Annotated in this window: 57 protein-coding genes and 7 pseudogenes (2 of these 64 only partly in view); 36 read left to right on the top strand and 28 right to left on the bottom strand. The window is 50.4% G+C overall.

The genetic code is table 11. The features are described 5' to 3' along the window. The 3 genes in view from JVX88_RS33030 to JVX88_RS33040 are tightly spaced (at most 2 nt apart) and all read left to right on the top strand, a layout consistent with a single transcriptional unit that may run on beyond the window. Nucleotides 1-589: the 3' portion of a hypothetical protein gene (locus JVX88_RS33030; RefSeq protein ID WP_211622795.1), read on the top strand. Its footprint begins 314 nt before the window's first position; only the last 589 of its 903 coding nucleotides appear in the window; its start codon lies off the left edge, out of view; it ends in the stop codon at nucleotides 587-589. A gap of 2 nt (nucleotides 590-591) precedes the next feature. Then, nucleotides 592-1161 (top strand): hypothetical protein, encoded by a 570-nt coding sequence (locus tag JVX88_RS43525; protein ID WP_211622797.1) that lies wholly within the window; start codon nucleotides 592-594, stop codon nucleotides 1159-1161. Further along, nucleotides 1059-2150, top strand: a complete 1092-nt coding sequence (locus JVX88_RS33040) for a type IV pilus twitching motility protein PilT (RefSeq protein ID WP_211622799.1) — start codon at nucleotides 1059-1061, stop codon at nucleotides 2148-2150. The genes JVX88_RS43525 and JVX88_RS33040 overlap by 103 nt, the downstream gene beginning before the upstream one ends. Before the next feature lie 157 nt (nucleotides 2151-2307). On the opposite strand, the pseudogene JVX88_RS33045 reads toward JVX88_RS33040, so the two are convergent. After that, nucleotides 2308-3555: pseudogene (locus JVX88_RS33045) on the bottom strand (NAD(P)H-quinone oxidoreductase subunit 4); the annotation flags it as partial. A 55-nt stretch (nucleotides 3556-3610) separates the two neighbouring features. Between JVX88_RS33045 and JVX88_RS33050 the strand changes: the two are divergent. Both JVX88_RS33050 and JVX88_RS33055 read left to right on the top strand, forming a co-directional pair. Beyond that, nucleotides 3611-3952 carry a hypothetical protein gene (locus tag JVX88_RS33050; RefSeq protein WP_211622801.1) on the top strand — a complete coding sequence of 114 codons (342 nt, stop codon included), beginning with the start codon at nucleotides 3611-3613 and terminating at the stop codon, nucleotides 3950-3952. After that, nucleotides 3937-4164: a hypothetical protein gene (locus JVX88_RS33055; RefSeq protein ID WP_211622804.1), complete on the top strand. Its 228-nt coding sequence runs from the start codon at nucleotides 3937-3939 to the stop codon at nucleotides 4162-4164. The genes JVX88_RS33050 and JVX88_RS33055 overlap by 16 nt, the downstream gene beginning before the upstream one ends. Nucleotides 4165-4272: 108 nt before the next feature. Here the strand turns inward: JVX88_RS33055 and JVX88_RS33060 are convergent, their stop codons facing one another. After that, nucleotides 4273-4833: an SIS domain-containing protein gene (locus JVX88_RS33060; RefSeq protein ID WP_317134527.1), complete on the bottom strand. Its 561-nt coding sequence runs from the start codon at nucleotides 4831-4833 to the stop codon at nucleotides 4273-4275. Between JVX88_RS33060 and JVX88_RS33065 the strand changes: the two genes are divergently transcribed. Both JVX88_RS33065 and JVX88_RS33070 read left to right on the top strand, forming a co-directional pair. Beyond that, entirely contained in the window at nucleotides 4827-6113 is a 1287-nt protein-coding gene (locus tag JVX88_RS33065) for a tetratricopeptide repeat protein (protein WP_211622806.1), read from the top strand. The genes JVX88_RS33060 and JVX88_RS33065 overlap by 7 nt on opposite strands. Nucleotides 6114-6775: 662 nt before the next feature. Next, a complete protein-coding gene (locus tag JVX88_RS33070; protein ID WP_211622808.1) occupies nucleotides 6776-7411 on the top strand; it encodes a penicillin-insensitive murein endopeptidase in 636 nt (211 codons plus the stop codon). Between the two features lie 182 nt (nucleotides 7412-7593). Here JVX88_RS33070 and JVX88_RS33075 read toward each other — a convergent pair whose 3' ends face one another. Further along, on the bottom strand, nucleotides 7594-8616 hold the full coding sequence (locus tag JVX88_RS33075) for a WD40 repeat domain-containing protein (protein ID WP_211622811.1): 1023 nt from the start codon (nucleotides 8614-8616) through the stop codon (nucleotides 7594-7596). 3 nt (nucleotides 8617-8619) lie between these two features. Here JVX88_RS33075 and JVX88_RS33080 point away from each other — a divergent pair, with 3 nt between their 5' ends. Together JVX88_RS33080 and JVX88_RS33085 are read left to right on the top strand one after the other, a co-directional pair. Then, nucleotides 8620-9066 carry a hypothetical protein gene (locus JVX88_RS33080; RefSeq protein WP_211622813.1) on the top strand — a complete coding sequence of 149 codons (447 nt, stop codon included), beginning with the start codon at nucleotides 8620-8622 and terminating at the stop codon, nucleotides 9064-9066. Between the two features lie 138 nt (nucleotides 9067-9204). Next, complete coding sequence (locus JVX88_RS33085; RefSeq protein ID WP_211622816.1) at nucleotides 9205-11157, top strand: CHASE domain-containing protein; 1953 nt, start codon at nucleotides 9205-9207, stop codon at nucleotides 11155-11157. Here the strand turns inward: JVX88_RS33085 and JVX88_RS33090 are convergent. Both JVX88_RS33090 and JVX88_RS33095 read right to left on the bottom strand, forming a co-directional pair. Further along, complete coding sequence (locus JVX88_RS33090; protein WP_211622818.1) at nucleotides 11150-11701, bottom strand: Rpn family recombination-promoting nuclease/putative transposase; 552 nt, start codon at nucleotides 11699-11701, stop codon at nucleotides 11150-11152. The two genes, JVX88_RS33085 and JVX88_RS33090, sit on opposite strands and share 8 nt — an antisense overlap. Nucleotides 11702-11759: 58 nt before the next feature. Next, the gene (locus JVX88_RS33095; protein WP_211622820.1) at nucleotides 11760-12740 is read right to left on the bottom strand and encodes a DUF4351 domain-containing protein; all 981 of its coding nucleotides are present in this window, start codon (nucleotides 12738-12740) and stop codon (nucleotides 11760-11762) included. 758 nt (nucleotides 12741-13498) lie between these two features. Here JVX88_RS33095 and JVX88_RS33100 point away from each other — a divergent pair. From JVX88_RS33100 to JVX88_RS33120, 5 genes are all read left to right on the top strand, one after another. Further along, nucleotides 13499-13681: a hypothetical protein gene (locus JVX88_RS33100; RefSeq protein WP_211622822.1), complete on the top strand. Its 183-nt coding sequence runs from the start codon at nucleotides 13499-13501 to the stop codon at nucleotides 13679-13681. A 594-nt stretch (nucleotides 13682-14275) separates the two neighbouring features. After that, nucleotides 14276-15055 carry a GH3 auxin-responsive promoter family protein gene (locus JVX88_RS33105; protein WP_211622824.1) on the top strand — a complete coding sequence of 260 codons (780 nt, stop codon included), beginning with the start codon at nucleotides 14276-14278 and terminating at the stop codon, nucleotides 15053-15055. Nucleotides 15056-15162: 107 nt separating this feature from the next. Next, entirely contained in the window at nucleotides 15163-15372 is a 210-nt protein-coding gene (locus JVX88_RS41430; protein WP_211622826.1) for a hypothetical protein, read from the top strand. Between the two features lie 55 nt (nucleotides 15373-15427). Continuing rightward, the gene (locus JVX88_RS33115; RefSeq protein WP_211622828.1) at nucleotides 15428-16216 is read left to right on the top strand and encodes a DUF4347 domain-containing protein; all 789 of its coding nucleotides are present in this window, start codon (nucleotides 15428-15430) and stop codon (nucleotides 16214-16216) included. A 2-nt stretch (nucleotides 16217-16218) separates the two neighbouring features. Beyond that, complete coding sequence (locus tag JVX88_RS33120; protein ID WP_211622831.1) at nucleotides 16219-16863, top strand: patatin-like phospholipase family protein; 645 nt, start codon at nucleotides 16219-16221, stop codon at nucleotides 16861-16863. A 215-nt stretch (nucleotides 16864-17078) separates the two neighbouring features. Here the strand turns inward: JVX88_RS33120 and JVX88_RS33125 are convergent, their stop codons facing one another. After that, on the bottom strand, nucleotides 17079-17453 hold the full coding sequence (locus JVX88_RS33125) for a hypothetical protein (RefSeq protein WP_211622833.1): 375 nt from the start codon (nucleotides 17451-17453) through the stop codon (nucleotides 17079-17081). A 24-nt stretch (nucleotides 17454-17477) separates the two neighbouring features. Between JVX88_RS33125 and JVX88_RS33130 the strand changes: the two genes are divergently transcribed. The 4 genes and pseudogenes from JVX88_RS33130 to JVX88_RS33145 form a co-directional block, all read left to right on the top strand. After that, the gene (locus JVX88_RS33130) at nucleotides 17478-17999 is read left to right on the top strand and encodes a hypothetical protein (RefSeq protein ID WP_211622835.1); all 522 of its coding nucleotides are present in this window, start codon (nucleotides 17478-17480) and stop codon (nucleotides 17997-17999) included. A gap of 3 nt (nucleotides 18000-18002) precedes the next feature. Beyond that, the gene (locus JVX88_RS33135) at nucleotides 18003-18662 is read left to right on the top strand and encodes an ASCH domain-containing protein (protein ID WP_211622837.1); all 660 of its coding nucleotides are present in this window, start codon (nucleotides 18003-18005) and stop codon (nucleotides 18660-18662) included. Nucleotides 18663-18684: 22 nt separating this feature from the next. Further along, nucleotides 18685-19578, top strand: a pseudogene (locus JVX88_RS33140) (chlorophyll a/b binding light-harvesting protein); the annotation flags it as partial. 147 nt (nucleotides 19579-19725) lie between these two features. Then, nucleotides 19726-19989, top strand: a pseudogene (locus JVX88_RS33145) (chlorophyll a/b binding light-harvesting protein); the annotation flags it as partial. On the opposite strand, the gene JVX88_RS33150 reads toward JVX88_RS33145, so the two are convergent. Together JVX88_RS33150 and JVX88_RS39810 are read right to left on the bottom strand one after the other, a co-directional pair. Further along, nucleotides 19973-20338, bottom strand: coding sequence for a DUF4347 domain-containing protein (locus JVX88_RS33150; RefSeq protein WP_211622839.1), 366 nt, complete (start codon nucleotides 20336-20338; stop codon nucleotides 19973-19975). The pseudogene JVX88_RS33145 and the gene JVX88_RS33150 sit on opposite strands and share 17 nt — an antisense overlap. Nucleotides 20339-21046: 708 nt before the next feature. Continuing rightward, nucleotides 21047-21244, bottom strand: a pseudogene (locus tag JVX88_RS39810) (IS701 family transposase); the annotation flags it as partial. A 45-nt stretch (nucleotides 21245-21289) separates the two neighbouring features. On the opposite strand from JVX88_RS39810, the pseudogene JVX88_RS41435 reads away from it, so the two are divergent. Continuing rightward, nucleotides 21290-21883, top strand: a pseudogene (locus tag JVX88_RS41435) (histidine kinase dimerization/phospho-acceptor domain-containing protein); the annotation flags it as partial. Beyond that, nucleotides 21875-22780 (top strand): sensor histidine kinase, encoded by a 906-nt coding sequence (locus JVX88_RS41440; RefSeq protein ID WP_263975668.1) that lies wholly within the window; start codon nucleotides 21875-21877, stop codon nucleotides 22778-22780. The pseudogene JVX88_RS41435 and the gene JVX88_RS41440, both read left to right, overlap by 9 nt. Before the next feature lie 90 nt (nucleotides 22781-22870). Here the strand turns inward: JVX88_RS41440 and JVX88_RS43530 are convergent, their stop codons facing one another. After that, on the bottom strand, nucleotides 22871-24379 hold the full coding sequence (locus JVX88_RS43530) for a cation-transporting P-type ATPase (protein WP_211622850.1): 1509 nt from the start codon (nucleotides 24377-24379) through the stop codon (nucleotides 22871-22873). A gap of 623 nt (nucleotides 24380-25002) precedes the next feature. On the opposite strand from JVX88_RS43530, the pseudogene JVX88_RS44685 reads away from it, so the two are divergent. Next, a pseudogene (locus JVX88_RS44685) lies at nucleotides 25003-26043 on the top strand (glycoside hydrolase family 38 C-terminal domain-containing protein); the annotation flags it as partial. Nucleotides 26044-26257: 214 nt separating this feature from the next. Here JVX88_RS44685 and JVX88_RS39825 read toward each other — a convergent pair. From JVX88_RS39825 to JVX88_RS33175, 4 genes are all read right to left on the bottom strand, one after another. Continuing rightward, on the bottom strand, nucleotides 26258-26536 hold the full coding sequence (locus tag JVX88_RS39825; RefSeq protein ID WP_225931869.1) for a hypothetical protein: 279 nt from the start codon (nucleotides 26534-26536) through the stop codon (nucleotides 26258-26260). 4 nt (nucleotides 26537-26540) lie between these two features. Further along, nucleotides 26541-27533 (bottom strand): lysine--tRNA ligase, encoded by a 993-nt coding sequence (gene lysS / locus JVX88_RS39830; RefSeq protein ID WP_317134528.1) that lies wholly within the window; start codon nucleotides 27531-27533, stop codon nucleotides 26541-26543. A gap of 799 nt (nucleotides 27534-28332) precedes the next feature. After that, nucleotides 28333-28809 carry a hypothetical protein gene (locus tag JVX88_RS33170; protein ID WP_211622859.1) on the bottom strand — a complete coding sequence of 159 codons (477 nt, stop codon included), beginning with the start codon at nucleotides 28807-28809 and terminating at the stop codon, nucleotides 28333-28335. Continuing rightward, complete coding sequence (locus tag JVX88_RS33175; protein WP_211622861.1) at nucleotides 28787-29077, bottom strand: GNAT family N-acetyltransferase; 291 nt, start codon at nucleotides 29075-29077, stop codon at nucleotides 28787-28789. The genes JVX88_RS33170 and JVX88_RS33175 overlap by 23 nt, the downstream gene beginning before the upstream one ends. A 43-nt stretch (nucleotides 29078-29120) precedes the next feature. On the opposite strand from JVX88_RS33175, the gene JVX88_RS33180 reads away from it, so the two are divergent. Both JVX88_RS33180 and JVX88_RS33185 read left to right on the top strand, forming a co-directional pair. Continuing rightward, the gene (locus JVX88_RS33180) at nucleotides 29121-30173 is read left to right on the top strand and encodes a beta-galactosidase (RefSeq protein ID WP_211622863.1); all 1053 of its coding nucleotides are present in this window, start codon (nucleotides 29121-29123) and stop codon (nucleotides 30171-30173) included. A 50-nt stretch (nucleotides 30174-30223) separates the two neighbouring features. Further along, nucleotides 30224-31231 carry an NAD-dependent epimerase/dehydratase family protein gene (locus JVX88_RS33185; protein WP_211622865.1) on the top strand — a complete coding sequence of 336 codons (1008 nt, stop codon included), beginning with the start codon at nucleotides 30224-30226 and terminating at the stop codon, nucleotides 31229-31231. Here the strand turns inward: JVX88_RS33185 and JVX88_RS33190 are convergent. The 3 genes from JVX88_RS33190 to JVX88_RS43535 all read right to left on the bottom strand — a co-directional run bounded on the left by JVX88_RS33190 (nucleotide 31224) and on the right by JVX88_RS43535 (nucleotide 35142). After that, on the bottom strand, nucleotides 31224-31586 hold the full coding sequence (locus tag JVX88_RS33190; protein ID WP_211622867.1) for a hypothetical protein: 363 nt from the start codon (nucleotides 31584-31586) through the stop codon (nucleotides 31224-31226). The two genes, JVX88_RS33185 and JVX88_RS33190, sit on opposite strands and share 8 nt — an antisense overlap. Before the next feature lie 152 nt (nucleotides 31587-31738). After that, nucleotides 31739-32545, bottom strand: a complete 807-nt coding sequence (locus tag JVX88_RS33195; protein ID WP_211622869.1) for a M28 family metallopeptidase — start codon at nucleotides 32543-32545, stop codon at nucleotides 31739-31741. A gap of 1028 nt (nucleotides 32546-33573) precedes the next feature. Further along, on the bottom strand, nucleotides 33574-35142 hold the full coding sequence (locus JVX88_RS43535) for a hypothetical protein (RefSeq protein ID WP_211622871.1): 1569 nt from the start codon (nucleotides 35140-35142) through the stop codon (nucleotides 33574-33576). Between JVX88_RS43535 and JVX88_RS33205 the strand changes: the two genes are divergently transcribed. Next, a complete protein-coding gene (locus JVX88_RS33205; protein ID WP_315875372.1) occupies nucleotides 35131-35913 on the top strand; it encodes a Sll0314/Alr1548 family TPR repeat-containing protein in 783 nt (260 codons plus the stop codon). The two genes, JVX88_RS43535 and JVX88_RS33205, sit on opposite strands and share 12 nt — an antisense overlap. Before the next feature lie 195 nt (nucleotides 35914-36108). Here the strand turns inward: JVX88_RS33205 and JVX88_RS33210 are convergent, their stop codons facing one another. Then, nucleotides 36109-36318 carry a hypothetical protein gene (locus tag JVX88_RS33210; RefSeq protein WP_211622874.1) on the bottom strand — a complete coding sequence of 70 codons (210 nt, stop codon included), beginning with the start codon at nucleotides 36316-36318 and terminating at the stop codon, nucleotides 36109-36111. Nucleotides 36319-36686: 368 nt separating this feature from the next. Next, complete coding sequence (locus JVX88_RS33215) at nucleotides 36687-37169, bottom strand: Fur family transcriptional regulator (protein ID WP_317134529.1); 483 nt, start codon at nucleotides 37167-37169, stop codon at nucleotides 36687-36689. 422 nt (nucleotides 37170-37591) lie between these two features. Between JVX88_RS33215 and JVX88_RS33220 the strand changes: the two are divergent. Both JVX88_RS33220 and JVX88_RS44690 read left to right on the top strand, forming a co-directional pair. Continuing rightward, a pseudogene (locus tag JVX88_RS33220) lies at nucleotides 37592-37915 on the top strand (ATP-binding protein); the annotation flags it as partial. Nucleotides 37916-38616: 701 nt separating this feature from the next. Further along, a complete protein-coding gene (locus tag JVX88_RS44690; RefSeq protein WP_410503813.1) occupies nucleotides 38617-39009 on the top strand; it encodes a TylF/MycF/NovP-related O-methyltransferase in 393 nt (130 codons plus the stop codon). A 454-nt stretch (nucleotides 39010-39463) separates the two neighbouring features. On the opposite strand, the gene JVX88_RS33230 is transcribed toward JVX88_RS44690, so the two are convergent. The 4 genes from JVX88_RS33230 to sixA form a co-directional block, all read right to left on the bottom strand. Further along, the gene (locus JVX88_RS33230; RefSeq protein ID WP_211628998.1) at nucleotides 39464-40102 is read right to left on the bottom strand and encodes a SirB1 family protein; all 639 of its coding nucleotides are present in this window, start codon (nucleotides 40100-40102) and stop codon (nucleotides 39464-39466) included. Continuing rightward, complete coding sequence (locus tag JVX88_RS33235) at nucleotides 40066-40656, bottom strand: thioredoxin domain-containing protein (RefSeq protein ID WP_211622878.1); 591 nt, start codon at nucleotides 40654-40656, stop codon at nucleotides 40066-40068. The genes JVX88_RS33230 and JVX88_RS33235 overlap by 37 nt, the downstream gene beginning before the upstream one ends. 135 nt (nucleotides 40657-40791) lie before the next feature. After that, nucleotides 40792-41319 carry a heme-copper oxidase subunit III gene (locus tag JVX88_RS33240; protein ID WP_410503814.1) on the bottom strand — a complete coding sequence of 176 codons (528 nt, stop codon included), beginning with the start codon at nucleotides 41317-41319 and terminating at the stop codon, nucleotides 40792-40794. Next, complete coding sequence (gene sixA, locus JVX88_RS33245; protein WP_225931265.1) at nucleotides 41307-41786, bottom strand: phosphohistidine phosphatase SixA; 480 nt, start codon at nucleotides 41784-41786, stop codon at nucleotides 41307-41309. The genes JVX88_RS33240 and sixA overlap by 13 nt, the downstream gene beginning before the upstream one ends. A gap of 389 nt (nucleotides 41787-42175) precedes the next feature. On the opposite strand from sixA, the gene JVX88_RS33250 reads away from it, so the two are divergent. Beyond that, a complete protein-coding gene (locus tag JVX88_RS33250; protein ID WP_211622882.1) occupies nucleotides 42176-42625 on the top strand; it encodes a class I SAM-dependent methyltransferase in 450 nt (149 codons plus the stop codon). On the opposite strand, the gene JVX88_RS41455 is transcribed toward JVX88_RS33250, so the two are convergent. Next, a complete protein-coding gene (locus tag JVX88_RS41455) occupies nucleotides 42573-43733 on the bottom strand; it encodes a WD40 repeat domain-containing protein (RefSeq protein ID WP_211622884.1) in 1161 nt (386 codons plus the stop codon). The genes JVX88_RS33250 and JVX88_RS41455 overlap by 53 nt on opposite strands. A 185-nt stretch (nucleotides 43734-43918) precedes the next feature. On the opposite strand from JVX88_RS41455, the gene JVX88_RS33260 reads away from it, so the two are divergent. Continuing rightward, nucleotides 43919-44998, top strand: coding sequence for a Fe(3+) ABC transporter substrate-binding protein (locus JVX88_RS33260; protein WP_211622886.1), 1080 nt, complete (start codon nucleotides 43919-43921; stop codon nucleotides 44996-44998). A gap of 68 nt (nucleotides 44999-45066) precedes the next feature. Here the strand turns inward: JVX88_RS33260 and JVX88_RS33265 are convergent, their stop codons facing one another. After that, complete coding sequence (locus tag JVX88_RS33265) at nucleotides 45067-46338, bottom strand: iron uptake porin (protein WP_211622895.1); 1272 nt, start codon at nucleotides 46336-46338, stop codon at nucleotides 45067-45069. A 26-nt stretch (nucleotides 46339-46364) separates the two neighbouring features. Here JVX88_RS33265 and JVX88_RS33270 point away from each other — a divergent pair, with 26 nt between their 5' ends. Both JVX88_RS33270 and JVX88_RS33275 read left to right on the top strand, forming a co-directional pair. After that, the gene (locus JVX88_RS33270; RefSeq protein WP_317134681.1) at nucleotides 46365-46802 is read left to right on the top strand and encodes a phosphoenolpyruvate carboxylase; all 438 of its coding nucleotides are present in this window, start codon (nucleotides 46365-46367) and stop codon (nucleotides 46800-46802) included. A 70-nt stretch (nucleotides 46803-46872) separates the two neighbouring features. Continuing rightward, nucleotides 46873-47466: a rhomboid family intramembrane serine protease gene (locus tag JVX88_RS33275; RefSeq protein ID WP_211622897.1), complete on the top strand. Its 594-nt coding sequence runs from the start codon at nucleotides 46873-46875 to the stop codon at nucleotides 47464-47466. 97 nt (nucleotides 47467-47563) lie between these two features. Here JVX88_RS33275 and JVX88_RS33280 read toward each other — a convergent pair whose 3' ends face one another. Further along, complete coding sequence (locus tag JVX88_RS33280; RefSeq protein ID WP_211622899.1) at nucleotides 47564-47908, bottom strand: cytochrome c biogenesis CcdA family protein; 345 nt, start codon at nucleotides 47906-47908, stop codon at nucleotides 47564-47566. A 115-nt stretch (nucleotides 47909-48023) separates the two neighbouring features. Here JVX88_RS33280 and JVX88_RS33285 point away from each other — a divergent pair, with 115 nt between their 5' ends. Then, a complete protein-coding gene (locus JVX88_RS33285) occupies nucleotides 48024-48650 on the top strand; it encodes a methyltransferase domain-containing protein (RefSeq protein WP_211622907.1) in 627 nt (208 codons plus the stop codon). A gap of 185 nt (nucleotides 48651-48835) precedes the next feature. On the opposite strand, the gene JVX88_RS33290 is transcribed toward JVX88_RS33285, so the two are convergent. Both JVX88_RS33290 and JVX88_RS33295 read right to left on the bottom strand, forming a co-directional pair. After that, nucleotides 48836-50065, bottom strand: coding sequence for a PAS domain-containing protein (locus JVX88_RS33290; RefSeq protein ID WP_211622909.1), 1230 nt, complete (start codon nucleotides 50063-50065; stop codon nucleotides 48836-48838). Nucleotides 50066-51321: 1256 nt separating this feature from the next. Further along, nucleotides 51322-52476: an AAA family ATPase gene (locus tag JVX88_RS33295; protein ID WP_211622912.1), complete on the bottom strand. Its 1155-nt coding sequence runs from the start codon at nucleotides 52474-52476 to the stop codon at nucleotides 51322-51324. Between the two features lie 421 nt (nucleotides 52477-52897). Here JVX88_RS33295 and JVX88_RS33300 point away from each other — a divergent pair, with 421 nt between their 5' ends. Continuing rightward, nucleotides 52898-53485, top strand: coding sequence for a DUF2617 family protein (locus JVX88_RS33300; RefSeq protein ID WP_211622914.1), 588 nt, complete (start codon nucleotides 52898-52900; stop codon nucleotides 53483-53485). A gap of 71 nt (nucleotides 53486-53556) precedes the next feature. Here the strand turns inward: JVX88_RS33300 and JVX88_RS33305 are convergent, their stop codons facing one another. After that, nucleotides 53557-53796, bottom strand: a complete 240-nt coding sequence (locus JVX88_RS33305; protein WP_211622916.1) for a hypothetical protein — start codon at nucleotides 53794-53796, stop codon at nucleotides 53557-53559. A 78-nt stretch (nucleotides 53797-53874) separates the two neighbouring features. On the opposite strand from JVX88_RS33305, the gene JVX88_RS33310 reads away from it, so the two are divergent. From JVX88_RS33310 to JVX88_RS33325, 4 genes are all read left to right on the top strand, one after another. Continuing rightward, entirely contained in the window at nucleotides 53875-54093 is a 219-nt protein-coding gene (locus JVX88_RS33310; protein WP_211622918.1) for a DUF1579 family protein, read from the top strand. 67 nt (nucleotides 54094-54160) lie between these two features. After that, nucleotides 54161-54595 (top strand): cupin domain-containing protein, encoded by a 435-nt coding sequence (locus tag JVX88_RS33315; RefSeq protein WP_211622920.1) that lies wholly within the window; start codon nucleotides 54161-54163, stop codon nucleotides 54593-54595. A gap of 197 nt (nucleotides 54596-54792) precedes the next feature. Next, a complete protein-coding gene (locus JVX88_RS33320) occupies nucleotides 54793-55122 on the top strand; it encodes a hypothetical protein (RefSeq protein ID WP_211622922.1) in 330 nt (109 codons plus the stop codon). A 290-nt stretch (nucleotides 55123-55412) separates the two neighbouring features. Then, a protein-coding gene (locus JVX88_RS33325; RefSeq protein ID WP_211622924.1) for a hypothetical protein crosses the window boundary here: on the top strand, nucleotides 55413-55786 show its 5' portion. 124 nt of this gene lie beyond the right edge of the window; only the first 374 of its 498 coding nucleotides appear in the window; its start codon is at nucleotides 55413-55415; its stop codon lies beyond the right edge, outside the window.

Below are 55786 nucleotides of genomic sequence, written 5' to 3' on the forward strand. Positions count from 1 at the left end.
GCCCAACTTGCCGCAATCGCTAATTCAATCCACGGTGGATGTGGCTGTAAATACAGCAGTGAACGTTGGCTTCTGGTTGCAAAACGAGCTAGACGACATAGCTCAACAGCTACATTGGGTGCTGCTACCGCCGTTTGCAGCCGTGCGTTCCAACGAATATGCGGCTGTTTTGTTTCCAATGGTGGATGCCTCAACCATGCAGGAAATTGATCTGATTTGCAAGCAGTTAGCCAGAGATGGCGTCAAGATTCCTGCGGGTGCGCGTTGCGCTTATAATAATTTCAATCTGGCAGAGATTCCGCTGCGGCTCTATGCGGTGACCTGGTCCGAGTCTGAGGAATGGACCTTGCTATTGATTCTCAAATTACAATCAGCCCATCAGCCCGAACGTGCGATCAAACTTTGCGTGAATGACCAAAATGAAGTATTGGTAGAGGCTACACTCGATCCCAAGTCAGGCAATAATTCACTCTATACTCGGGTAGTTGGCGAAAAAGACGAACAGTTTCAGGTGATCTTGGCTTTAGAGAATGCCATGTTGACCCTACCGCCGTTTAGGTTTCATTTAAGTGAATCCGCCGGGAAATAACCATGACACTCCGCTTAGATATCCGCCAACATCAACAGCTTTGTGTGGTATTTCACCTCTCCTGGGGAAAGGGACAGTGGTGTTCGGCAGAATTGCCCTATCCAGAGCTGCTGATGCAGCAGTACAGCACTTGGCAAACGAGCTATCTCAATTTCTATCGCCACCTTTCCATACCGCCTGCACTGCCTGTTATTAAACCAGTTGCAGAGTCAGAGCTGGAGTTACGCGGACGAGTCGATGCAATTGGCAGTTTTGCTGCGACCGAAGATTGGCGTTCTAACCTGGTGCAGGCAGAGGCGCAGCTATTAGCAGAATTTCACCGCTGGCTCAACAGCAGTCAGCTCGCCGAAATCCGCAAGCAGATCGCTCAAATTGTGCAGCAGAGGAGCGGGCAGGAATCTCGCCATGTGGATGTTTTTTTAACCTGCAACGGCCCGCCGTTCCAGGCCATCGCCCCGCTCCGCCACCTATGCGAACCGGACGCAGCAAGCCTGCCCCTGGACAGCCTACGATGGAGCAGTTGGTGCGAGAAGCGTTTGAGAAGGGATTTTCAGATGTGCATGTCGGCGTAGGTGAAGTGCCCCGATTCCGCAACCGAGGCGAGATCGAAGTCACAGACTACCCAACGACCGATCGAGAAACTTTCTTTAGCTGGTTGAAGGAAATTCTCAGCGATGAAGAGGTCAAACGCTTCCAGGACACGTTAGATTTTGACGGTGCGACTCAGTACGAGTTTGCCCGTGTCCGGATCAATATTTTTGATTCGTTGCGGGGGCCGGCGATGGTGATGCGTCTGATTCCGCTGAAAATTCTCACAATTGACCAGCTCAACCTACCGCCTGTCTTCAAAGATGTGTGTCACTACCACAAGGGGTTGATTCTGATTACCGGCCCAACTGGCTCCGGTAAATCAACCACCCTGGCGGCGATGATCGACTACATCAACAACGAAATGCCCAAGAACATTATTACAATCGAAGACCCGATCGAATTTGTGCATACCAGTAAGAAATCCTTGATCAAGCAGCGGGAAGTTGGCATCCATACTCTCAAGTTCGACAGTGCCCTGAAAGCCTCGCTGCGGGAAGACCCGGATATTATTCTGGTGGGTGAAATGCGAGACCGGGAAACGGTCAACACTGCCCTCAAAGCCGCCCAAACCGGCCACTTGGTGATGGGAACCCTGCACACCAACAGTGCCGTTAAAACCATTGAGCGGATTTTGCAGCTCTATGAACCGGATCAGCAGGCTCCGATGCGCGTCTCGATTGCCGAATCGCTGGTTGCGGTGATTGCCCAAGGACTGTGTCGGACCACCGACGGCAAGCGGGCTGCCTATCACGACATCATGATTAATACCGACGCGATTCGGGACTATATTCGGCGCGGCGAGATCGACGAGATCGAGGCGATTATTCCCCGCTGTACCTTTGACGGTATGTGTACAATGAACCAATCCCTCTACAAACTCTACGAAGCTGGCCGCATCACTGAAGAGACAGCCCTAGAGCATTCACCCAAACCCAATGAAATGGCGCAAATCTTGCGTGGGCGAGTGTAGAAGATCATCAGTCATTAGTGCATTAGTCCTACTGAATACTGTGAAGGGGAAGGCTGAGTTTTCTCACCTTCCCCTAACGGCTTTTGATTGAGCAGGACTCAGCAGAGTGAAACTGAGAACTTTAGATTAGACAATCTACTAGTTGATTAATTATTGATTAATTGAGAGCCGGTGCCTCAGTCGCTTGTAAAGCCAGCGGTTTGATGGGCTGATCGCCCAGAGACGCACGAGCCTCCTGCAGCTCGGCAGTAATAGCCAGCGTTTTCGCGTCGTAGATCTGGGTCAGCAGCTTGGGATAGAAACCAATGCCGATAATCGGGATCAGCAGACAGGCGATGATAAACACTTCTCGCGGCTCAGAATCAACTAAAACCTCATGCTCAACCAATTCCTTGTTTTCGGGGCCATAGAAGATTTCTCGCAGCATCGAGAGCAGGTAGATCGGCGTCAGAATCACGCCCACCGCGGCCAGAATGACCACAATCACCTTAAATGGCAGACTGTAGGCATCGCTGGTGGCAAAGCCGACAAACACCATCAGTTCGGCCACGAAGCCACTCATGCCTGGTAAGGCCAGAGATGCGAGTGAGCAAGCCGTGAACATGGCAAAGATCTTCGGCATCTTCTTACCGACACCACCCATCTCATCCAAAATCAGGGTATGGGTGCGGTCGTAGGTGGCTCCCACCAGGAAGAACAGGCTGGCTCCAATCAACCCATGCGACACCATTTGCAGCATCGCTCCGCTGAGGCCCAGGTCGGTAAAGGACGAGATCCCAATTAGCACAAAGCCCATGTGGGAAATCGAAGAATAGGCGATCTTACGCTTCAGGTTGCGCTGGGCAAAGGAGGTGAGGGCAGCATAGATGATATTCACCACCCCCAAAATCACCAGAATCGGCGCAAAGTAAACGTGAGCCTGGGGCAGCATTTCCACATTCATCCGGATCAGGGCATAGCCGCCCATCTTCAGCAGAATTCCCGCCAGCAGCATGTGGACCGGAGCCGTCGCCTCACCGTGGGCATCGGGCAGCCAGGTATGCAGCGGAAAAATCGGCAACTTCACGGCATAGGCAATCAGAAACCCAGCATAGACCCAAAGCTGGAAGTTGAGCGGATAGTCCTTTGCCATCAGGGCACGCATATCAAACGTGGTGGTGTCGCCATAAAAGGCCATCGCCAAGGCTGCCACCAGAATAAATAGCGAACCGCCTGCCGTATAGAGAATGAACTTGGTTGCGGCGTAGAGGCGCTTCTTGCCGCCCCAGATCGAGAGCAGCAGGTAGACCGGAATCAGCTCCAGTTCCCACATCAGGAAGAACAAAAGCATGTCCTGCACGGCAAACACACCCAACTGGCCGCCGTACATCGCCAGCATCAAAAAGTAAAACAGCTTGGGCTTTAGCGCAGGCAAACTTGCCGCTCGTTCCAGGCACCAAAAAATACAGTTTCCGCATCATATGCTCCCGCTTGAAGGCTGGACTCGCTCAAGCTTTATTTCTATATTGCTGAGCGCAATTTGGCAATATGAGGAGTTGGGAGTCAGGAGTCAGGAGTTGAGCATACTCGCAAACGACAGACTGGGCTATCTGGCGTGGCTCTTGAGCAGGGAACTGCTGAAGCTGAAGCTGGCAGTTCATCAGAACCCTTACCAACAAGGCATTTACCATGAGAAGCTGAGAATTTTAAGGAATCAAGATGACCAGGTGGTTGTCTTTACAGGTTCAGCCAATCAGAGTGCCAGTGGGCTGATCGCCAACTTCGAATGTATTGATGTGTTTCGCTCATGGCGATTGCAATAGAGCTTTACCAGAAAATTCAGCTTCAGGCGTTGCTGGTGGTGTGCCCATACCGACATCTGGTGAAGCAGTGGGCAAGGGAGTGCCAAAAGGTGAGGTTAGCGCCAGTACAGGTGCTTGAGAATGTTCGAGTCTGGCAGGGGTTGCTTTCAACCCAACTATATAATGTGCGGTCAGGTTATCAGCCCTTTCTAACATCAGGAGTTTTGGCATGACCCATGATGAGCGGGGCGAAAAAGTATTACAGGATTTAAGGGCACGAGCCAGAGATATACCTAAGCATTGTTTTCGTTGAGCAAACCATCCGAGTCCTCCTGATGCAACTACTCAACCGTTACCGACTTCGCCAGGTTGCGTGGCTGATCCACGTCTAAACCTCGGCGAGCTGCAATATGATAGGCCAAAAATTGCAGCGGAATTACGGTCAGCAATGGCGAGAGCAGCTCTTCTACTTCTGGAACCGGCAGCAGGTCGTCAAACACTTCCTGCGCTTCGTGGTCGTCCATAGGCGTCACGCCAATTAATCTAGCATCACGGGCTTTGGCCTCTTGGGCATTGGAGAGTACCTTCTCAAACACTAGGCCAGGCATGGCAATCGCCACAACTGGAACTTTGGCATCCAACAGCGCAATCGGGCCATGCTTCATTTCGCCGGCTGGGTAGCCTTCGGCGTGGATGTAGCTAATTTCTTTGAGCTTGAGTGCTCCTTCCAACGCAATTGGGAAGTTGATGCCGCGACCGATAAAGATAAAGTCTTGCGTCTCCTCAAACTCGTGGGCCAACTGCTCGACATAGCGCTCCTGCACCTCCAGAATCGACTCCACCTGGGCCGGAATCTGGCGCAGCTCCAGCACAATTTGCTCTAAGCGCTCTAAAAGTGCCAAAACCTACTCTTTCTTCAATAATAAGGGGGCGGATCGAAGATATAGCAGGACGGGCTCTATTTGCCCAAGAGCGATTTGAAGATTCGGCTGTAAGGTTCCGGCGCGCCCTAACTGTACTTCCGGCAAATAGTGTCTGGTGGCGGAATTCTATGTGGTGGCTAGGGACAGCACAAGAAGCTGCAGGAAAAGAAAAAGAAGCACTTGATTCATACGTTGCCAGCTATCGTTCCGAGCCGGGTTCCGGCTCACGGTATCTTGTGATCCGTTCGCTTTATCAAAAAGTTCACGGGAGTTTGGATGGACTCGAAAATCTAGTCGGCCCAAGTCCATTGACGATCGAGACCTCAGCAACGACCAAGATCGCTGACAAGATAGAGAGCAAACCAGATGAAGCTGGGGAGAAAGAGAATAGCGCGAATGTTAAAAGCATTGGTGGCGATGAAAATAAGCAAGGAAGTTTGTCGATCGAGGATCCAGACCCTGAAGCCATTAAACGATCTGTATCTAAGAATAGCGAAGATACTCAGGTGGAGAACGGGAAAGAAGATTTGAAGCCTTCGAGAAACGCGACTGAAGTCCCCAAGTTAAACAGAGACAGCAACAATACTTCTGAAGCGAAAGCAGAAACAACTACGACCAAAGAATCATCAAATACCGAAAGTGAGAACGATAAGCAAGCAACTGAGAATCCCGAAGATGCTAAGCCACCCGAAACGATTACACAACAGAACCCAACGACGGGGGGGAGAATAAATGAAAGCAATGCCTCCGCATCAAATACTAAGACATTATTTGATCCGGTTGTAATAACTGTCCCATCTAAAAGCGCTGCGGCCATCGGAGAAAATGGAAAAAAAACATTGGAGCCAGAACGCATTGTAAAACGAACTAACGGCGAAGTATCTTCGGATAATGAAAAGCCACCTGCATCTCAGGAAGAACCTGCGGCAGGTGCCGTCCGGAATAGATTGGTACCAGGACAGCCAGTAGAAGAAGACACGACGCTATGCTCCATCAACGTAAGCCAGAACAATGTAGTGCTTGCCGCTAACGGCGGAAGCATTCTTTTGTTGGTGGGAACTGGTGCAGAGCAGCAAGTTGCCTCGATCAAAGCAGTATCAAGCAGTCCGTTCGATCTCGAAATAAAACCAGAACCATCGATCGAAGGCGTCTCTGGCCGAGCACTCTTTTTACTGCGTTCTATCAGCTCGAAAACAGGACTTTATCAAGTAGCATTTTCACTCCCATGCGGACGTCAACTGAAGTTGCATTTTCGATAATATCAAAGCTAATAGAACCCTGAAGGAAAATGAGTTCATAAGAGATGAGGAAATTAAAGATGATACAGTAATCTGAAAATTTATATCCAGTTATCTAAATGATTATCTAGAAGAGGATAACGTATTTACTGTTTCAAACTTTTAGCAAGTGCTTCGCCCCTACTCAATTAATTTGGGCATTTATCAGGAATGGAACGACAAACAATTGATGATCGTTAAAGGTCATTTACGAAACTCGAACTTGTACTATTTTCCTTTGATAGGGCTACAGATCAGAAGATTCAACAGGCTGAATAGATCGCAAATCCTGTTGGGATCCCCCTATCTCCCTTACGAAGGCTACGGTGTCCACACAAGTCGAAGATCCCCCCTAACCCCCCTTCAATCAAGGGGGAAGAGGCGAAGCCTGTGCGCAGCACCTACCAATCAGGGATTGAAGTTCCCCCTTGATAAGGGGGATGTAGGGGGATTAACCCCAAGTCTAGTCATCAAAACGAATTCATTTTCGATCGACTGAGGCCACGTTGTACAGGTTCCGCAACTCAAAACTTAAAACTACGCGCTATGTCTAACAGCACGCGACCCGCAGAAGCAAGCTACAAAACTAAAACCTGATATTGATATTACTTGCTTCAGTTCCTTCAATTCTCTAGGAGTGAATTATGACAGCATTTCAACAAACTGGCCATTTCCAATCCCATCGCAGCCATAGCCACAAATGCTCCTGTATGGCGGATATTGGCTTTACTGCCGAGGAAATTGAACAGTTTACCTGGGGCATGCGCGGCCTATATCAGCAGCTACCTCCTGCTGGTCCAGGCTATGAGTGCTATGAGCCTGCCAAAAACTGCTACGGTCTACCAGAAGTAATTCAGGCAATCCAGTATGTTTGCACCGAATGGCACAAGCTCTACCCGAACGGACCTCGCGTTGGCATTGGTGATATCAGCTACCAAGGAGGTGGCTATATGCCGCCCCATCAGTCGCATCAGCATGGTTTGGATGTGGATGTGGCGCTAGTAGCGAGCAACCACGAAGAAATTCCCCTTACCTACTACGATGCGAAATATTCGCGTCAGCGTACTCAGCAGTTGATTGATCTATTTCAAAATAACCCGATTCTGGGCATTCGAGTTATTTTCTTTAACGATCCAGATGTGCATGGCGTGGAATATTGCGCCGGTCATGACAATCATTTTCACGTTAGTTTTCTTTCACCCGGCGTCAGTGCTGCCCCATACAGTTTTGACACTCCTGATTTAGTCTCAGTTTACAAGAAGTGTCAGATTAAGTCTTGACTATTACACTTAAGAGCAGGATTTAGGGGTACATCCCATCCAGATCTAGGTGAAGATATTGAGATCATGCGATCACCATACAGCGTCTCTCTCATACTAAAGGATCTCAGTGATCGCCCAGCACTTCAACAGTCTTTGCCACCAGACAGACTTATCCATAGCTCTTTCTCCGCAACTTAATATTAGTTCATCTCAATAGCCCCTAACACCCTTAGCGTCGCGTGCTGTGCTTCTGTTAACCCAGTTGCTCCAAAAATATTCATCCCTTCGTAAAGGCGATCGCTTTTCAAGACTCGCAGGCATTCCCCCGTTTCGACATCCCAGAGGCGAATGGTTTCATCAAAACTACCACTGGCAAGCAGCGATCGTCCGGTGGCATCCCGCCCAAACGCAACCGAAAAAATAGTGCCTGTATGACCGTGTAAGACGTTTAAGCATTGTCCAGCATCCACATCCCAGAGGCGAATCGTATGATCGGCGCTACCACTGGCAAGGATCTGCGGGCTGTTAGGTGCAGGGGGACGGAGGGTGAGCGATCGCACCAGTGCCGTATGCCCGTTCAGGCGTTGCAGACATTCACCTGTGGCAATGTCCCACTGCTTGATACTGTTGTCACTGCCAATACCGAGCAGCGTTTGTCCATCGGCAGAAAACTCGACTTCAAACCCTAATAAATCCTGCTGATCGAAAACCTGCTTACAGGTGCCTGTTTCCACCTGCCACAGTCGCACGATGCCATTCTTGGCAATACTGGCGAGCCATTGCCCGTCGGGGCTAAAGGTGACATGCCACACTGGAAAAGCGTGTCCAATCAGCGTGTGCAGATGCGTTCCGCTATGCAGATCCCAGAGTTTTACCGTAGTATCGTTACTGGCACTCGCCAGGATGCGTCCGTCTGGGCTGATTGCTGTCCCAAAGATACAGTTGGCGTGACAGGGCAGCGCATTGATACATTGTTGGGTTTGCACATCCCAGAGTTTAATCGTGCCATCGGAACTGCTGCTGACAAAGGTTCTGCCATCGCGGTTAAAGGTGACATCCCAAACCCAATGGGTATGTTCGTTAAAGGTTTTCAGACAGGTTCCATCCAAAGCGTTCCAGAGTCTGACCAGCAAATCTGTGGCGCTGCCGCTGACAATGTGCTGACCGTCGGGGCTAAAAGCCACAGACCAGACGCGATTAATATGTCCCTGCCAGGTTTTCAATGCTTGGAATCACCAATTCAAGCCACTCTCGATCATCTGGCTCCGATTCAGCTGTATGGCTATTATGGCGGCGGTTACAACCAAATCCACAATCATCGATTGCAACTGGTAACGGGACCAACGCTGGATCAGGTGATCGAACAAGTGATGCTGAAAACTGGGCTACTGCAAATTGGCTCACTGACCGCTTTGCAGCCAACCGTCCACGATTCGCCGGATCCTTGCTTTGAGCAGTTAACTCAGTTTCTCCACGCTCTATCAGAGCAGCGAGTGTATCGCTTCAGCTTCTGGAACAGCGAGCATTTTTACATGTTTGGTCAACCCACCATTGACTCATCTGGGACTGTGCCTCTGCAGCCCTCATCAGAGCATGATCCATCTAAACCCTCACCCAAAACAGCTACTTGGGCCGGAGTAGTATTGCGTAGCCGTTTCACCTACAATCCCTAGCTCAGCAGCGGCTCAGCAGAATAAATCTACTCGAAACTCTTTGCTAATTGCAGCCATAGCAGAATTAAATTGCCGTTTCCAGTCATTGCGCAACAGAGAGGGTTATTTTAGTACTGAGAGACGCAAAAGGAGACGGGTATGTCTGATTTCTCCGACCAACGGTCAGTACCGAAGCAGCGAGATGTGCAAGTTGCGGAAATTGGGACAGAGACGCTAGTGTTCCGGTCGCGGAGCTGGACGCGCCTGCGGTTTGAGCGGGAGTATGCTCGTCAGCGTGGTACTACTGCCAATTCCTATTTGATTCAGGCTACACAAACAGCGTTGATTGACCCGCCCGGTGAGTCTTTCACAGATATTTTTCTGGAAGAATTACAGCAACATCAGTATTACCAGCGGATTAACTACATCATTCTCAGTCATGTCAACCCGAATCGAATTGCCACATTGAAGCAGCTATTAATGCTGGCATCCTATGCGACGGTGATTTGCTCTAAGCCAGCTGCCAATGTGTTGCGGGCGGCGTTTGCTGATGAGCCGCTGGATAATCGGGTTGTTCAAGAAGATGGGGCTTTAGAGTTTGGCATTCAGTACGATGCTAACCGCATGTTTAATCTCCATATTGTGCGGGACGAGGAAGTGCTGAATTTAGGCAATGGGCATCAGCTTCAGTTTCGCTTTGTGCCAACACCGCGCCATCCCGACGAAATCTGCACCTATGACCCGGCCAGCGGCATTTTGTTTACTGACAAACTGTTTGGTGCCCATGTTTGCGGGGATGAGGTGTTTGATGCCCACTGGCGCACCCTCAGCGACGATCGCCGGCAGGCATTTGCCGAGTTCGTAGAGCGTCCGCTTCAGACCTATCCCGGTATTCAAGCCTTAGAGTGGGCACCGATCGTGCAACAAACCGATCGCCCTGCCTATGAAGCAGCCGTTCGAGCAGAGGGCTACCCTTCGTTTCAAATCACCGAATTGGCCAAAACGGGAAAGCTGGTCAGAGCGGGTCAACGCCCCTATTATGTGCCGGTCACCTATGTGGAACCATTGGCAGAAAATCGGTCTGCCTTTGGCTATGACCTCAATTCTGATCCAACTCGCGCTAGTGCTATTGCTCAGGCGAGAAAGACAGGTGAAATTACGGCAACCGGACGGATTCGCTTGGTGCAGGAACAGCGGGATCAGTTTGGGTTTCTGGTGTTTCTGCCACTTTACCAGAATCATCAACTTTCAGATTCACCACAGCTGCAATATCAACACGCAACGGGATTCGTGCTAGGTGTATTTCGCGTTTCGGATGTCGTTGAAGAAGCGTTAAAAAATCTGCAATATGAGATTGACTTTATAGTCTACGACCAGAGCGCCAACCCGACAGAACAATTTTTAGGACGATATGAAGCCGCTCGTAAACAGGTCACTACTCTAGAAAATTCCGAATTTGATCTAACTAGATATGCTCTCTGCGCTGTTCCAGCCGACTGTACCCAGGCTCTCACCATCGGCAACCGGCAGTGGGCAGTTGTGTTTTCACCAGCCGCTAGCTATCCCATCGAGATGCACTACGGTGCAATCGCCACTCTCTTGGGCGGCTTGTTACTCACCAGCGGCTTAGGATTATTCCTGTATCGCTTAAAGCGCGAACTAGAACAGACTCGCACCCTGAACGATTTGAAGTTTCGCTTTTTCTCGATGGCCTCCCATGAACTGCGAACGCCCCTCAGCACGATTCTGCTCTCAAGCGAATTCTTGCAGGCTAATTATGCTGCTCTGTCCGACATACAAAAACAAAGCAATATCCAGCGCATTCATGCAATTTCAAAGCAGATGAGTCAGCAAATTACAGATTTATTAATGCTGACGCGGGCCGAGGTAGGAAAGTTAGAGTTCCATCCAGAGCTATTAGATCTAGAACGATTTTGTCAACAGATTGTAGATGAGATGCAGCCCAGTTTAAATCAACCGATCCAATTTATCAGCACCGTTCAAACCACCAAAGCATTTCTAGACAAAAAACTGCTGCAATCGCTCCTGACCAATCTGCTCTCGAATGCGGCCAAATATTCACCTGCCAACACACCAATTCAATTCAAATGACCTCTATTATCGCTTGCTTCAGATCATCATTGCTCGTCTCCTGCTGAGTGCGGTTGATTAAATCACGAGCTTCTGCTGGAGCTTGCTCTGCTTCAATTGTTGTCAAAACCATCAGGGCTACCCCTACCGACAATTGCCGCATTTCGCCCAATTCATTTAGAAAGATGCGATGCACCTGTTCACTGTTCAATAGCGCTCGGTAAGGATGGCACTGGCTTTGCTCTATAGCTCGTGACGGGTAAATCACAATACTTTGCCAATCACTGTACCGTACCCGATTGCGATAGAAATATAAAAATGACTCACTAAACAATCGCTCATAAAGTTGCTCATCCTTCTGAAATTGCACCTCACAAAAATAAACAACGCCAGGAGTTCCTGTATTTGGAGGTAAAAATACACCATCAATTTCAAACTTTGGTTCTTTTACTGCAACTGAGTCAAAGCGGTAAGCTTGAGCATTGATTGGCGCGTTTGGTAGGAGTTCAAACAGTACCGAGGGAATTTGTTGAAAAATTTGGTAGAAGATAGAATCTCGACGCATCGGGGAAGCAGGTAACAGAATGCTTTAACTAACGGTGTTACTGCACAATGGTGGTGCTTTATGAATCACTTGATTCACTCAACTGATTCGCCTCCAGCCAAGCCTCTAACTCTGCTAAGGCTGAAAACTCCAACAGCGCTTCCCCCAGCGCTTCTAATTGCTCTACACTCAAGCTCAAAACTCGATTCCGCAACTCCTCTGGCACTGGCCCTACTCGTCGTGCTAACAGCCGCAGGACTAAAGCGGCCTCTCCTTCCCGCCGACCTTCTGCCCGACCTTCTGCCCGACCTTCTGCCCGACCTTCTGCTAATGCCTCTGCCCGCCATTCTTGATAAATTACCGATTCGCGCATGATTTCTCTCCGGAGTATTCGTTGAATTACGCTTTTTTCTAATACTAATCCAGCTAACACCGCTGTTGATGCGGCCACATCCCTCTGCATCTGTCGATCAGCTATCCCATCGACTGCTAGTGCCACTTGTTGCAGGGTTTCGATCCGATTTTGAGTTTGTCCAAGCACCGCAAATGGTAATAACCCTGGATACTCAAAAAACACTTGGCTCGGTTGTTCCCATAGGCGAATCACTTCATAGTGATGGCGCATTCCACCTGCTATAAATTCCTGTTGATACACTAGCTCTGAGCTGGTTTCTGCGAGATAGATTACCACCTGCCGCAGACGTTTATAGGGAAACCGTCGATAGATTCGTAAGCACGACACCACACCGCTAATCACCCGCTTTTGCTCATCCAGGTCGGCTACTGTGTCGCCTAACAAGGGCGCAAATCCGACAGTCACGGTTTCGATTGGAGCACGGCTGAGCAGGGCCACCCCGTTGTAGGATTTTTGCCCAGAGATGTACACTTGATAGCCAAGGGCTTCGATTGCCGCTGTAGGAAATTCTGCATCGGTGACTTTAGTTTCCTGCAAACACAGCACATCGACCGGATTATTTTCCAACCGATTATTTTCCAACCAACGAATCAAATGGTCTAAGCGCGTCCGAATTGAATTGACATTCCAGGTTGCAACGTTCATTTGTTTCCCTTGCCGCAAACAAATAACCCACGCGGGTACTGACACAGCCCCACTGCATCAGCCTTACTAGAGATAGTTAACCTTACCATCAAAGGGATCGGGTATGTCATCTGCTGGAAATAACAGACCAAAGAAACCCAAGCCGGGTACGGGTAGACCGCAATCTGGACCAAAGCCACCCAAGCCAAAACCGCCAGGAAGCGGTCCTGCGAATAAAGGCTAAGCAACTTTATTAATCTTGTTAAAGTTCTGCTCCTTCCGCTTGTTTCTATTGAATACTGCTCATAGGGTCAGGCGGAAGTATCGAACTAATGCCCTACACCGGGATTGACAGGACTATTTTTGGCAGCTTATGTAGACGTAAAGTGGTGTCTTGAAAAAGGAGCCAACGTCTCAATGCTGAAGAAAACTAGTTTGCGATTTAGCTCTCACTGTTCTGGAGCGGAAAGGAAACTCGTCAACGTCAAACTTCTCTTGCCTTTGGTTTGTGGAAGTGTCCTATTCAGTTCTAGCTGGATTAGTCCAACTAGCGCAGAAACAGTTCCTGATACCCTTCCGTCACCTACTGGTACTCTTTCCTCAGATGAAGAGTTCAAAGCGGTGGAAATGGTATCCGAAAAACGGCGCAGACCGAGACCACCTAGGCCCAAGCCACCGGGAGCTAGTCCTGGCAGTAAAGGCTAAGCAACTTCGCTAAGTTGTTTGGATGCGACCTTCTGATCAGAGAATTGAGCTAGATTGCTCGTTCTCGTAACGCCATGAAACAATTTTCCCTGTTGGGTGGCTTGGTCGGAAGTGTCATGATTGGGGCTGGGTGGGTGAGTCCGACGGTCGCGGAGATTGTTCCAGACTCGACCCTATCCCAGCCTTCTAGAGTCACTCGCTCTGGTAACCGCACTGTGATTACGGAAGGCACAAGGCGCGGTAGCAACCTATTTTAAGGGTGGCTTGACCCTGAATAAAGTGCATGTTCAACAGGTTAGAGAAAAGGCTAAATGTCGGAATTTTCAGCCGTAGATCCAGATGACTTGAAGTGACCTCTACAACAAAATTAGCGCTACTGAATCGGCGGCTCAATTAACGAGCATTTGTACCATTTGAAGCATTTCAGGCACTTTTGTTCCTTTTCAGTGGTCATTCCTAAACATCCTTTGCAAATTGTTGCGGGTAGTACTGAGCAAATCCAGCGTATGAATGGGTGGTACTTATGAATCGTTGCACTAAGGTGGTTGTACTGTAAATAATCTCACTGAGTAATTCTACTATCACTCCTTTGTCTACCCGCTATCGACCGATTGTATGAGCTGACTGGATCAACCAGTGTATGAGCCAGTTTGCCTCCATTGTAGGAAGTTGGCCTGCACTGAGCTGAGCCAGGATAAAGCAGGTTTAAACCGATTGGTTTAGACAATTGGACTAGGAAATTATTATCGTTTTTCTGGTCTTTAAGCAACTATTCCTACTAGAGTAAGGAGCAGTTGCGATTCGTTATCGGTCGAAATCTGTCGAAACGTTGAAAATTCTGTAGAACTTCTATGGCCAATCTTGTGCTGCCATTGGTGAAAGCGTATGCAACCTATGCCAAGGCAAACTTTGTGCGTAAAACTCGGCAACCTCTGCAAACTCAAGAGCAGTTCTTGCGGCAACTCTTGCAGGTGCAGCAGGGAACCGAACTGGGACAAGAATTTGGGTTAGGTGAGATTAAAACGATCGATCAGTTTCGTGACCGGGTGCCAATTCTGCCCTATTCCAGCTACGAGCCGTATACCGATCGCGTGGCCCGCGGCGAGCCAAACGTGCTCAACGCCGACCCGGTACTTTACATCAACCTGACCAGCGGCACCACCGGCAAGCAAAAAATGGTGCCTGTGACCCATCGCTTCGCGTCGTCGTTGGGTAAGGCCAATGCAGCAGCTCTGGGATTTTTGCTAGAAGCATTGTCTAAACACTCGGTTGGTCGGGAGCGCAAGCTGGAGTTTGGCCGCGTGGTTTCGGCCAATTCGGTACGGTTGCAGGGGCGGACCGAGGCGGGAATTGAATATGGTCCGGTGACGGCAGGCAACTTTCGGATGAATCGGGCTTTACTAGAGCAAGGGTTCGCCCAACCCTTTGCGGCAATGGAAATTTCGGAAAGCGTTAGTCGTCACTATGTCTGTCTGCTGTTTGCCCTCACCAATCCGGCGGTGCGCGGTCTCACAGCCAGGTTGATCACTCGATACTCCTGGAGAGTCCGCAAGCCCAGCACTCGCGATTCAAAGCGGTCGGCAATCATCACCGAAGCAGCAGGCGGCAGGATGTTGACCAGCACCGGGTAGACCGGCAAGTTATACCGCTCCTCGGCTAAAGCGGCATAGGCGCGCATCCGAGCAGGCAGGTTGGCCTGATAGCGCAACTGCAACTCATTCAACCCCAGGAACTCGCCATGTTCAGGACTGCTGACTTTCACCAACACATCGTTATCGCGACTGAGCCACTGGAACTCGGAGCCGAGGATCTCCTGGGCCACCACGTCGGGCTGCTCTGTCACCCACTGCACCAAGGCGGTAGGAGCGAGGCTGATCAATCGCTTGCCGCCAATATCTGCTTTTTTCGCCAAGGTGTATCTTCCTGTCCTGTTTGTCTCTCAGTATAGTCGCTGCCGAAGTGGCAATTGATTGTTGTTTTGTTGTATTTCTCTAGAGGTTACTATGTCTCATCTCCAAAGTTCTCGTTTCGTTTCGTCTGTTTCTCCTGCGACTGAGATTGCCTTCGTCGATGCGGGTGTTGCTGATTCCAATTCGCTGATTGCCCAATTTCAACCCGGCACTGAGGTACATCTGCTCGATTCGTCTCAAGATGCGATAGCACAAATCACCCAGGTGCTAGCGACTCGTTCTAACCTCAGTGCCGTTCACATCGTTTCGCATGGCAGCAGTGGCGCGTTGCAGTTGGGTGAGACAACTCTCGATGACTTGAGCACCTACGATGCTGAGCTGAAGCAGTGGGCAAACTCGTTAACAGCAGATGCTGACATTCTGCTCTATGGCTGCAACGTGGCAGCAGATACAAGCGGTAAATCATTTGTTAACAGTCTGGCTCAACTTACAGATGCAGATGTGGCGGCTTCGGATAATTTGACCGGCATGGGCGGCGATTGGGAGCTGGAATACAGCACTGGGGCAATTGAAACCACTGCGATTGCTGCCTTGGGCTACAGTTCTACGCTGGCCAACTTCACGGTCACCACGCTCAGCGATGTCATCAACCCCAACGATGGTGCGATTAGCCTCAGGGAAGCGATCAACGCCGCTAACGCGCTTGACGGTACCGACAACATCTTCTTCGGCGTCAACGGCACCATCACCCTGAGCGGTTCAGAGCTGACGATCAGCAGCAATCTCAACATCTTCGGCAATGGCGCTAGCTTCACCACAGTCAGCGGCAACAGTGCCAGTCGCGTCTTCAACGTCAATAGCGGCACTGTCAGCGCGATCTGAAAGTGGTAGCTTCGGATATCAGTCGCGGTGAAATGCTGGTATTGCCTGACGACTTGGATCGCACAGATGTAGCCGATCCCCAATACCGGGCACTCAAACAGCTGCTTGCTACTCCCTTGACCGATTGCAACCAGTTTGAAGTGGCAGAAGCAGTGCGTCTGTCGATGAGTATTCCCTTTTTCTTTGAGCCGGGCATTCTAGGAAGCCCCAAAGATCCAAACGCTCGCCGGATTGTGGACGGAGGCATTCTCAGTAACTTCCCTCTCTGGATCTACGATTTCAAACCCAGTCCAACCGAACCGACCAAACGATGCCCACGTTGGCCTACCTTTGGCTTGCGCTTGGTCGAGCAGGATAATCGCAGTGACAAACCAATCACGGGTCCGTTTGACATGCTGGGCGCGATGTTCAGAACCATGATGGTGGCGCGGGACCAGTATCACCTCAATCAAGCCAGCCGCGACCGGGTAATTGAAATTGATGTCACTGAGGCCAACGTCACGGCCACGGAATTTAACCTGACCGATGAGAAAAAGCGCATCCTCTACCGGCTGGGCTATCTACACGCCAAAAACTTCTTGCTCTATGCCTGGGACTGGGAGAAACACCTGCTGCGGCGCGGCTTTGAGCCACAGGACTGCGATTAATTTGTTGGCGTATTACTTGCGCTGGTTCATGGCCGAAACGCCGCTAAACAGCATGACTAATCCACCCAGTAAGATGGCTGCTGCTAGGCCGCCTGCCAACCAATCCATCCAAGCCGTACTTTCCATAGGCAAAACCAGAATAAAAAACCAGAAACAACAGGGAGAATGGCATCGCGATTCAGTTCGATGGCGCTTCTAAGGGCACTTCAACAGCATTACTTTTGCCCGAAGCCCTGTCCTCGTGTCCCTTTTGACCATACCACGAGTTCGCCTGCGGCACCGCCAGCCGCTAATTGGTGTCCTTTGGCATGCCAGCAGAGGCTAGAGAACCCGTTGGGTGCTCCGTCAAGCATCTGCCCCAGCCGCCGCTTTTGCCATAACACCACCCAGCCATCAGCTCCAGCCGTTGCTAAAGTCGATGTTCCTGGCTGAAATTGCATCGCCTCGATGCGGGCATCATGCTGTCCCAAGACCTGCCCTTCCCAACCCACTCGCTCATCGGGATGCTTTTCCCAAACGACGATGCTTTCAGAACTGGAGGAGGCCAGTAAGGGAGCACCCCGCTTTAAGGCGGTATCGGACCAGACCAACTGCCGAATTTTGATTCAACGGCAGTGTTTAGCCCGGAAGCCGCTTTGGCTGCGTTTCAGCGCGGAAATTCAAAGATCGAAGGGATAGTCTGCACTAAATACAGCGGTTCTATTTATAGAGCACGCGGGGCAAGGGTCAGCCTGTTTCCGGTAACGCCATATCTTAATGATTGGTACAAATTGCGTGAAAAGGAAGAGGGCAAAAACAAGGCGATCTTTATGTCGAACGAGGCCGTTAGCTACCGGATCGACGTTATAGCCAATGATGAGGGTCGATTCTATTTTCTCGATCTAAAGCCTGGGCGATATTTTATACAGGTGTTTCATAATTTTACTTCACGGCATTCTGGACGTGCAGATCGCGGCTCTTCGACCGAAATGATCAATGGAGTGCTGACCACGACGAACTATTATGAAGATTACGATTACACCGTCGGACACGCTAACCGGATCGAAAAATTCGTGGAGATCAAAGCCGACGGCGAAGAGCAAAAAGTAACCTTGATGAAGGGCGGTGGCATCTTTAAGATTGGAGGCTGCGGTTAGGCGTTGGCAGCATCGTGTTATTTTGGGTATTATTCCTGGGTCGGCGTCGCTGCCGACCTTTTTATGCTTATAAAGAACACGATCTTGGAACGCATTAAGGCCGGAGAGATATCTATACTATTTAGGCGCTGGAAAAAGTGCGGCGTAAAGGCCGGCGGTACACATATGACGCAGCTTGGCGTTTTAGGCATTGATTCAGTGACGGTTGTTTCGGAAGCAAAGATCACAGCGAAAGATGCGAAGGCCGCTGGATTTGCATCAAAACAGGGATTGCTGGATTCGATACCACCTGCTGATGACGCGACGGAGATCTATCGCATCGGCGTTCATTGGGTCGGTGAGGATCCGCGGAAAGCTCTGCGTTCTAACGATAAAATGTCCGAGGCTGAACTTGCGGAGGTCATTGAGAAGCTAAAGAAGCTTGACGGGGGTAGCAAACGCGGCCCGTGGACGCGACAGTATCTGCAGATGATCCATGATCAACCGAACACACACGCCGCGATCCTTGCAGAACAGGTCGGCCAAACTATTCCAACTTTCAAACCCTGGGTCCGTAAACTAAAAGCGCTCGGCCTGACCGAATCTTTGAGACCAGGTTATCGACTTTCACCGCGAGGCAAAAAAGTGTTAGCTGCGATCAGGCAGAAGAAGGGTCTTCAGTGAATAAGCGAACGGATCGTCCCAGTATTTTGGTCTGGTCGTGATCAAGGGGCGATCAGTTCGACGGAATCAGGGATTGATCGTTTTACCGAACCTGGCAAGGCTGGGACTGGGCGTAGGTGAGGGTGGCGCGATTGTCGATACCTATCCCTACTTCGCGGTTGGTGTGGTGCATTTGATCAGCTCAGCCGTTTTGGGCGCGGGTGGCCTGTTTCATGTATTTAAGGGACCCACCAAATTGGAAAACCAGTCCAGCTTCTTTGGCTACCGCTGGGATGATGCCGATAAAATGACGACGATTTTGGGCATTCATCTGGTGCTGTTGGGAATTGGTGGCCTGATGTTGGTGGCTAAAGCAATGGCATTTGGTGGCCTATACGACCCCACAATTCACAACGTGCGGCTGATCACGAATCCTAACCTCAATGCTGCTGCCATTTTTGGCTATTTGTTTGGTGCAGGCGGCAGGTTCTGGTTGGCTAGTGTGGATAATCTAGAAGATGTCGTGGGTGGGCATATTTATGTCGGTTTAATGTGTATTCTAGGTGGCGTTTGGCATATTCGCACTAAACCGTTCACCTGGGCTAAAAATTTATTTGTCTGGTCGGGTGAGGCTTATTTATCCTATAGCATTGGTGCAGTAAGTTTGATGGCATTTATTGCCACGTTGTTTGTTTCAGTCAATACCATTGCCTTCCCGCCCGAATTCTTTGGACCTACCTTAGCACTCAAGTTTGATCGCTTTCCGGTATTTGTTAGTCCAGATGGCGTGTTGACCTCTCGCGTCTGGCTCGCTAATGCCCACTTCTGGCTCGGCTTCTTCTTTTTGCAGGGGCATCTCTTTCACGCCCTGCGAGCCGCTGGCTATAGCTTCAGGCAGGGCAAAATGGTGGCATTTCCGCGTGGACAGGCGAGTTAGTCTCTAGTTTACGTTTCCAACCCCCTAAGCATTCAAGATTTTATTCCTATGACTGCAACTAGTGCCGAAGTCAACTCTACACCAATTGATTCTCCTGATTCATCAATCGGAGATTCGTTGATCACGACTACCTACGTTACCGATTCCATGAATCCCACGTCCTGGTGGGCTGGAAACTTACGGTTTGCTGACCTCTCTGGCAAGCTGTTAGGAGCGCATGTGGCCCATGCTGGGCTAATTGTGCTATGGGCCGGAGCCATGACATTGTTTGAACTCTCTCGTTTCAAGCCGGCCCTACCCATGTACGATCAAGGACTGATTCTGCTACCCCATTTAGCCACGTTGGGGATTGGCGTCGGTGCAGGTGGACAGGTGGTGGATACCTATCCCTACTTCATGATTGGGATGCTGCTACCACATTGCAACCGTAGAGCAGAATGTCGGCATTGGTGGTGAGTGAACTTGACCACAGTTGTAATTCAGCATCATATTCACTCAGATTAACGACCGTTTCGTTACCCAACTGCAACGCGCCATTGCTACCATGCGACACAATGTGAACGGCGCTGACGTGGGAACGACTAGACAGAATCTGGGTGATTTGCTCAATTGCGTTCTGGTCTGGACTGAGCAGATGAATTTCGGTACCGGGCTGGAACTGGGAGATCAAGAACTCTGGATTAGCCACACTGGCATCCACAAACGCCAGTGACGACGAACTCAGGCTGGATAAACTACCGGAGGTTGAAGTATGAGCCATGGGAACCTCTATAGAAACGATACAGAACACGGATGACTAGTTTGCAAAGCTGCAAAAAGCAAACGTCGGATATTGGGGTTACATATCAGGCGCAGGAACAGTCCATAGCAAAGCAGGCCGCAGCAGTGGCCGTTTAGCATCTGGACTGAATGTATGAGTTTTCTCTAAAAATGTGGCGCGAGCTGAATCTATGCAGAAGCCTGATTGCTTCAGTCACGCCTTTCTCAGCCTTAGTTTGCTTAATCTGCTTGATTTAGACAATCAAGACAAGAAAATTGTGTAATAAATTTAACAAGATCTACGGTTTTAACGATAGCATTGCCCTTACATTTCCTTTATCTCAAGCTGTATGTGTCTAAGCTGCACAAGTAGCGTTCTAAAAGCGTTTTTGAGAATCAAAAGTTATTCATAATGCAGAGGCGAAAGAGAACTAGCCCCAAAGCTCCTATCACCCTGTAAATTACCCACTAACTTATGCAACACCAGTGATGGCGTGACGTTTTTTGCAGCCTACTGCTCTGCACCCTACATGCACCCTACAGAGACCTGTTCAGACTGTGCTGCTTAACTAGCTGGCTTTCCTAGTTAGATCCTATTTAGATAGATCTAACCAAGCATACAAGGAAAATAGAGTCCCGATGGTTTGAGAAAGTATTGGCTTTTGGTCTTGCAGGTAGGGAGTTTTCTGTTTAACCCTTTTCGGTCACTCTAAGCAGATGAAAAGATGATCTGGAAGTTCAACCGATGCACTAACGGATAGATAAATTCATTCATTTTATGCATCAACTGCTGAAACCCGATTTGCAGTGAAACAATCGGAAAGACCTCTAACCAACGCTGAAGCCAGTTGAAGCAAATCAACGGTTGGATGATTAAGCGCAAATTGTTGAGTAAGTTCTTCCAACCGCTTAGCGGAAGCAGGTCGAAGCCGATCTAGAGGCCCAGCAAGCCTTTTTGCGAACCATCATTAACGCGGTAGATAGCGCAATTTTTGTCAAGGATGCAGCGGGGCGTTTCTTGACGGCAAATCAAGCAACGGCTGAGATCTACGGCGTTTCTGTAGACGAGTTGCTGGGCAAAACTGATTTGGATTTCAATCCGAATGTTGTTCAAGTGGAAGAATTTTGGGCTACGAATCGAGAGGTGATGGCAACTCAGCGAAAGCAAGTGTTTTCCAGTCAAGCTATCCGCAATGCGCTTGGTGAAAATCGCTGGTACCGCACGACCATCAGCCCGTTTGTGAATGCAGAAGGTCAGATCAAAGGCGTAATTGGTGTCTGCTCTGATATCACCGATCTCAAAAACGCAGAGGAGGCATTGCGCGAGGCTAAGGAAGCAGCAGAAGCCGCCAATTTAGCCAAAAGTCAGTTTTTAGCGAACATGAGCCACGAACTGCGTACCCCCCTTAATTCCATCCTTGGCTTTGCCCAATTGCTCAGCCACGACATCAGTTTAGTCCAAGAACAGCAGGAACAGCTGGAAATTATTCTACGTAGCGGTGAACATCTACTGGAGCTAATCAACGATGTTTTGGAGATGTCTAAAATTGATGCTGGCAGAATTACTTTTAATGTCTCTAGCTTTGACTTATATGAATTGCTCAACAACCTGCAGGAAGCGCTACAGTTAAAAGCAACTGTTAAAGGATTATCACTCGTTTTTGATTGTGCCCTAAATGTTCCTCGCTATATTCAAACTGACGAAAATAAACTGCGGCAAGTACTCTTCAACTTGCTCGGCAACGCGATTAAATTTACGCCAGCTGGCGGTGTAACGCTCCGGGTTCGCCTAGAAGCCACTCGCAGATCTTTCCCGTCCATATCGACTGGAGGAGAGGATGGCGCAGGCGGACTGCCCCATCGTCTCTCTGATCCACTTCAGTTCCTGCTGTCGGCTCCAGATGTGATGCTGCTTTACTTTGCTGTAGAGGACACCGGGCCTGGGATCGCAATTGCAGAACTGGATAGTTTATTTGATCCGTTTGTTCAGACCGAAGCAGGACGCCAATCTCAAGAAGGAACAGGATTAGGTTTGGCCATCAGTCGGCGATTTGTGGAGCTAATGGGTGGCAAAATCAACGTTAGAAGCACCCAGGGTCAGGGAGCGACCTTCGAGTTTAAGATTCCGGCTTGCCCAACCCAACCCGAAAACCTGACAATTCACAGCAAGTCTCCTGCCGAGATTGTTGCGTCTGGACAGGATGCAGCTACCGTCAATCAGGTGATCAAGCTAGTGACACGAGCCGAGTTCAAACGCAAACAGGCTCCACCCGGCCTCAAAATCACCGATCGTGCCTTTGGTACAGGGTGGCGAATGCCGATTGCTAGCCGCTGGGTACCAACTCATAAGCACCAGACAATGCCGCTGACCCAACGCACAACCCAGATCGCTGAACAAAAGCAAAACCCCGGCGTCGGAAACCGGGGAAATGAATTGGTCTGAGGATGGTGCTAGAAACCTATGAGATTTAGAATAGGGCTACCGTATGACATCCGTAGGTCGATTGTTTGTCAATCCTGTCACATTGTTTTTCTATAGATAAAGTAATTTCTTCTCAGGCAATTCTGGTACACCAGCTGCAAACCGGGCTTGCAGTGCTCGCGTGTAGGGGAGCAGCAAACTCAGCTGATCGGGCTTAACTCGCGCCTGAATCTCCTGGACTAGAAGCTGGAGTACCGATTCAACCAAGGTCCAGCTTACTCCCACCGTTGGAAACACCATTTGACAGAGCGGCAACAGCTCCTGCTCAATTGCGGTCAGGTCATTCTCTAGCACGCAGAGCCACAGGTAGGCTTGAATCATATTGAGGTCTCGAATCGTGGACGCAGCAATCTCTGGGTTGCTAAATGCCCCGCGCCGACTGCACGACTTACCGTGAAGACTACTAGCCTGCTGGTACACCTCCTCTGCAATCGTCTGGCTATTCGGTAACATCTGCTCAACCAAAACGAAAGTTGGCGAAGCTGTTGAGTAGTGTTCTGCAGCCTGACAAATCCGCTGCCAAGGAATACAGACCTGCTCTTCTACAAACTTGAGATAGGGTGAAAGCAACACCTGTTCGTAAGGAGATAGGTGCTTCAGCAGTTCTCGCGTACTGAAGTGAAACTGTGTCGTCATAAATCCAATCGATCGGCGATTGGACGAACACAGATGCTGGGCTTGAAGCTGAAGTATGGCGGGTTCTACAGCCTCGGCGAGTTGAATTACGGTGGGCAACATCAGCGCCGAGAGAGCCAGCCTACTGAACACATCGCTAGAGACAGTCATGAAGCGGAGATATTGGCTAGGAGGCGGTTGTTGCAGATACACCTCCAGCATAGTGCTATAGACCTGCTCAACCGAGTCAGCGAACTGACGTGCTTCGGCTAAGTTGACGATATTGGGGAGGTAGGAGAAAAGCGAGTTGGTCTTTAATCCAGCGATTTGGGGCAGTTGGGTGTGGACCTGTTTGCTAACGGCATGGGCTTCCCCCGTGAGGGCCGCTTCTCGCACCTGCAAGTTGATCGCTTCCAGCAAGCGACCATCCGCTGCGACCTGCATACCGGCCTCCATCAACATCACATCCCCCGGTACCAGATCCTTGGCGTCAATCTCGCTAATTCGGCCTTCCCGCACCACGCGAACCCGTGGCGAGGCCAGATTTTTCAAGGCAGCCAGGGCTTTCTCGGCACGGCTCTCCTGCATGTAGCCCAAAATACCGTTGAGGATCACAATCGCCAGAATCGCGACCGTATCTTTGAAGGGAATGTCGCCTGCGGGCAGTTCTCCGGCTCGCCAGTCAGCAAAATCCAATAAACCTGAGATGATCGCCACTGCAATCAGCATGATCAGCATGATGTTTTTGAACTGATCGAGCAAGATCACCCAAGCGCTACGTCCGCCCGTGTCTTCCAGCTCGTTCAGGCCATATTGCTGCTGCCGTTCTGCCACCTGTTGAGCAGTCAAGCCAGTTTGACGGTTACTCTGCAACAGTTCCAGCGCTCGATCTGCATCGGAGGTGTGCCAGAGCATTCGCTGGCTCGCTTTTATTTCGGTGGTCATGGATTCAACGCGGCGACAATCAGAATAGTCAAAGAATAATCAGAAATTGATCACAAAACTCCATCCTAACCTTAAGCAGTCAGGGCGTTGGTACTTCTGACATGAGGAGTTACGCAAACAGTAACTTAATCGTAATCAAACTATAACCAGAGCCGTGAAGCTAGGGACTGAAGCTGGGGACTATAGCGATCCTATAACGGTTGGGAGTCAGAAGTCAGGAGTTAGGTTTTTGAACAGCCAGAATTCTTCCTAAGGAGGTGTTTGTAAACAATTTTGAAGTCTTGAAACGCGGCTCAAGCAGCTACCAAACAGTTCAAGCTTTTGTTTGATGCAGGAAGCGACTTTCTTTTGTGAAGTAGCAGGATGATAGCCTCGCGAGCATCCGGCAAAGGAGCGAAATCTTGATTTAGAAACGCAATCCTAGTATTCAAAAACTAGTATTCAAAAACTAGACTGTTGCCCATCTGACTCCTGGCTCCCGATTAAATTAACTTTCGTAAGGAAACCTAATCTTTAATGTCAAACTCTCAATTTTGTATTTTTTGATACAGTTTAATAGAAGTAAAGTAATATGCCAGGCGCTCTCTTCATTCACCCCGCCTGTGCAGGAGGAAACGTTTATTATGACAGCCACTCTTTTATCAGTTTTGTTTAACCACTTTCACGATATTCTGCCCGGTACATCAATTCCGCAAGTGTTTGTCGATGCCAATCGAGACTGGCAGGCGGCTCTAGATACCAGTTGGAATGTGCGGCAACAGGCGATGCAGGCAATTGCAGCCCAAATCAACCTACCGGCTCCACCCCATCCGCAGGCCCGCTTAGTTGTGGTGTTTAACCCCCTGAGCTGGACTCGCTCCGAACTCGTAACGGTTTCAATGCAGCAAACCCAGGATGAGCGTGCCTGTTTCTGGCAAATTTGGGACCTGAACGGACGGGAAATCCCCTCCCAACCCCACTGTTGGCGAGAAGGCGGCCAAACCTACTGTCAAATTTTCTTTCAGGCAGAAGCTGTGCCAGCGATCGGCTACCGCTGCTTCTGGGTGCTGCCCCGCAGTACGGGCAATCCCGTGCCGCCGGTAAACGATACCAACTTCGTCCTGGAAAACGATCGGTTGCGCGTCACGGTAGACCGGGCTACGGGGAACCTGTCCCAGCTTTTCGATAAGACCTATCGGCGCGATTTGCTCAGCCGAGGCGGCAACGAGCTGCAAGCCTTCCGCGATCAGGGTCAATACTGGGATGCCTGGGATATTGCTCCCAACTACGCCCAATATCCGCTGCCGCCAGCCCAATTGCAGCAAATTGTCTACGTAGATCAGGGCAGTCTCACCACCCGAATCCGGGTGGTTCGTCGCATCGGTCGCTCCACCTTCAATCAGATTTATATCCTGGACAAAGGCTCGTCTGTACTCAAGATCAACACCCAGGTCGATTGGCAGGAACGCCATGTCCTAGTCAAAGCAGCGTTTCCCTTCAACATGAATGCGGCTCGTGCCACCTACGAAATTCCCTGCGGGGTAATCCAGCGGACCACCCGACCCCAAACCCCAGCAGAACGAGCCAAATGGGAAGTGCCTGCCCTGCGCTGGGCTGACCTTAGCGATACCGCCAGCAGCGACTCCTACGGCGTCAGCATTTTAAGCGACTGCAAACACGGCTACGACGCCACCCCCAACCAGCTCAGGCTATCCCTCCTGCGCGGCTCCCAGTGGCCCGACCCCAACTCCGATCTGGGTCAGCACCAGTTCACCTATGCCGTTTACCCCCACGACCGCGACTGGAAAACCGCCCAAACTGTGCGACGCGGCTATGAGCTGAATCAGCCGTTGCGGGTACTGGTAGTAGCACCCAACTCCCTACAGCGCCAGGGCGGAATCACCCTGCCGCCCATCGGCGAGTTTTGTGGGAGTAGCCCTTGGGGAACGAGATTTGAAACAGACCGCTCTTTTCGCGGTAGGTTTGCTGCTGGGGCGTGGGGCTGGCAGAGGGAGTGGGTGAGACCGTGGGCGAAGGAGCAGGCAGAACCACCGTGGGGGATGGCGCAACCTCGGCAGTGGGTTCTGGTTTTTGGGTGCAGCCAATCAGCAGCAGCACCGCTCCGGCTAGCGACAGCAATCTTCGCCTGGATTGGTTCGTGGTTCTCAGAGGCTTCAACGTGCTACTCTCCCAATGAGACTTCTGGCTTTAAGAGCGGGAAGGCGATCACATCGCGAATGCTGGCACAATCGCATAGCAGCATCACTAACCGATCGATTCCCATACCCATTCCTACCGTAGGGGGCAGGCCATATTCCAGAGCGGTAACAAAATCTTCATCAATATCATGCGCTTCTAAATCTCCGGCAGCCTTACGAGCGGCCTGGGCCTCGAACCGCTCACGTTGGTCGATTGGATCGGTCAGCTCCGAGAAGCCGTTGGCCGTTTCGCGTCCGACAATGAACAGCTCAAACCGCTCTACCAAACCAGGCTTACTGCGGTGCGGCTTGGCGAGTGGCGAAATTTCCACCGGATAGTCAGTAATAAACGTGGGTTGAATCAAGGTCGCTTCCACCGTTTGTTCAAACGCTTCGTTCAGCAATCGACCGATCGAGTCGCAGTCCTCAATCTCTTTGAGACCAGCCGCTTTGGCAGCCTGTTTTGCCTCCGCCAGCGATTTGAACTGACTAAAATCCAAACCTGTTTGTTCCTGGACCGCCTCATGCATCGTGATTCTGCGCCACGGTGGAGACAGATCGATCGTTTGGTCCTGATAGTTCACCTGAAGCGTTCCCAGCACGGTTTGGGCCACGGTGGTGATCAACTCCTCCACGGTCGTCATCATGTCGTGGTAGTCACCGTAGGCTTGATAGACCTCAATCGAGGTGAATTCCGGATTATGGCGCGTCGAAATCCCCTCGTTGCGGAAAATCCGCCCCATTTCATACACCCGCTCAAAGCCGCCCACGACCAAGCGCTTTAGATGCAGCTCGGTGGCAATCCTCAGATACAGGTCCATCTCCAGCGTGTTGTGATGGGTAATAAACGGACGGGCATCGGCTCCACCGGCTTCGGTTTGCAGGACAGGCGTTTCGATTTCCAAAAAGCCCCGCTCGTCAAAAAAGCGACGGATGGCAGCAGTGATCAGGGCACGCTTGCGGAAGGTATGCCGCACTTCTAGCTTTGGATAGTTTTTCAGGGATAACTAAATACTCTGTCAGCTTTTTCACTAATGTCAGCCCTAACCTAGTTTCATCGTGTTTCCAGCGATCGCCTTTATCCTACTCCCTCACAGCAACAGGGGTGTTTTACCCATATCCAGTCTTGCCAGCCAATCAGGAATAGTAAGTGGTTGTGTAGTTTTTGACAGAAGGTTCCCGACTTTAACAACGAATTGGTCAAGGTCAATTGGCTTGATTTGATAGGCTTCAACCTTAACCTTTATGTGCTCGGCAAGATTCATTGCAGGACAGGTTGAAGTCACAAAAATTGGATCAATTTTTGCCTATCTTCAGCAATATACCTTACTTTTTGAATCAGCGGGATAACACTTTCAGCCAGAAATCTGGCTTCACATAGTGACATCCTCCCAGCGCTGTACGCCTACGGCGGGGCGAAGTCCTATGCAAGCCATACAGTGCAGGCTTCCCACCTCATGGATAGAAGTCCATCTACCCCGGTATCTTGGGAAGTTCCCGGCTCTTTGGGTGCCAGTTAGATAGTTGAATTGCTTCCTCATCTCCTGACGAAAGACTTTTCAACAGCGACGGCTGACTTCCACAAAAACATATCGTGGACAGTCCGGATATCTCACTGAAACAATTGAGATTGAATTGAGATTAAATTTCAAACCATCTTATAAGAGCAAAGCATTTACCCAATAGCCTAGAACACAAGTAGACAGATTGATCAGCAAATGCTGGGCGCAAAGTACCGCTACGCGACCACCCCCACTGAATCACATCAACCAACGTTCAAACTAATTCTTGGGTGACGACGCGACGAATAATTTCGGTTACTTCAGCAGCCATGCGAGCGTCGATTTGGCGAGCTTCGGCATTGGCATCACCTGCTGCTTGTGCTCCTAATAATGCCATGCTGATGGTCCGCAGAATGCCCGGCTTATCTTTGCGGCGGGGGCGTTTGTCGATGAACTGAAAGAAAGCCACATAGCTGAGTTCAGTGCGATTGCGCGACTCACTGCGACCAAACCCCAGCTTCGAGATAATCACGGGCGCTTCGATAGCAGATGCCAGTCCCAAGGTTTCAATCGCCACGTCAATATAACGTGCCGGATCGGTGCCCATTGCCCGCACAATCGTTTCCAAACTGTTCCACTGGGCGCTGGGAATTCGCGTAGCAGCCGGCAAATGCAGATGCCATCCCAACATGGCCACCATGCGTGTCAGGTCGTACGTGGAAACAAAATTATTGCCCGCGAGCGGATTCATCGACCACGAGTCCTAAGATCACTACCTGAGTTGGTCCAATCAACAGGGGGCATCGCTGCCCGTGAATCCAACCCACCACACGGTGATTCTGCTCAGCTACGTAAACCTGATGGTCGGGATGGGACAAAGCAGTGACTAAATGCTGCTGCATCTGCTGAACTGTGACGGTGTAACCGAGTTGGATGCAGAGCTGCGACAAAGATTCAGCATCCGCTAAACTGGCTACCCGCAGCATTATTGGCGTAGATTGGGAAAACTCCGGTTTCATTTACTCGTCTCATGATTTGATTCATGACTATAGCAGTCCTTCTATGGCTTCGTTTTTCCAGGTCCTCAACCCCAGACATTTGCTGCGTCAGTTGGCCATACCACTACTGTTGCAGTCTGGTCCACTCCCTTCCCGTATTAAACTTCCGGCTGGTCAAACGTTGACCTGGGGCACCACGTTTAGCCAATTGCAGTGCCGCTATTTGGGCATCGATTATCGAGATGCCTTCCGGCAAATTTGCGACTTAGGCTTTAAGCAAATTCGCTTATGCAGCTACTGGAACGAAATTGAACCCCAGCAAAATCAGTATGACTTTACAACCCTCGATTGGCTGCTGGAAGAAAGTGAAAAACGCGGGATTGAGGTGATTTTAGCCGTCGGGATGAAAGTTCCACGCTGGCCAGAATTTCACTTTCCAGCATGGTTGAATGAACGCTTTGATACAGGCCCAGGTGAAATTGCGCTTGACCAACGCAGCCCAGTCATAGCCGAACATACGATCCGCTTTGTGGATGCGGTGGTGAATCACATACGTCATGCTAGTGCGATTCGATATTGGCAGATCGAGAACGAGCCGTTTACCCGCTTAGAGATTACCGGAGGACGGTTTCTCAGTTCCGAATTCGTCAGGCAAGAAGTGGAGCTGGTTCGATCGTTGGCCCTGCCCCAGCACAAAATTCTGCTTACGGGTTCGATCTCGCTGCCCTTAGCCAATGCGGTTGAAGACGAAGTAGCGTTTCAGGATTGCCTCAGTCTGGCCAATGCAGTTGGAATCAATGTCTACAGCAAAGTGCCAATCGGACAAAGCCAGTATTACTTGGAACCCCAGCCGCCCTTTTGGCAAACCCTGCAAACTTGGCAGTCCCAGATTGTTGCGCGGGGCAAAGCAGCTTGGATCGCGGAAGCACAGGCCGAACCCTGGGAACCAAATCAACTCGTCGCCCTCCAGGGTATGCACCATCCCAGTTCTTCAGAGCGTCCCTTTAGTTTTTCTCCAGGTTTCAGAAGCACTGCCCATGCCCTCGTTGATTGTTTCCTCGACTGTCCAGGTCGCAACTCTGCTGACCCCGCTAGCAATTCCGCTGACAATTGCTGATCGCTTTGCTTAATCCCATTTATTCCCTGTGCTACCAAGTTCGATCACCTATGGAACTTACTGGTAAAACCATTCTGATTACTGGCATCAATGGCCTGATTGGTCGCCGAGCTGCTGAATTAGCGATGCAGCGCGGTATGTATGTGCGAGGACTAGACATTATACCCGTCCAGTTAGATGCCGAGGTGATCACGGGTAGCGTCACTGACCCCATTGCTGCGGAAAAAGCCTGTCGCGGTGCGGATATTGTGCTGCATACAGCGGCGATTGTCTGGGAGGAAGGGGACATGAACGAGTTTTTGCATGTGAACGTCGGGGGAACAATCAACATGGCAAAAACCGCTAAAGATATGGGAGTGAGGTGCTTTGTCAATTTATCTAGCGTTATGGTGTATGGCTACACCTATCCAGATCATGTCACCGAAGCTGGTCCCTTCTATCAAGGCAATAATCCCTACTGCAAAACTAAATTAGAGGCCGAAAAGCAGGTAATGGCGCTGAATTCGCCGCCTCGGTTTGGTGTAATTAATATCCGTCCAAGTGATGTGTATGGCCCCCGCTCGCTGGTTTGGGTGGTGCGCCCACTGCACACGATGAAGCAGCGCAAGTTTTTTTTGATCGATGGCGGACGCAATGTGATGAACCATCTCTATGTCGATAATTTGATCGACGCAATTTTTTTGGCCATCGAACAGGAAGCCTATGGCGAAACCTTCAATATCACCGATGGTTGCGAAACCACGTGGCGCGAATATGCCACTCAATTAGCGCAAATTGGCGGACTGCCCCATTCGCTGCCTTCCCTGCCCAGTTTTCTGATCAAATCTCTGGTCAAGTTGAAGCTAGCTGACGACAGCATCACGCCAGCCCTGATCAATACCATGACTCGACCTCATGCCTATTCAATCGAGAAAGCCCGCACCCAGCTCGGCTATCAGCCTAAGATTAGTCTCGATGAGGGTATGCAGCGCACAGCAGAGTGGTTACAAACCGAAAATATCTTTACTTCTACCTGGAGCAACAAGCTGAGGAATTTTGCGCATTCGGTTTCTAAATAATAATTTCAAAATCTTGACTGCAAAATCTTGACTGCAAAACCCTTGATTTCAAAAACCTATGGAACTCCAAGGCAAAATGCAGGACGATCTCAACGACCTCAAGGTTTTCCGTCCGCGCTATGGCGGCGTGTGCAAATTCGTGAATGAAGATCGAGATGAAGAAAATTAGGGTTACGGAAAGTCCCACGGCGAGTGCTCCCGGAAAACCGATCTCGCCCGAAATTTGCATTGTGCTTGCTGCGATGAGTAGCGTCATTATGCCGATAACAAAGAACCATCGATAATCTGCCCGTACCGGGACACCGGAAACACGCCCTAACACAACCTGCCGCCTTAACGCATTGAAGCCTTGCATTTTACCTATTTGATGCAAAAATAGCAGAAAAAAGCCAGAGAATCCCAGAGATCACTTGAGAGCAAAGGAAAACGGCGGTCGAACGAGAGGGTTTATATAAACCTACCAGTCCGACGGTCCGTTAAAGGGCCAAATCATTATAGGTTGGAAGATCAGCGCTGTCTTAATTCAGCAGGCAGCTCTTTATCAACCTTTGGACGCTCGTTCGCCTCTGCCAGCTTCCACATTGTCATAAAGATCGTCCTAGTTATCTTTTCCATCTTTGCATAATCGATCTTATCTGCATGGTCGCCCGGCTGATGATAATCTTCATGGACACCCGTGAACCAGAAAACGATCGGGATGCCATTCTGTGCGTAATGGAAATGGTCGGAGCGGAAGAAGAAGCGATTTGGATCCTTCGGATCGTCGTACTTATAGTTGTAATCCATTTTCAGATAGGCACTATTAGTACCCTTGGCAATTGCAGCCAAACCAGAACTCATCATCTCCGAGCCGATCATATAGACCTCATTCGGCCCGCTAAGTTCATCATTACACGGACGGCCCGGACGATCGCACGGTATATGATTGTTAGGATCCTTGCTTCGCCCGATCATATCAATGTTCAATTGAGCCACCACGTTCTTGATATCGACCGTAGGGAATTTGTTGAAATATTCAGCCCCGAGAAGTCCTTTTTCTTCTGCCGCATGCCACACGAGCAATACTGAGCGCTTCGGCCGAATTTTGGACTTAGCAAGTGCCTCAGCGATCGCCAGAACTGCGACCGTTCCGGACCCATCATCGTCCGCTCCGTTATAGATCTTATCGTCACCAGGAGTGTTTGGATTGACGCCGACATGGTCATAATGAGCTCCGACCGCCACCATCTCTTTCTTGAGCACGGGGTCGCGACCTTCCCAAAGCGCGACTACATTCTGTGTCCATTTTTGTTCGCTCTTGGTCTTTGTGGTCAAGCTGGCTGATTTCCCTGTCCTAAATCTGCGCATCTAATTGCTCTATCTCTACCCCAGTCTCCGTGTTTAGTTTCGCTGGTTATTTTCACTATATTCGTATATGCAAATTTGCTGATTGAGTTGAATAATTGCAAAGGCGACCAACTATAAGAAGCAACTGATTAGAATAACAAATTGTTCGCGTTAATTAATCAAATCAACCCGTTAAACTGGTTTAGGCAAGCCTTATCTCAATTCCGTCTTCTAGATTACTAATTCTCGCAATCTCTTATAAAAAATTTGTATAACGCAAAAATAGAAATCAATAACTTCAAGCCATCTTTTGTTAAACCGCTAGCAAATTTGAAAGATATCGGAACTAGGCTACTTCAAGCCACTAGATTGTCAGGTCTGTCAACCGCAAGATCTGTGATAACTAGGTTCGTTTTCTAGGAAAGCTATACAAATTATCAAAGCAATCTTGGCAAAAAATTCTGAGCAAGTTTTTAGTAAATTGAACGGCGTCAAAGCCTTGTAAATCAAGGATTGCAGCAGCTCTTGAGCCTTCTCTAATCAATTGCCTTTCAAGCTAACTGACTTGACGACAATCCAAGGATCAGTTAAACATTAATCTCGATTGTTTTTGTTGCAGCTATCATCCTGCTACAGGTTGATTTGCTAGATTTCTATGGGGTTAGAAAAACCGCTAATCCCAAGGCTGGGATCAAGTGGGTGCAATCTTTTTCGATTCTTTAAAGGTCAAGTCTTGAATTTTCTGACAACTGGTGTAAGCTTGTTTAAGTCAAAAAAGCAGGGTAATCTTACCTAGTCCGACCTTAATGATTGTGATCTTGATCTCTGTTCCTAGTGACTAGAGTCACTGACTGGGCTCAAGTAAACTCAAAGTTCGATTTGGTTCCAGGATAGTTAAGCGCTGCTCTTTAGGAGGTTATTCTTTTGAAGCGAGCATTTCTGCGGAAGGTTAAGCCCGTTTCCTGCTCACTCTGTGTCACTCACGCTGATGTCAATCATGCCGGTGCAAGCCACGTTCAAGCAGGAGATTCTGAGGAGGCTCCATCAGGGGTGAAACGTCGAGCACGTACCTCTGCTGCCATGGTTGGTCTGGCATTGTCGATGGGTGCAACCAGTCTGCTGGTTCCTCGCCAAGGGGATAATGCACAGGCAGCCGAGTCCAAGATTCCAGAGGCGACTCCTTCCTCAGTCTCCCAGATGGCAGCTGCCCCTGCGTTGGATACTGGACTAACTGTCTCTCCAGCGGTGGGTGAAACCATTGAGCCGGCTTCGTCTAGGTTGTGTTGAGTAATGGCGATCAATGCTAGTCCGCCTTTGATATAAACAATTGCTCGCTGCCATTCAATGGTTTCGGCATTCTGTAAGGCTTGTTGATAAAATTGTTTGGCTTGCTCGTAGTCTTGATCATGTAAACAGAGTTGGGCTTTGTAGTAATCGATGTTGAGCCATTGATCCAAGTGGGTAGTGGGCTGGTCAAACTGGTGTAGTAAGTGTTCGCCTTGGTTAAGCCAGTCCCAAGCTTGCTCAAACTGTTGATTTTGAATATATAGAGCTGCTAGATGAATGCATAGATCGGTCTGGAAGTCCCAGTTGCAGTGGGATTGGGATAGCTCCCAGGCGCGCTGAGCAAAGGCAATCGCTTGTTGCGTCTGCTCTGGCTGGTTGAACAGATAGAGGGTGCGGCTGGCGTGGTAGAGGGCGTCGGCCATTGTAGGCCAATCGGTGTGTTGTGTCGCGGTTTCCATCAGCCAATCCATCCAGGCAGTGCGTTCATGCCAATGACCGTAATTTTGGGTGTAGCCCTTCAGGCATTGCCAGAGCTGCTTAAACTCTGGATAGCGATTGTGGTCTTTACACCATTCCATCACTTCGCGAATCGTGTCCCATTCTGGTTCCAGAGAAGCATATCCCTGCCAGTCGCGCCAGTTCTGTTGACTGTAGGGCTGCAAGAAGTTGAGGTACCAAGCGATCCACCGTTCCCGGGCTGTTTGTTCAAATTCGGGATTCATTTCTAGTTCAGCTCTCATGTAGGTTTTTGTCAGTGGATGCAAATCATATCGGCCTTGGTGAGATTCTGTCAGCGAGAGTCGATCCAATGTTTCTAAATTTTGGTGCGTAATGTTCATATCTGCTGCTCCAAACGCAATCTGATGGAGTGCCTCCAGAGAAGCTGATTCTGGGAATAGGGCTAAAACCATCAGCACGGCATAGGCTGGTTTAGACTTCAGAGATTGGACGATCTCGGCAAAACAATACTGAATCAGGTCATGTTCTGGTGTAGTTAGCTTCGTAGAGAATGGCTTTACCGTTAAATCATAAACTGCAATTTGACTAATGATATAGACCATTGCCAGCGGCAGACCACCAGCTTTTTGATGAATGATTTGGGCTTGGCTGGGGGTGAGGTCTACGCCTTTCTCTTGGGCATAGTGCTGCATCAAGGCGAGGCTATCTTCTAGTGATAAATAGCTCAGCTCAATTGCAGTCCCTAATCCCAAGCGGGTACGACTGGTCAGGATCGGACTAATAATCCCCACCAAATCGGCGATCAAACCGAACAAGCCTTCCGGGCGCTGTTTGAGCAAGGAAATTATCAACAGGCAGCAGAGTTACTGCGCACAGCCGAACCGAATGAACCGTTGGCCTACGCTATGAAGGCAGCTTTAGCCTATATCGACGAAGATTGGGACACAATGGGACAAAATGCCCGCCTGACGCGGGAGTCTGCCGAGCAACTCATGGCGACCGATCCGCTGCGCGGCCATCTGTATGTAGCAGCAGGTCAGTTTCTAGAGGGTGCTCACACGTTGTCCACTCAAGGAGCAGTACGAGCTACTCCAGCCATCCTGAGCAAATTGCAGCAAATTTTCGACAGTTTGAAAGAAGCGGAAAAAATTGACCCCCAGGATCCGGAGCTAAACCTGCTGAAAGGCTATATGGATTTGATGCTGGCCGTTAATTTGCCATTCTCTAACCCAGAGCAGGCGATTGAACGACTGCAAAACTATGCGGCTCCTCCCTACCTAGCCCAACGCGGCATTGCAATTGCCTATCGGGATCTGGACAAACCCGATCAGGCCCTAGCCGCAGTCAATAGCGCGTTGCAGCAAACCCCCAATAACCCGGAACTGCTTTACCTCAAAGCTCAAATTCTCAGAAAACAAGGCAACACTCAGGAAAGCCTGCGCTTCTTCCGTCAAGCCCTAGCCAAGCAGTCTCAGCTTCCTCAGAACCTGGCTTACCAAATTGCCTGGGAACAATGCCGAACTATTAACCAGGTGCGCAATCGAGAGCGCGACTGCTCCGAAGTAGCTCAACGACGAGTCGAACAACCCAACAGCCAAGGCGAGGAGTAACCGGGAGGCCATCGGCAATCTAACCAATTAAGCCACGAGAAGTGCAACTATCCTGGCCACTATCAGTAATCTGCTAAGGCCATTAAGACCATTGGGTTTTCTTAATCCGCTTAAGTTGACCTGCTGAATCAAAAGAGGACAAAAAATGAGGGCGATCGTTTGGATCGCCCTCAACTCAAATTTGACGTTCAGAACTCACCAAAGTGCAGGGACACTGCGAGGTGGGGTTGCGGGGGGCGCGACGGGACTAGGAGGCGTCGTGGTTTGACTAGGGGCTGGTGTGACAGGTGTTGTGTCGAGGTTTGCACCAGGAAGTGGCTGTAGCGGGATCGGTTGACCGCTAGGAATGAAGTTAGGCAACACCTCTCGGGGACGATTGGTAGCCGCGATGCAGGTTGTCATCATTTCAGTGGTTGAAATCGATACAGGGACTGCTCGTCAGGAGTGTCGAACGCATTAGAAGGATTGATTTGTCCTCTCACCATAGACTCCGCTTGGCTATACACATTGGCCGAAAGAAATCAGGAAACACCTTCTGACCATTTGCTTTCTGACCGTCTGGATAGTCAAGCTTACTCGCAAATCCCAAATCTGCATCAAAAAATTCGTTGCCAGAAAAATAGGTTTAAAGTAGTCCTTTTTACCAAAACGTCGCCCAAAAAACGCAAAGACGCACTCGTGGCGCGTCTCTACTCACAGCTCAACATAAAGCTTAATATTTAAACTAAAAAAGCACAGCGTTTAACTAAGCTAACGACTTAATGGCTCAAAGCCTAAGAGGCCGCTTCAGATAGCCGATGACCGTAGAAGTTAATCGAGTAGCTGGTGATTTTCACACCCGTCTGTTGCTCAATCTGCTGCAGCAAATCGGTTGGCAACTCCACATGGATATCCATGATCTGATTAGTGTCCAAACAGTTGACGTGGCTGTGGGGATCACTGATGTTGCCGTAAAGCCGACCGTCAGCCCGCTCAATACATTCGATCACACCTTGGGCCGAGAGGGCTTCCAAATTCTGATAAACCGAGGTATGGCCAATCTCCTTGCCCTGCTGGTTGAGCCGGTCATAGATCTCACGTGCCGAGAGATGCTCTTTTTCTTGCCAAAGCAATTCCAGGATGAAGCGACGTTGCTTACTCAGACGCATCCCCAGCGACTGACAGTACTCCAGCGCGTCCTCTAGCGAGCGAATTGGTTTTCTTGTAGCAGCTTCGGTTTGCATTGCTGCTGTCCTCATGGATTCAAACGTAGTCACAGATTTAACCTACTTCCTATTTTAGTAAGGACATCGAATAAAGTGTTTTGCTAATCACATGGTTTGTTAAAGCCAATGCTCTAGAGCCGGGGACCACTCGCCACTGAGTTTCCATATTTAGGGCTTGGTAGGTGGCTTTGCTGCAAAATTCAGCGCTATTCAGGCACTACATATTCTAAACCCAGCCTAAAACAAACTCACTACAACTTTAACTTAGATGTTTTTCAGATGTCTACTTTCGGCAGATGTTCTGCCTTGTTCGATCCAAGCACGCCGACCTAAATTAAATAGCAATTGATTGAGTTTGAACGGGGTGCAGGGGTTCCACCCCTGTGTGGGGGCGAAGCCCCCAACCCCCTTGTTCACAACCTATTTATGAACGCTGTAGCAGCGGTTGCTGATAGAGAAGCTGCTTTGTCAATTTACTGGACAATGCCATCAAATACACACCGGCCAATGGAAAAATCAATGTAGCTATTCTGCACCGCACCACCCAGAAAGTACAGGTCAGCATTTGCGATACGGGACCAGGAATTCCTAGCGATAATCAGCAGCATATTTTTGGGGATCGCTTCCGGCTCCAGCGGGATCAGGCTATGGAAGGCTATGGCATTGGCTTAGCGCTCTGTAAACGCATCGTCCAAGCCCACTACGGCCAGATCTGGGTGGATTCTGAACCGAATCACGGCAGTTGCTTCCACTTCACCCTGCCGGTCTACCATTCACTACAAGCACTGAAAAGCTGATTTAATAATCGGTAGTCCTAAGAATTGTTTTTGATGCTGCTGCCGAACTATAAATTAGTAATGAAATATAACTGTATCTGCAGATTTCCCGACACATATTCGAAAATTGGCAGGAGAGCCATTGATTGCGCAGCAAGTCGTTACAAAGAAACCAATGATGGCACGGTAGGTTGTTACTGCCTATGAAATTCCGCAGACAGATTCTGCACATAGGATCAATGCGCCAATTTTGAGTTGCTAATTCGGTAACTAGTTGGTAACTAGATAATGGGCTGAAGGTATACCGCTTTCAGCTCGCTTTGTTTTAATTTTCAGTCTCCCTTCTGTTTGTAGCTACACATGTCGAGATTAATTCTCAAGAGACATAGTTGGAGACGTAATTTATGACAGTCAGTACTAATAACAAAAATCAGTCAAACTATAGCTATTCTCTAGTTCGGATAGCAAAGTTGTTGGGCTTGAAGCCAATCGCCAATTTTTCTATAAGCCTGATGCCACAAGCAATGCAAAGCGCTGTGAGGCGGTTTTTAGCTCGCTACTACCTCGATGAAGAATGGGACAGCATGGCCCTCTTGGTGCCTGTTAAAGCCTTAAAGCAAAAACAGCGGGAAGCGTTGCTGTATTTAAGAACCACGGTAGGTTTGGAAACAATTGGAGATTATCTAGAGTTTGGTGTATTCAATGGAACGTCTTTGGGCTGTATGTTCCAGGTATTGCAGGAGTTTGGCTTAAACCAAGTTCGGCTGTTTGGTTTTGATTCGTTTGAAGGACTACCGGAAACAGATGCCGAAGAAGATATTGGGGTCTGGGATGCCGGCGGATTTAAGTGCCACATTGAAGTCACAAAAGAAAGATTGGCTCGGCTCGGCATCGACTGGAATCGTACTTTCCTGATCAAAGGCTGGTTCAGTGACACTCTCAAGCCGATCGGCTTGCTCCACATCAGCAGTCACGCCCTCGATCAACTGCACGGCCTCATGGGTGCTCCTGGCAATGCTCCAGAGCCAATAAGGAATCAGCTTTTTAAGCAGCTGCACCTTTTCAGGCTGCAAGCCTGCCGTCTGGTCCGATGGTGCGTCAGCAGGTGCTGCTGAGTTCCACGGAGTTTGGCTGAACTGAAGCAAAACCTCTTGAGCTTCGGAGGACACATAGGGCAGCAGCGTTTCTGGAGTATCCGTGGCCTGATTGTTGGTTGAACGCAACTGGGCAATTCGTTTCACGAGCCGCTGCATGGCGGCCAATTGGGCAGGAACCATCGGAGATGCCAGTTCTGACAGGGTATCAGACCACTTCAGCATGATTTGATCAAGACGAGGCGACCAGGTTGAATCTGGAGTTGAACCCGAAGATACCACTGCGCGTCCTGCTTCAGCCGAATCGAGCAGCGAGCCATCAGTCGCAGAGAGGGGAAGCAAATTGACCATCACCGTTTTAGGGATACAGAGCTGAGGCAAGATGTAGTGTCTTTATAGCTCAGTTTTGCTGTTTTGTCCCTAGATGTATTAAAACTTCGCTGCTCAGCTGCTCTAGTTGCTCTAATGGATAATGCTACTCAGCGCTTTCGTTGTCCTGCATGCGTTGCAATAGACTTCGGATCAAGCCAGCGTCGGGTGCGAGTGGCTCTTCAGCTAAGTAGGTCTCTAGTTCGCGACAGGCTTCCGGCCACCGGCCCAATTGGTAGTAGAGCAAGCCCCGATCTCGGCGGTCGGTGATCGAATCTGGAAACAGCAACAGGATTCGGTCAATCGCTGCCAGCGCCTTTTGAAGCTTGCCCTTAGATAGGTAAATTGCCTTCAGGTTGCCCAACATCCGCGCCAAAAACTGCTGGGGGTTAATCGCGGGCAACTGTTCTGGTTGCATCTGCATCGGACGGCTAAAAATCTGGCTTAATCGGTCTTGGCAATCTTCAGCAAATAACACCTCACCCTGATGGAACGGATCGACAAAAATCTGCATCCCTTCCCCCACTGGGCGAATCAAAAAATGACCAGGCATATTGATCCCTACCATTGGGAAGTCGATGCGGGCGGCAATCTCCAGATAGAGCAACGATAGCGTAATTGGGATGCCAGTCCGCCGGTCAATCACTTGATTCAGATAGCTATTGCGTGGGTCATAGTATTGATCCGTATTGCCGCGAAACTTGAGGTCTACAAACAGGTATTGGTTGATTGTTTGAGCGGAAATCCCTCCATCCCCTCGGAGATGGGTGCCAACACCCGTTCGGCCTCACCTAGTTCATCCAGACTGATCAAAAAACTGGCGCTAAAAACGGCGATAGCCGCATTGTCAGGATACTGCTGGCGCAGTTGGGCCAGTTGCTCCTTGGCGGCGGGAATATTGCCCTCGGCAATCTGCTGCTGTACGGGTTCGAGGCTAAGTTCGAGTTCCGACTTGCTGCCCAACTGAGCATAGAAAGCGCTGAGCTGGGTGACAAAATCCTTCAGTTGGGGTTCGGGTAAAACGCCGACGAAGCCGCTGTACATCTTGCCCTGCATCACCACCCGCACATCCGGCACGCCTTCTACCCGGTAGGTGTTGGCTAGATCGGGGCTGCGATCAATATCTACTTTAGCCAGCACGACATCATGTTCCTGCACCAACTTTTCCAACATTGGCTTCAAGAGCTGACAGGGACCGCACCACTGGGCAAAGAAATCCACCAAAACCGGCTTCTCAAACGATTTTTCTGCCACCTCGGCCATAAAGTTTTCACTGTTGACATCGACTGAAGTTCCCATTTGAGCGGCTCCCACTAGGCTGCTAATTGCTTTAAGAGTTAATGATTAAAGACTGAATTAAAGGCGAATCGAATTGCTGTGATCCAACTGCAAACGGCCAGAGCCTTTACCCCAGCCGCTTCGGGTACAGATCCATCAGAGCAGATACAGCAGAATAAACAGGATGATCCACACCACATCGACAAAGTGCCAGTAGAGTTCGGCCGCTTCGACGCCAAAATGGTGCTCGCTGGAGTAGTGATCTTTGCGACGCGCTCGCCACAGCACCGCCAAAATCAGGCATAGTCCCAAAAACACGTGCAGGCCGTGGAAGCCCGTCAGGACATAGAAAGTGCTGGCATAGAGATTGGTGGTGAGGCCAAATTCTAGATTGTGATACTCATAGATCTGACCAACCAGGAAGATGGCTCCCATGGCGGCGGTGATCCCAAACCATTTGCGCAGGCCACCCACATCGTTCTGCTTAATTGCCGTATCGGCCTGGTGGATGACAAAACTACTGCCGATCAGAATCAGAGTGTTAATTCCGGGCAGCAGCAGCTCGCGTTCGGGGGTGCCTTCGGGCGGCCAAGTCGGGTAAACGGCGCGAAACGTCAGGTAGGCCATAAACAGCCCCAGGAAGATCATGCTCTCTGCGGCCAGGAACACAATCACACCGAAAATGCGATGGTCGGGATGGGCTTCGTGCTCTGCGCTTCGGGTAAAATCAGGCCGATGATGCCAGCTTTTTTCAGAATCAGGTGCTGCTGCGGTTTGCCCCACACGAGAATTTCTGCCCATTCACCCAGATCGGGTTCATGCCCCACAATCGCTATACAGTCACCACCCGACTGCCGCCATTGCTGAAGCCAGCTCAACCAAACGCTCAAATCCCCTCCGGGCGCTAAGTGGGGAGACTCTTCTAGTTGGCCTAGTTTGTAGGTTTGCAGAATCTCAGCAGTTTGGCGAGCGCGAGCTAAGGGACTAGTCAAGATTCGATCAAAGCGAATATTTAAGGCATGGAGCCGTTTAGCAACTCGCCGAGTGCGCCGAATTCCTTCTTCGGTGAGGGGACGTTCGTCATCGTTGGCGTAGGTACCTCGTTCCCCTGCTAACCCATGACGAATCATGTAGAGTTCAATTTGTGCCATTGCCTGTCCTCGCGAAGAAATCAGAGCAATCGTTGAGGGATCATCGATTGAAGGATTTAAAGCCCAGGCTCTAGAGTATAGCAGCAGAGCAGCAGATACCAGCAGGAGACCATGTATGGCTTACATGTATGGCTTAATATTTACAGCCAGACATAACTCGATTATTGCTCAGTTTGACAAGTTCTGGCCTACAGATTTAGTCGAGAAAGATTTATTGTGTTTTTCATTACAATTTATTTTTTGTGCTTCTTTCTATCTCATCACGTCATCTCTGGTTCAATCCTATGATGCAAAAACTTCTGAATCTACCGACCTTTTTGCATTAGCAAAGCAAACTATTTGATGTTGCGAGCGTAGTATATAGAGTATGTCTCATGCATGTGTTTTCAATGAATCATCTGTTAGTCAAAATTGGAGTTGTTGGACTGGCGATAATCAGCTTGCTATTGGCAGGGTGCCATCCAGGACTGGCAAATCGGCTATTGTCATCGGAAGCAACACCCTATGCACAGCGATTGGTTCACAATCCGGATGGCATTGGCAAGTTCTATCTAGGTAGAGAAATCGCTCAAGTCATGGGACATCAGGGAGCAGCTTGGTTGGAGCGTCCAAGTCGAAGGGTGGAGGAACAGCCCGATCAAGTGGTCAAGGACCTCAACCTTCAACCCACCGATGTGGTGGCAGACATTGGTGCGGGCAGCGGCTACTTTAGTTTTCGGCTCAGTTCCTATCTGCCGCAGGGCAAGGTGTTTGCAGTTGATGTTCAGCCTGAAATGATCGAAATTCTCAACTTCTTGAAGCAGGAAAACAGAGCTGCAGCACAGGTGCTTTACTGTTGATCTCCACTACCGAATGAGCGCTGCTGACCTCCCAGACGCGGGCCGTTTCGCCTCCTGCCGTGACGATAAACTTGCCATCTCGACTGTAGGCCAAATCGGTAACGCCGGACTGGTGCTCTAGGCGCGTCACCTCTAGCTGGCTGCCCAACCTCCAGGTTTGGGTTTTGCCGTCCCGACTGGTAGTCGTCAGTGCATCTCCACCCGCACTGTAGGCCAAATCCCATACTCCTGCACCGTGGCTAAGACGGGAAAGTTCTTTGCTGTTGGCAATCTCCCAGATTTGCACCATATCATTCTCGTCGCCAAACCCAGCCGTTGCCACAAACTCTCCATTTGGGCTAAACACAACCCGACTCACCGCCTGATCCTGATTTAAGTGAGCAATCCGGCGTTTGCTCTCGATCTCCCACACCTGCACCCCTTCCCGACTAGCCGTGGCAAGCTTACTGCCATCGGGGCTGTAGGTTACGTCTAGGACTGTATCCACCACTTCATAGTTGAACATGGCACTTGGAGTCACGGCTACCCCTTCAGTGGCGTTCTTGTTACGGCTAATTGACCATAGCCTAGCTGTAGAGCCACCTGCTGTTGCTAAGGATTGACTATCTGGGCTGAAGACGATGCTATTGAGATTCGCGCCGTGCTCGATCTGGGCCACCGCTGTTTTACTGTTCACCTGCCAAAGCTGCGCTGTTTTAGCCTCTTTGTCGGCTGTAGCTAACCACTTGCCGTCTGGACTCAGGGCCAAGAGGTTCACTGGCTTTTCTACCTTGATGCGAGCAATCACTTGCTGCGTATTCAAATCCCAAACCTGCACGATGCCACTACCTGCAACGATTAATCGTTGATTTGGGCTGGAGGCAACAGCAGTTATATCTCCTTCAGTATTCAGTTTGGCAATTTCTCGCCCGTTACTAATTTCTTTGATTTGAATTTGCTGCTTGCTGCTCTTTACTGATATCGCTACGTATCTACCATTTGCACTCAAAAGCGCTCGCTCAACGTTCCCCAGATCCAACGAATTGGGTTCTCGATACGCTAGCGAACTCAAGCTATTCAGTAGGGCAGTTGTTCCTTCGGTCAAAATGGCAGAGTGGAGAGATTCCATAGCAACCAGTACACTTGTGGTCAATGGCTCGTTGCTTTCGCGGATTGCCTCTGACTGGGCCGCTAGCTCACGGGCGATACTCTTGCGGCTTTGGTCTTGGGCAATTCGTTGCTGATACGAAACTCTTTGGTTTGAGTAGTCACAGTGTTTTCACGATAGATAAATGGGCAATTAGGAAACGAAAAATGAGCAAAATTTCTCGGCGTGCCTTTATTGGTGTGAGTGCAGCAGCAGCGGCAGTGACAGTAGGTCAGATGGGCAAATCAAAGGCTATAGCCCAGCAAGGTCCGGCAATTCGAGTCGCTCAAACCGATAATGTGGTCAATCTTTACTCGTCGCGTCACTACGATACCGATCAGACGCTCTACGACAGCTTTACGGCGGCAACCGGCATTAAAGTGAACCTGATTGAGGCAGAAGCCGATCCACTGATCGAGCGGATTAAGAGCGAAGGAGCAAACAGCCCTGCTGATATCCTGATGACGGTTGATATTGGCCGTCTCTGGCGAGCGGAAGCCGAAGGACTGTTTCAACCCATCAGCTCCAATGCCCTCAATCAAGCTATTCCTACTAATTTGCGCCATCCAGAAGGCTTGTGGTATGGCTTCTCTAAGCGGGCACGGGTAATCATGTACAACAAGTCGAAGGTGAATCCAGCCCAGCTGTCTACCTATGAGGCGCTGGTTGAACCCCAATGGCAAGGCCAAGTTCTGACCCGTTCTTCGACCAACATCTATAGCATTTCGCTGGTTGCTTCGATGCTGGCGGCCCATGGTCCTCAGGAAACCGAAGCCTGGGTGCGCGGTTTGGTTGCCAACTTTGCCCGCCCGCCCGAAGGCAATGACACAGCCCAAATTCAAGCTTGTGCGGCTGGGGTGGGGTCCTTGGCTCTGGCAAACACTTACTACCTGATTCGCTTGGCCAAGTCTGATACACCAGAGGATAAAGCGGTCGCTGAACAGGTGAATATTTTCTTTCCTAATCAGCGGGATCGCGGCACTCATGTCAATATCAGCGGCGCGGGTGTTTTGAAAACTGCTCCTAATAAAGAAGCCGCCATTCGGTTCCTAGAACATCTGGCTACACCGGAATCCCAAGCTATTTTTGCTCAGGGTAATAACGAATACCCAGTGGTTGAAGGCGTAACGCTTGATCCAATCTTGGCTAGCTACGGCAGCTTTAAGGAAGACCCAATTAACGCGGCTGAGATTGGTCGGAATAGTGCTGAAGCACTGCGGATCATGGACCGGGCTGGGTGGAAGTAGGAAGAATTTAGGAGCCAGAAGTGAGAAGAAACCTGGCTCCTTTCATCCAAGAGCGGGATTTAGCCTCCTCAAGGCCACAATAAGCTCAATTGATGAGAGGCAAATATCATCCGGTAGAAGCCTTCTACATGCAAACCAACATCTAGATCCCGACGTCTGCCCAATGCTGCTCCCAACCCAGGTGTGGTCCCGCTCAAGCGGGGTTCCATGCCAACAATGATGCCGCCCAAATTGCCCTCACCGCCCAAATCAGGGAAACTGAGATGCACCGCATAGTTCCAAACATCGGCATCCCCTAGGCCAATCGCTCGCACGGCAGAATGCCCGACCCAGCCTCCCAGTTGAAAGCCATCGCTGATGGCGTAATTGATGCCAAGGCCATAGGAGTTGACGACTACCGGACGAGTGTTTTCTGCATTGGTATACTCAACCTCAAGAGCTGCTGGAATGCTGCCGGTGCCGGTGCTGTTGCCGCCGTCCGGAACATAGGAGTGGGCGTAGGTAAGAGATAGCTCCAGGGGTTCAGGTGTGGCTGTAATCTGACCAATCATCCCATAGCCACCATTGAACAGGCCATTGCCCAGGCTGGGATTGGAACTGTTGGCGGCAATGTAGCCAACCTCTATCGCCAGGTCATCCAGTAGGAAAATATTGGCTCCGATGCCCGTGCCCACATCGAAACCAGAGCCGCGGTAGATCGGATTGCGCTGCCCAAATCGGGAAATTGTGGCCGTACCGCTGCTAGACAAGGGATTGATGTTGGTAATGAAATCATTCAAATTGCCGCCCTTGGCAATTGCGAGCACCGTAACATCGTCCCCTGCCGGAAATTCATAGGACAGCGTATCTAAGCCGATCTCGCCCTCGTCGGTGCCGGTCGCAAAGCTGAAACGCCCTTCGTTGGTAGACTCCGGAAGCGTAAAGCGCTCAAAGTTGCCGAACTCTAAAGTGGCCCGCAGCCGATCTTCTCCGCTAAAGCTGGCATCAAAGGTGAGATTGGTGCGACTTTGCAACACCGGATTATTCAGCCCCTCTTCATCCCCAGCCAAAACCTCACTAATCGAAAAAATCGTCTCTCCTTGAAGTCGCAAGGTTGAAGCTGATTGCAGATTGGCAAATCGCTGTTCCAGGTTCGTGATATCGGATTGAAGGGCCGCTAACTCAGCCGCAAATTCCGACATCAACCGTTCCACAACCGCTAGTTCGGCTCGGGTCGCATAGCGCTCCAGTTCGGTTGCTAGTAATTGCTGCATCCGGTTGAGGCAGGCATTGAGACCAGCCGCAAATTCATAGCGCGTTAGAGCACGGTTGCCCCGAAACAACTGGTCAGGATAGCCCACCAAACAGCCATAGTTTTCGAAAGCTGCTGCGCTACTTCTACTACAAGTGGCCCTTCTTCAAAATGGCGATTTCCAAGTGTGAGATGACCCTCTCGAAGGTGGATTTGCAGATCGCCCACCACTATGTGCAGGAACTCAGCCATCCTGAAGACCGGGAGCGCCTAGAAGGGGTGTTCGAGCAAATTGCCAACGAATACTACTTAACTCGGGATCTGGTGCTGAAAATTACGGGCCATCCCCGCCTGCTCGATGGAGATCCAGACTTACAGCGCTCGGTGCAGTTGCGTAACAACACAATCGTACCGCTGGGCTTTTTACAAGTGTCGCTATTGAAGCGGCTGCGTCAACATAAATCGAGTGCCGCATCGGGAGTGATTCGCTCCCGCTACAGTCGGGGCGAACTGCTGCGGGGTGCCCTCTTGACGATCAACGGCATTGCTGCCGGTATGCGGAATACAGGTTGATCTGAATTAGGTCTGGCTAGAATGAGTCTGGTACTGACCTTTGCTCAGAAAAATCAGCCGAGGATGAGTCATGAGTCGTAGCGATGAAGTGAGAGGTTTAGTAGGCGAAGTTAAAGCCCAAATTGGCATTCTGGGCGGCTTTGTAGGTTTGATGTGGGCGTTGGAAATCCTCGATTTGTTTCTAGGCGGGGCGCTAGACCAGTTTGGGATTTGGCCTCGTTCGCTGATTGGCCTACGTGGGGTCTTGTTTGCGCCGTTTCTGCACGGCAACCTGCTGCATCTCATTGCCAACACGGTGCCATTTTTGATCTTGGGTTGGTTGGTGATGCTGCGGCGCACGAGCGATTTTTGGCCAGTCACAATCATTGTGATGCTGGTGTCTGGTTTGGGCACCTGGCTATTTGCCTCTCCCTTTACCATCCATATCGGTGCTAGCGGCCTTGTATTTGGTTACTTGGGCTTTCTGCTATCGCGGGGTTACTTTGAGCGCAGTTTTGGTTCAATTCTGATGTCGCTCATAGTTGGTATCCTGTACGGCGGAATGATTTGGGGCGTTCTGCCCACCCGAATCGGCATTTCCTGGCAAGGTCACCTATTTGGATTCATCGGTGGCATCATTGCTGCCTGGATGCTGTCTAAACCTCGATCGTCCCGCAGCTATTAGTTGGAGTATTCATTTGCCGCCCAGCTTCATGCCACCAGCCCACTCTTCTCAGGCCAGCCACTCTCCTCCCCTGCTGGTGACAGATCTAGACCAATCCCTATCTCAACGGTTTTTTCGACTGGCGATTGTTAATATCCTTTCCAACATACACCTTGCCAACAATTGCAGCGATGATACCCAAGCCAGCCAATGTAGTTGCTAGCCCTAGGGCAAACCAAGTCGATTGAATGGCCGCCTGCCAGCGAGTTTTTGCCTCGTAGCCGCCAATGTAACCAATTGTGATGGGCAGCATCGAGATCATACAGGGAGTCAAACTGGTCAGCAGCCCTGCTCCAAAAATAATCCCAACGCTGAGTGGTGTCAGGTGGGTAAGCTGCGTAGACACTAATCCATCTGCAAAGTGCTCAAGTTGATAAAGTGCGGTTTGTAAGGCATCAAGCATAGGAACTGAGGAAATAAATTGGAGCTTAGTCGAGTCGTCCAACCGTAGAGACAGGAAACGGGGCGATGAAGGCAGTTATGCTAAGGTTTATGAAGCTTTCTCATCTATTCTACCTATGTCTGATCCGCAACCGACGCCTGCACTCACCGCCGAGTTTTGGGAAGGACGCTATCAAGACGGTACCGATCGATGGGATTTGGGTCAGCCCGCACCGCCGTTTGTCAGTTTGCTGCAATCGCTCCAAGCACCCGCACCCGGACGAATTGCGGTCTTAGGATCGGGACGTGGGCATGATGCTCTCCTGTTTGCCCAACATGGATTTGAAGTCGTGGGATTTGATTTTGCGCCATCTGCGATTGTAGCGGCTAGGGCAGCAGCCCAGGAACGAGGGTTATCAGCTCAGTTTCTACAGCGCGATATTTTTGAACTAGACGCTGAATTTGCCAATCAGTTTGACTATGTGCTGGAACACACCTGCTTCTGCGCCATTCTTCCAGAGCAGCGAGGTAACTACGTGCGGTTAGTGCAGAATCTGTTGCGCCCCGTAGGTGAATTGATTGGCTTGTTTTGGACCCATGACCGGGTAGGGGGACCTCCGTTTGGAGTATCTGTAACAGAGCTATATCAGCAGTTTCAGCCTGAATTTGAAGTAGTTTTGCTAGAGCGAGCTACCAATTCAGTCGAAGGACGCAGAAACGAGGAGTATTTAGTGCGATTGCGAATGAAAGCTCAACAAAGTTAATCTGGCCTTTGCGTAATTGGGCACCTGCAATCTGTAGCTACTGACAGAAATCACTGATTGTAAGCTGGAACTTGCTATGAAACTCCTCACAACTTCTGGACTGCTAGCCGCGTTGCCAATCATGCTTACTGCTCCCCAAACTGTTTGGGCCGAAACATTACAGGATATTGACACTCGGCCATTCGTTACGGTTGCCTACGCCGAGTATTCTCTGCGGCTGGTTCAATTTCGTAGATGTCGTAACAACCAGAAGAAAGATAGGGAAAGGTATAGGAACCATCCGGATCAAGCTGAAACTGATAGATCAATCCCGGAGCACTGGCCGTCAGCTTTTGAAAGCGCTTTTCACTTTGGCTGAGCGCAGCTTCGGCTTCTCGGCGTTCTTTGATTTCATGCTCCAGCTGGGCAATTGCTTGGCGTAGTTCCGTGGTGCGTTCCTCAACGCGGCGTTCCAGTTCTTCGTTGAGTTGCCTGAGGGTGACTTCCGCTTGGACTCGGTGTGTAATATCTTCAGCCGTGCCCAGCACACCAACCACATCACCAGCACTATCATGCAGCGGAATTTTATTGGTTTCCACCCAAGCTTGCTGTCCGTCTGCTTGCAGAATTGGTTCAACAATGCCCAACTCAGCCGTATCCGATTCCATTACCCGCCGATCGCACTGACGAAACCATTCGGTTTCTTGCGGTTTCCAAGGCAAATCATAATCGGTTTTGCCTACAACATCTTGAGGTGAATTCACACCAGCAGCAACCGCAAAACTTTGATTACAGCCCAAGTAAACCGAATTGCGGTCTTTCCAGAAAATCAATTGCGGAATGTTGTCCATCACGAGCTGCAAAAGCTGTTGGGATTGCCGTAGCTTAAGTTCTGCCTGTTGGCGTTCTGTGACTTGGCTCTGCAAAAACAAATTCGCTTGGCGCAGGTCGGTGAGGCGCTGATGGGCGGATTGTTCTAGCTCTTGATTCAGTTGAGCCAGTTTTGCCTCAGCTTGCTGGTGTTGCTCTACCTTCGTAATTAGCTGTTGATTGGCTGCCGATAGCTCTGCGGTGTGGGCTAACAGCGATGCCAACTTAGCTTTGACGCTGGCCAATTCTTGATCGGCTGCCGTGAGCTGGATTTGAGGCTGGGTGAGCAGCAAGGGAATTGTTTCTAGACTATAGCAGTACCACCACACTATAGTGATAGCAGCCAGCACTGCTGTGCTCAAATCTAAACCCAAAATCAACCGCAGCAGCAGTTCCGGAACCAGATAGTTCTGTACTAGCAGCAAGCCATACTCACCATGGGCTAAAGCACCACTGAAGACAATCAAACTGGTTACTAGCAAAAAGATCTGCTTAGGTTGCCTACACCAAAACAGCATCAGCAACAATGCTGCAATCATGAAATAGCCAACTGAGGTGTACCCCATTGTCTAGACAGTTTTAGTCAAACTTTAAGATAGAATCTTTTTTGGTTTAGCAGCAACGGCAGGACGGGTTGAACTCGCTGCGGTAGGCGGAACGGGCGCTGTTAACCTGCGGCCCCTCGATCAAGGCTGGGGATTGGGATTGGCAAGCCGCCGAAATCTTGCGGACATTCATTTATCCAATCAGGCGGCTGTCAATACGGGCAATCAAGGCGGAGAGATTCAGATTCAAGGCAGGCGTATCACGTTCACCCAAGGCAGCGTGGTAGCCGCTGATGCCTCAACTGGTACCTCAACTGGAGGGCAGGCAGGCAAATTGCGGGTTGTGAGTTCGCAGCTAGTTGAACTGTCGGGTGTTTCGCCGGAGGATGGAAATCGACCCACTGAGCTACGCAATGAAGTTTATCGGCAAGCGACGGGTGAGGAGGGGCGTTTAATTATCGAAACAAGACGGCTGGTCCTGCGGGATGGAGCACAGATTTCAACTGGCACCTATGGAGCCGGACGAGGCGTGGATCTGACCATTAGGGCGTCAGAGTCAGTTGATTTGATTGGCGCAGCCCCCAATAACCAGTATCCCAGCGGTTTGTTCGCTCGAACCAGGCGGCGAGCCAGCGGGAATAGCGGCAATCTAACCATCGACACTAGGCGGTTAACGCTGCAAGCAGGCGCGCAAATTTCTACTGACACCCTAGGAGCAGGTGATGCTGGTAATGTGACGGTGAATGCACTGGAATCGATTGAGGCAGCAGGCCGAGACCCCGATAATCTCAACTCTAAGCAGGGAGCCAGCGGCCTATTTGGGCAAGTTAGACCGAATGCTACCGGCAACGGCGGCAATTTAACGCTACAAACTGAACGGCTGATCGTGCGGGGCGGAGCGCAAATCTCCAGCAATACATTTGGGGCCGGACGAGCCGGCACTGTCACTGTTAATGCGGCTGATTCGGTACTGCTCAGCGGCACGGCTCCAGTCGAACGGGACGACAACATCAGCGGTATTTTAGTCTCGGCTGAACCGGGGGCAACCGGAAATGCCAGAAGACTGACCCTAACCACCCCCCAGTTGACCATTGAAGACGGGGCCAGAATATCCGCAGACAACTTTGGCTCAGGCAATCGAGGTGGCGTGGCTCAGCTCAACGTAGCAAATCTGATTTTAGACCGAGGCGAGATCAAGGCCACTACCGTCTCTGGCCGAGGCGGCATCATCCGGCTATCGGGCACTGACTCACTGCGGATGCAGAATCGCAGCCAGATTACAGCCCGCGCAGAAGCAGACGCCAGCGGTGGCAATATTTGGCCTTGGTACGGTGATAGAGGTCCGGATAGAGCAAGGCTCCTTCTACTGACTCTTGCAGGGTTTGCTTCACAGTATCTAACCCGCCAATGTCGTCCCATGATAATTTAGGTACTTCGACTTCAATTGCTCGCAGGACAGCGGGTTTGATCTGCTTTAGAGCGTGGAGAAAATCAACCTGGGACACACTCAACCGGGTTGGCATGGGACTATCCAGTGATGGCAGCAGGCGACGCAGCGAGGTGTAGGCAGCTTTTTGGCAGAGAGCTTTCAGATCGGCTCCAACCATTCCCACTGACAGATCGGCAATTACGTCCAGGTCTACCGAGGCATCGAGCGGCATAGGAGCTGTCATGAGCCGCAGAATTTCTAGGCGTCCAGCCCGGTCGGGTACACGAAACTGCACCTCGCGATCAAATCGTCCGGGGCGGCGTAGGGCCGGATCGAGATGCTCGGACCGATTGGTGGCGGCTAGGACAATCACGCCTTTGGTCTTGGCAAATCCATCCATCAGGCTCAGAAGTTGGGCCACAACCCGCTTTTCTACCTCGCCCTCCACTTTGCTGCGATCTGGGGCTAAGCTGTCAATTTCGTCGATGAAGACGATGCAAGGAGCTGAACGAGCCGCTTTCTGAAACAGACTGCGCAAGCGGCCTTCCGCTTCTCCGTAGTAGCGCCCCATCACCTCTGGCCCGACAATCGCAATATAGTTTACGCCTAAATCGGCGGCTAAAGCACGAGCCGTCAGGGTTTTGCCTGTACCGGGCGGACCCACTAGCAGTACGCCCGTTGTTGGTTCTAACCCCAATAGACTCAGCAAATCGGGTCGTTTCAACGGCAGTTCCACCAGTTCCCGCAGCTCTCGCACGACTTCAGATAGGCCACCAATGCCGCTTAAAGGAACCGTCTCAGGTGGATTGTCGCTGTCTAGGTCGGTTTCTAGAGGTTGCTCTTGATGGGCTTGAGCTGTTCGGTTGGGTGAGCTATAGCGGATGTCGGTGCGCTCGGTTCTAAATTCGGACTCGGCTCGGCCTTCGATCACCCGTACCACGTCCAGGAGGCTTTCTAAGCCTTGGTCCATCAGTTCTTCAAATTCGCGAAATAAATTGTCCATGCCTTTATCTACCGCTACAACACACCTGCAACCGCTCGGTGCCTTCAGTATAGACACCAGAGTTTGTAGACGGTTGGCGACTGTTTCAGTCTCGTTACAAATGCTTGATCAGGCGTTACGTATGAGCCTGAAACGTCTCCACTGCGAGCCGCCTGCCCGGTGCTCGTCTTACCGGTCCCTGCTTCAAGTCGATACCCGATCTTCAAAAATTGTACTTGAAGTCTTGGGGCGAGATGGTAGGCTCTCCATGCCGGGGCACTGCATGTCGTGTGCGACACGACAAGGGCCCCAATGAATCGTGGGTGGTCAGGGGAATCTTGGTTCGTTCGCTCCGAGATCCAAACTGAGAAGGAGTTTCTCAGGATGGATCTGGTGAGTTCCGGATCGAGAGCACCACGATTCACCGGATGCGAATCGGACCATGCGCCTTGTCATGGGCGATTGGTTCGGGTCGGAGCGCGGCTTCATGAGCATGCCAACCAAGCCCACGGCCTTGAACGGCCACCAGGTGCACCTTTTCAACCGGGCTTTGCATCCTGAGTTGTTCCCGCTGAAAGGCCGGCGGGTGGTGTCGGGCCAGAAGTACGAGCTCGAAACGTGGGTGATGCCGGGCTCTCACGTGCTACGGTTCCAGTTTCGTGGGGCGTGCGCACTGGAGTTGATGGCCGACGGCGGCCTCCGCGTGCCCAATGCGCAGCCGGTGGCGAGCTCGCCCGCCCTCGGCGAGCACGACTTTGAGTACCAGTTCGACCGGCACGGCATGGTGTACATGGCAACGATCCAGAGCGAGAACCTGCCCGAGCATGTCTTCGATTCGACGTACCACGAGCTGCTCGAGCATGGCCGTTCCAGTCGCGCGCTGATCCACCGGTGGATGGACGAGGTCGGGCCATGCCTGTCCATGCTTGATATCCAGCCCTTCAACGACGAAGCGCACGTCGAGGCATACCACATGTTCTCCAGTGGTGGCCTGGTCATCCGGACGCAGACGGTCTTCGAGCACGAGTAACCCCGCTACGGGCGGTGGTGCTCCCCCTGACTTCGGATACTCGAGTCGGCTGCGAGTGCCGCAGGCTGTTGTCAGCAGGTGAACATGCCGATATGCTCTGCATTATGGCAGTTGCGGCGCGAGTCTTGATTCGAATTCGTCGGCCCCGCTGAGGGCCGACGGGTCGTGGCGCACCCTTGAGGTGCGGGCGAACCGCTCTGCCGCCCTCCGCGGGGCACGATGGTCTTGCCCGGGCCTGATGTAGGCCGACCGGGCTCTTGGGCCTTGATGCTGCTGTGTTTTCCCTTCAGTTGAAACCGAACGCCCGCCATGCGGCGCGGCGTGATGACCAAGGATTGCTCCATGTCGACCCCCCCCTCCACCTCCGGTGCCGAGCCCTCATTGGGTCAATGATGTCTCACCTCTGGATATATGATGGTGAACTAGATGCCTCTGAAACCACACTGACCCTGAATAACGAAGGCCCTTCCATGACCGGAAACGGAACGGCAAAGTACAAAGACATGATTGAGCTGAAGAACGACAATCACCGGGTCATGACCTCGCATATGCTAGGTGACGATGGACAGTGGCATCAGTTTATGACTGTGCATTATCGACGTAAGTAATGATGGCATACCTGACCTGAGTTACAGAGCCTATCTAGGCTATATCACCTGACCTTCAGCACAATCATTGAAAGTTGAGCGAATGACTAGCCAACAAAGTCTGTCTAACATCTTTAACATCACCTCCGTCTATGTTGTGCTTGGAGACAACGGCGATGCCATACCCATGGCCGTAAGCAATCGCTTTTATGCAGATCTTGAGCATCAATTTGGCGACTTCAAAGGCAAGCGGTTGATTTCACACTATACCTTTGAGAAAAGCTGGGATAGCTGGGAAAGGCATCCTGCTGGAGAAGAGTTTGTCTGTCTCCTGTCAGGTCAGGTCGATTTCATCCTGGAGCAAAATGGGACTGAAATCTCTGTATTATTAAATGCTCCAGGTGATTATCTGCTAGTGCCGCGTGGAACCTGGCATACCGCCAAAGTTTATTCACCCAGTTCTCTGTTATTGATTACGCCAGGTGAAGGAACACAGCATCGCTATAAAGTCAGTCCTAATTGACTTGGTAGCTGTTTCCGACTCAACGCTGGAGTTTACCGTCAATTGGATTTGCCCTGTCTGAGCGTGGGAATAGCAGGCTGTATTGTCGGCTACTGTGCTACACCCAGAGTTTTGACAGCGAACCAGCATCAGCCGTAACAGTATAGGGTTATTAGGAATCAATTGCATTTATTAGCCCTACCTGATTCCGCTCTACCATGACACTCATCCTCACCCAATCCGATTGGGAAGAACTGTGCCAGCAGACTTCCATCCTGCCTGACAACTTGGTGCTTGATGATTTTGAGGAATTTATGGGCGTACCAGAACCAATAGGTCATGGCTACAGTCGCGGTATGGAGTTGTCGCCCGGACTATGGTTGAGCTTTCTGGATCGGGAATTTCATCAAGACTGGATATTGAAGACACCGATCCATGACCATTCCATCCAAATTGGCGTTTTTCTATCCGGCCTTCTCTACTTTGACGAGGTCTATCCGAATCTGGGCGGAAGATGCAGCTATTTTTCGGGCAGTGGGATTGAATGATAAAAATATTCGTTGCAGCGACTAATTGTTTAGCTAGTGTTGTCGATCTCGTTTGGTACGCAATCAGATTCATCCTCTTTAGTGATGGAAATCGATGCTCGAACACTGAGAATACAGAATTGAGAATACAGAATTTAGATGGAGGTAAGGCTCCAACCAGTCCCCAAACTCAAAATACTGCTACTGCCTCCGGCAACGCTGCGCGACCCGCAGAAGTAAGCATCTACAAAACTACGTGCTATGCCTAACGGCAAGCTACGCCACCAAAGCTCAAAACTCAAAACTTCCCTATGCCCGACTCTCTGATTACTCGTAAATTTTCGGTTCCGGAATTGAGTCAAAAAATTCTGGACATGGCTTCGACGGGCGTGTATCGCGAATCGATCTTTGAAGCATTGCAGCCAGTGGCGACGAAAAAACAAATCCGAGAAGCGATTGCCCATGCTAAACGGTTTGGCTTAGGTTCGGTGGCAAGTCTGCGCGATCCAGAGTTGGGCACCTACTATCAGCTAGATCGACACAAATACCAGTCGTTGCAACATTTGCTGCATGATCCGGCCTGCGTCGGCAAAGATGGGGAACTGACGCAACGGTTAACCAATGCGAATCAAACGATTGGGCATATGCTGATCGCGGCGGGCAGCTTTGGCGGGTTGTTTGGCAT

Source organism: Leptolyngbya sp. 7M, from assembly GCF_018128485.1.

What these genes read in the sequence shown, in the direction of transcription:
- JVX88_RS33310 (WP_211622918.1), top strand. Translation starts at nt 53,875, where the DNA reads ATGATGTCTCACCTCTGGATATATGATGGTGAACTAGATGCCTCTGAA.
- JVX88_RS33305 (WP_211622916.1), bottom strand. Translation starts at nt 53,796, where the DNA reads ATGGCGGGCGTTCGGTTTCAACTGAAGGGAAAACACAGCAGCATCAAG.
- JVX88_RS33250 (WP_211622882.1), top strand. Translation starts at nt 42,176, where the DNA reads ATGAATCATCTGTTAGTCAAAATTGGAGTTGTTGGACTGGCGATAATC.
- JVX88_RS33150 (WP_211622839.1), bottom strand. Translation starts at nt 20,338, where the DNA reads ATGGCTCATACTTCAACCTCCGGTAGTTTATCCAGCCTGAGTTCGTCG.
- JVX88_RS33280 (WP_211622899.1), bottom strand. Translation starts at nt 47,908, where the DNA reads ATGCTTGATGCCTTACAAACCGCACTTTATCAACTTGAGCACTTTGCA.
- JVX88_RS44690 (WP_410503813.1), top strand. Translation starts at nt 38,617, where the DNA reads ATGTTCCAGGTATTGCAGGAGTTTGGCTTAAACCAAGTTCGGCTGTTT.
- JVX88_RS43525 (WP_211622797.1), top strand. Translation starts at nt 592, where the DNA reads ATGACACTCCGCTTAGATATCCGCCAACATCAACAGCTTTGTGTGGTA.
- JVX88_RS33070 (WP_211622808.1), top strand. Translation starts at nt 6,776, where the DNA reads ATGACAGCATTTCAACAAACTGGCCATTTCCAATCCCATCGCAGCCAT.
- JVX88_RS33235 (WP_211622878.1), bottom strand. Translation starts at nt 40,656, where the DNA reads ATGGGAACTTCAGTCGATGTCAACAGTGAAAACTTTATGGCCGAGGTG.
- JVX88_RS41430 (WP_211622826.1), top strand. Translation starts at nt 15,163, where the DNA reads ATGTTCAGGACTGCTGACTTTCACCAACACATCGTTATCGCGACTGAG.
- JVX88_RS33290 (WP_211622909.1), bottom strand. Translation starts at nt 50,065, where the DNA reads ATGGGGTACACCTCAGTTGGCTATTTCATGATTGCAGCATTGTTGCTG.
- JVX88_RS33300 (WP_211622914.1), top strand. Translation starts at nt 52,898, where the DNA reads ATGCGCCTTGTCATGGGCGATTGGTTCGGGTCGGAGCGCGGCTTCATG.
- JVX88_RS33275 (WP_211622897.1), top strand. Translation starts at nt 46,873, where the DNA reads ATGAGTCGTAGCGATGAAGTGAGAGGTTTAGTAGGCGAAGTTAAAGCC.
- JVX88_RS33040 (WP_211622799.1), top strand. Translation starts at nt 1,059, where the DNA reads ATGCGAACCGGACGCAGCAAGCCTGCCCCTGGACAGCCTACGATGGAG.
- JVX88_RS41455 (WP_211622884.1), bottom strand. Translation starts at nt 43,733, where the DNA reads ATGGAATCTCTCCACTCTGCCATTTTGACCGAAGGAACAACTGCCCTA.
- JVX88_RS33210 (WP_211622874.1), bottom strand. Translation starts at nt 36,318, where the DNA reads ATGATGACAACCTGCATCGCGGCTACCAATCGTCCCCGAGAGGTGTTG.
- JVX88_RS33055 (WP_211622804.1), top strand. Translation starts at nt 3,937, where the DNA reads ATGGCGATTGCAATAGAGCTTTACCAGAAAATTCAGCTTCAGGCGTTG.
- JVX88_RS33320 (WP_211622922.1), top strand. Translation starts at nt 54,793, where the DNA reads ATGACACTCATCCTCACCCAATCCGATTGGGAAGAACTGTGCCAGCAG.
- JVX88_RS43530 (WP_211622850.1), bottom strand. Translation starts at nt 24,379, where the DNA reads ATGACCACCGAAATAAAAGCGAGCCAGCGAATGCTCTGGCACACCTCC.
- JVX88_RS33105 (WP_211622824.1), top strand. Translation starts at nt 14,276, where the DNA reads ATGGCCAATCTTGTGCTGCCATTGGTGAAAGCGTATGCAACCTATGCC.
- JVX88_RS33115 (WP_211622828.1), top strand. Translation starts at nt 15,428, where the DNA reads ATGTCTCATCTCCAAAGTTCTCGTTTCGTTTCGTCTGTTTCTCCTGCG.
- JVX88_RS33175 (WP_211622861.1), bottom strand. Translation starts at nt 29,077, where the DNA reads ATGAAACCGGAGTTTTCCCAATCTACGCCAATAATGCTGCGGGTAGCC.
- sixA (WP_225931265.1), bottom strand. Translation starts at nt 41,786, where the DNA reads ATGGCACAAATTGAACTCTACATGATTCGTCATGGGTTAGCAGGGGAA.
- JVX88_RS33295 (WP_211622912.1), bottom strand. Translation starts at nt 52,476, where the DNA reads ATGGACAATTTATTTCGCGAATTTGAAGAACTGATGGACCAAGGCTTA.
- JVX88_RS33185 (WP_211622865.1), top strand. Translation starts at nt 30,224, where the DNA reads ATGGAACTTACTGGTAAAACCATTCTGATTACTGGCATCAATGGCCTG.
- JVX88_RS33050 (WP_211622801.1), top strand. Translation starts at nt 3,611, where the DNA reads ATGCTCCCGCTTGAAGGCTGGACTCGCTCAAGCTTTATTTCTATATTG.
- JVX88_RS33100 (WP_211622822.1), top strand. Translation starts at nt 13,499, where the DNA reads ATGAAACAATTTTCCCTGTTGGGTGGCTTGGTCGGAAGTGTCATGATT.
- JVX88_RS33090 (WP_211622818.1), bottom strand. Translation starts at nt 11,701, where the DNA reads ATGCGTCGAGATTCTATCTTCTACCAAATTTTTCAACAAATTCCCTCG.
- JVX88_RS41440 (WP_263975668.1), top strand. Translation starts at nt 21,875, where the DNA reads ATGTCTAAAATTGATGCTGGCAGAATTACTTTTAATGTCTCTAGCTTT.
- JVX88_RS33190 (WP_211622867.1), bottom strand. Translation starts at nt 31,586, where the DNA reads ATGCAAGGCTTCAATGCGTTAAGGCGGCAGGTTGTGTTAGGGCGTGTT.
- JVX88_RS33260 (WP_211622886.1), top strand. Translation starts at nt 43,919, where the DNA reads ATGAGCAAAATTTCTCGGCGTGCCTTTATTGGTGTGAGTGCAGCAGCA.
- JVX88_RS33285 (WP_211622907.1), top strand. Translation starts at nt 48,024, where the DNA reads ATGTCTGATCCGCAACCGACGCCTGCACTCACCGCCGAGTTTTGGGAA.
- JVX88_RS33095 (WP_211622820.1), bottom strand. Translation starts at nt 12,740, where the DNA reads ATGAACGTTGCAACCTGGAATGTCAATTCAATTCGGACGCGCTTAGAC.
- JVX88_RS33180 (WP_211622863.1), top strand. Translation starts at nt 29,121, where the DNA reads ATGGCTTCGTTTTTCCAGGTCCTCAACCCCAGACATTTGCTGCGTCAG.
- JVX88_RS33170 (WP_211622859.1), bottom strand. Translation starts at nt 28,809, where the DNA reads ATGAATCCGCTCGCGGGCAATAATTTTGTTTCCACGTACGACCTGACA.
- JVX88_RS33085 (WP_211622816.1), top strand. Translation starts at nt 9,205, where the DNA reads ATGTCTGATTTCTCCGACCAACGGTCAGTACCGAAGCAGCGAGATGTG.